At 67.9% G+C, this 55,048-nt stretch carries 61 protein-coding genes and 1 tRNA gene (2 of these 62 only partly in view); 48 read left to right on the top strand and 14 right to left on the bottom strand.

The genetic code is table 11. The features are described 5' to 3' along the window. The 11 genes from Q1B08_RS06480 to Q1B08_RS06430 all read left to right on the top strand — a co-directional run. Nucleotides 1–553, top strand: partial view of a TAXI family TRAP transporter solute-binding subunit gene (locus Q1B08_RS06480; protein WP_299816310.1) — the 3' portion only. The gene continues 401 nt to the left of window position 1, outside the view; 553 of the gene's 954 nt are visible here — the last part of the coding sequence; the start codon falls outside the window, past its left edge; its stop codon occupies nt 551–553. 62 nt (nt 554–615) lie between these two features. Next, the gene (locus tag Q1B08_RS06475; protein ID WP_299816308.1) at nt 616–2,688 is read left to right on the top strand and encodes a TRAP transporter permease; all 2,073 of its coding nucleotides are present in this window, start codon (nt 616–618) and stop codon (nt 2,686–2,688) included. A 14-nt stretch (nt 2,689–2,702) separates the two neighbouring features. Further along, on the top strand, nt 2,703–3,059 hold the full coding sequence (locus tag Q1B08_RS06470) for a DUF1850 domain-containing protein (RefSeq protein WP_299816373.1): 357 nt from the start codon (nt 2,703–2,705) through the stop codon (nt 3,057–3,059). Nucleotides 3,060–3,112: 53 nt separating this feature from the next. Continuing rightward, a complete protein-coding gene (locus Q1B08_RS06465) occupies nt 3,113–3,799 on the top strand; it encodes a D-lyxose/D-mannose family sugar isomerase (protein WP_299816306.1) in 687 nt (228 codons plus the stop codon). A 75-nt stretch (nt 3,800–3,874) separates the two neighbouring features. Beyond that, on the top strand, nt 3,875–5,131 hold the full coding sequence (locus tag Q1B08_RS06460; RefSeq protein WP_299816304.1) for a VWA domain-containing protein: 1,257 nt from the start codon (nt 3,875–3,877) through the stop codon (nt 5,129–5,131). Nucleotides 5,132–5,268: 137 nt separating this feature from the next. Continuing rightward, the gene (locus tag Q1B08_RS06455; protein WP_299816302.1) at nt 5,269–7,200 is read left to right on the top strand and encodes an OmpA family protein; all 1,932 of its coding nucleotides are present in this window, start codon (nt 5,269–5,271) and stop codon (nt 7,198–7,200) included. A 112-nt stretch (nt 7,201–7,312) separates the two neighbouring features. Then, complete coding sequence (locus Q1B08_RS06450) at nt 7,313–8,281, top strand: XdhC family protein (RefSeq protein WP_299816300.1); 969 nt, start codon at nt 7,313–7,315, stop codon at nt 8,279–8,281. Next, on the top strand, nt 8,278–9,297 hold the full coding sequence (locus Q1B08_RS06445; protein WP_299816298.1) for a molybdopterin-binding protein: 1,020 nt from the start codon (nt 8,278–8,280) through the stop codon (nt 9,295–9,297). Before Q1B08_RS06450 ends, Q1B08_RS06445 begins: the two co-directional genes overlap by 4 nt. A 22-nt stretch (nt 9,298–9,319) precedes the next feature. Continuing rightward, nucleotides 9,320–9,805, top strand: coding sequence for a (2Fe-2S)-binding protein (locus Q1B08_RS06440; RefSeq protein ID WP_299816296.1), 486 nt, complete (start codon nt 9,320–9,322; stop codon nt 9,803–9,805). A gap of 92 nt (nt 9,806–9,897) precedes the next feature. Further along, on the top strand, nt 9,898–12,351 hold the full coding sequence (locus tag Q1B08_RS06435) for a xanthine dehydrogenase family protein molybdopterin-binding subunit (protein ID WP_299816294.1): 2,454 nt from the start codon (nt 9,898–9,900) through the stop codon (nt 12,349–12,351). Nucleotides 12,352–12,361: 10 nt separating this feature from the next. After that, complete coding sequence (locus Q1B08_RS06430; RefSeq protein WP_299816292.1) at nt 12,362–13,156, top strand: xanthine dehydrogenase family protein subunit M; 795 nt, start codon at nt 12,362–12,364, stop codon at nt 13,154–13,156. 143 nt (nt 13,157–13,299) lie between these two features. On the opposite strand, the gene Q1B08_RS06425 is transcribed toward Q1B08_RS06430, so the two are convergent. Both Q1B08_RS06425 and Q1B08_RS06420 read right to left on the bottom strand, forming a co-directional pair. Continuing rightward, the gene (locus tag Q1B08_RS06425; protein ID WP_299816290.1) at nt 13,300–14,421 is read right to left on the bottom strand and encodes a class I SAM-dependent RNA methyltransferase; all 1,122 of its coding nucleotides are present in this window, start codon (nt 14,419–14,421) and stop codon (nt 13,300–13,302) included. Next, on the bottom strand, nt 14,411–15,439 hold the full coding sequence (locus Q1B08_RS06420) for a ribose-phosphate pyrophosphokinase (protein WP_299816288.1): 1,029 nt from the start codon (nt 15,437–15,439) through the stop codon (nt 14,411–14,413). The genes Q1B08_RS06425 and Q1B08_RS06420 overlap by 11 nt, the downstream gene beginning before the upstream one ends. A gap of 157 nt (nt 15,440–15,596) precedes the next feature. Between Q1B08_RS06420 and Q1B08_RS06415 the strand changes: the two genes are divergently transcribed. The 3 genes from Q1B08_RS06415 to Q1B08_RS06405 all read left to right on the top strand — a co-directional run bounded on the left by Q1B08_RS06415 (nt 15,597) and on the right by Q1B08_RS06405 (nt 17,679). Beyond that, entirely contained in the window at nt 15,597–16,187 is a 591-nt protein-coding gene (locus Q1B08_RS06415; RefSeq protein ID WP_299816286.1) for a 2-hydroxychromene-2-carboxylate isomerase, read from the top strand. Then, nucleotides 16,184–16,915, top strand: coding sequence for an alpha/beta fold hydrolase (locus Q1B08_RS06410; RefSeq protein ID WP_299816285.1), 732 nt, complete (start codon nt 16,184–16,186; stop codon nt 16,913–16,915). The genes Q1B08_RS06415 and Q1B08_RS06410 overlap by 4 nt, the downstream gene beginning before the upstream one ends. 293 nt (nt 16,916–17,208) lie before the next feature. Beyond that, complete coding sequence (locus Q1B08_RS06405) at nt 17,209–17,679, top strand: MmcB family DNA repair protein (RefSeq protein WP_299816283.1); 471 nt, start codon at nt 17,209–17,211, stop codon at nt 17,677–17,679. Here the strand turns inward: Q1B08_RS06405 and Q1B08_RS06400 are convergent. Continuing rightward, nucleotides 17,663–17,848, bottom strand: a complete 186-nt coding sequence (locus Q1B08_RS06400) for a DUF6324 family protein (RefSeq protein WP_299816282.1) — start codon at nt 17,846–17,848, stop codon at nt 17,663–17,665. The genes Q1B08_RS06405 and Q1B08_RS06400 overlap by 17 nt on opposite strands. Before the next feature lie 44 nt (nt 17,849–17,892). Here Q1B08_RS06400 and Q1B08_RS06395 point away from each other — a divergent pair, with 44 nt between their 5' ends. From Q1B08_RS06395 to Q1B08_RS06385, 3 genes are all read left to right on the top strand, one after another. Continuing rightward, entirely contained in the window at nt 17,893–18,381 is a 489-nt protein-coding gene (locus Q1B08_RS06395; protein ID WP_299816280.1) for a GNAT family N-acetyltransferase, read from the top strand. 63 nt (nt 18,382–18,444) lie between these two features. Continuing rightward, nucleotides 18,445–18,521, top strand: a tRNA-His gene (locus tag Q1B08_RS06390). A 56-nt stretch (nt 18,522–18,577) separates the two neighbouring features. Continuing rightward, nucleotides 18,578–20,149 (top strand): alpha-amylase family glycosyl hydrolase, encoded by a 1,572-nt coding sequence (locus Q1B08_RS06385; protein ID WP_299816277.1) that lies wholly within the window; start codon nt 18,578–18,580, stop codon nt 20,147–20,149. A 2-nt stretch (nt 20,150–20,151) separates the two neighbouring features. Here the strand turns inward: Q1B08_RS06385 and Q1B08_RS06380 are convergent, their stop codons facing one another. Further along, nucleotides 20,152–21,336 (bottom strand): MalY/PatB family protein, encoded by a 1,185-nt coding sequence (locus Q1B08_RS06380; protein WP_299816275.1) that lies wholly within the window; start codon nt 21,334–21,336, stop codon nt 20,152–20,154. 80 nt (nt 21,337–21,416) lie between these two features. Here Q1B08_RS06380 and def (Q1B08_RS06375) point away from each other — a divergent pair, with 80 nt between their 5' ends. The 7 genes from def (Q1B08_RS06375) to rnhA all read left to right on the top strand — a co-directional run bounded on the left by def (Q1B08_RS06375) (nt 21,417) and on the right by rnhA (nt 26,471). Then, the gene (def, locus tag Q1B08_RS06375) at nt 21,417–21,941 is read left to right on the top strand and encodes a peptide deformylase (RefSeq protein ID WP_299816274.1); all 525 of its coding nucleotides are present in this window, start codon (nt 21,417–21,419) and stop codon (nt 21,939–21,941) included. Beyond that, nucleotides 21,938–22,396: a peptide deformylase gene (gene def / locus Q1B08_RS06370; protein ID WP_299816272.1), complete on the top strand. Its 459-nt coding sequence runs from the start codon at nt 21,938–21,940 to the stop codon at nt 22,394–22,396. The genes def (Q1B08_RS06375) and def (Q1B08_RS06370) overlap by 4 nt, the downstream gene beginning before the upstream one ends. A gap of 52 nt (nt 22,397–22,448) precedes the next feature. Then, the gene (gene def, locus Q1B08_RS06365; protein ID WP_299816270.1) at nt 22,449–22,940 is read left to right on the top strand and encodes a peptide deformylase; all 492 of its coding nucleotides are present in this window, start codon (nt 22,449–22,451) and stop codon (nt 22,938–22,940) included. Continuing rightward, entirely contained in the window at nt 22,931–23,851 is a 921-nt protein-coding gene (gene fmt / locus Q1B08_RS06360; RefSeq protein WP_299816268.1) for a methionyl-tRNA formyltransferase, read from the top strand. Before def (Q1B08_RS06365) ends, fmt begins: the two co-directional genes overlap by 10 nt. A 54-nt stretch (nt 23,852–23,905) precedes the next feature. Beyond that, nucleotides 23,906–24,859, top strand: coding sequence for a 4-hydroxy-3-methylbut-2-enyl diphosphate reductase (gene ispH / locus Q1B08_RS06355; RefSeq protein ID WP_299816266.1), 954 nt, complete (start codon nt 23,906–23,908; stop codon nt 24,857–24,859). 701 nt (nt 24,860–25,560) lie between these two features. Then, nucleotides 25,561–26,016, top strand: coding sequence for a DUF3429 domain-containing protein (locus tag Q1B08_RS06350; protein WP_299816264.1), 456 nt, complete (start codon nt 25,561–25,563; stop codon nt 26,014–26,016). Next, on the top strand, nt 26,013–26,471 hold the full coding sequence (gene rnhA, locus Q1B08_RS06345; RefSeq protein ID WP_299816371.1) for a ribonuclease HI: 459 nt from the start codon (nt 26,013–26,015) through the stop codon (nt 26,469–26,471). The genes Q1B08_RS06350 and rnhA overlap by 4 nt, the downstream gene beginning before the upstream one ends. Nucleotides 26,472–26,493: 22 nt before the next feature. Here rnhA and Q1B08_RS06340 read toward each other — a convergent pair whose 3' ends face one another. Continuing rightward, nucleotides 26,494–27,060 carry an NYN domain-containing protein gene (locus Q1B08_RS06340; RefSeq protein WP_299816262.1) on the bottom strand — a complete coding sequence of 189 codons (567 nt, stop codon included), beginning with the start codon at nt 27,058–27,060 and terminating at the stop codon, nt 26,494–26,496. A 107-nt stretch (nt 27,061–27,167) separates the two neighbouring features. Between Q1B08_RS06340 and folK the strand changes: the two genes are divergently transcribed. From folK to Q1B08_RS06280, 12 genes are all read left to right on the top strand, one after another. Continuing rightward, complete coding sequence (folK, locus tag Q1B08_RS06335; RefSeq protein WP_299816260.1) at nt 27,168–27,770, top strand: 2-amino-4-hydroxy-6-hydroxymethyldihydropteridine diphosphokinase; 603 nt, start codon at nt 27,168–27,170, stop codon at nt 27,768–27,770. A 35-nt stretch (nt 27,771–27,805) separates the two neighbouring features. Then, on the top strand, nt 27,806–28,159 hold the full coding sequence (gene rpoZ / locus Q1B08_RS06330) for a DNA-directed RNA polymerase subunit omega (protein WP_299816258.1): 354 nt from the start codon (nt 27,806–27,808) through the stop codon (nt 28,157–28,159). 18 nt (nt 28,160–28,177) lie between these two features. Beyond that, a complete protein-coding gene (locus Q1B08_RS06325) occupies nt 28,178–30,331 on the top strand; it encodes a bifunctional (p)ppGpp synthetase/guanosine-3',5'-bis(diphosphate) 3'-pyrophosphohydrolase (RefSeq protein WP_299816256.1) in 2,154 nt (717 codons plus the stop codon). Between the two features lie 19 nt (nt 30,332–30,350). Next, nucleotides 30,351–31,022: a DUF2062 domain-containing protein gene (locus Q1B08_RS06320; protein ID WP_299816254.1), complete on the top strand. Its 672-nt coding sequence runs from the start codon at nt 30,351–30,353 to the stop codon at nt 31,020–31,022. Next, on the top strand, nt 31,015–31,764 hold the full coding sequence (locus Q1B08_RS06315) for a pyridoxine 5'-phosphate synthase (protein ID WP_299816252.1): 750 nt from the start codon (nt 31,015–31,017) through the stop codon (nt 31,762–31,764). Before Q1B08_RS06320 ends, Q1B08_RS06315 begins: the two co-directional genes overlap by 8 nt. Further along, nucleotides 31,761–32,174, top strand: a complete 414-nt coding sequence (acpS, locus tag Q1B08_RS06310; protein ID WP_299816250.1) for a holo-ACP synthase — start codon at nt 31,761–31,763, stop codon at nt 32,172–32,174. The genes Q1B08_RS06315 and acpS overlap by 4 nt, the downstream gene beginning before the upstream one ends. 69 nt (nt 32,175–32,243) lie before the next feature. Continuing rightward, nucleotides 32,244–33,035, top strand: coding sequence for a signal peptidase I (gene lepB, locus Q1B08_RS06305; RefSeq protein WP_299816248.1), 792 nt, complete (start codon nt 32,244–32,246; stop codon nt 33,033–33,035). Further along, on the top strand, nt 33,032–33,715 hold the full coding sequence (rnc, locus tag Q1B08_RS06300; protein WP_299816246.1) for a ribonuclease III: 684 nt from the start codon (nt 33,032–33,034) through the stop codon (nt 33,713–33,715). The genes lepB and rnc overlap by 4 nt, the downstream gene beginning before the upstream one ends. Continuing rightward, on the top strand, nt 33,708–34,619 hold the full coding sequence (era, locus tag Q1B08_RS06295) for a GTPase Era (RefSeq protein ID WP_299816243.1): 912 nt from the start codon (nt 33,708–33,710) through the stop codon (nt 34,617–34,619). Before rnc ends, era begins: the two co-directional genes overlap by 8 nt. An 18-nt stretch (nt 34,620–34,637) precedes the next feature. Continuing rightward, nucleotides 34,638–34,967, top strand: coding sequence for a DUF1491 family protein (locus Q1B08_RS06290; RefSeq protein ID WP_299816241.1), 330 nt, complete (start codon nt 34,638–34,640; stop codon nt 34,965–34,967). Continuing rightward, nucleotides 34,967–35,695 carry a DNA repair protein RecO gene (recO, locus tag Q1B08_RS06285; protein WP_299816369.1) on the top strand — a complete coding sequence of 243 codons (729 nt, stop codon included), beginning with the start codon at nt 34,967–34,969 and terminating at the stop codon, nt 35,693–35,695. The genes Q1B08_RS06290 and recO overlap by 1 nt, the downstream gene beginning before the upstream one ends. A gap of 45 nt (nt 35,696–35,740) precedes the next feature. Further along, on the top strand, nt 35,741–36,499 hold the full coding sequence (locus tag Q1B08_RS06280) for a sulfite exporter TauE/SafE family protein (RefSeq protein ID WP_299816239.1): 759 nt from the start codon (nt 35,741–35,743) through the stop codon (nt 36,497–36,499). 4 nt (nt 36,500–36,503) lie between these two features. On the opposite strand, the gene Q1B08_RS06275 is transcribed toward Q1B08_RS06280, so the two are convergent. Beyond that, nucleotides 36,504–37,028, bottom strand: a complete 525-nt coding sequence (locus tag Q1B08_RS06275) for a DUF3859 domain-containing protein (RefSeq protein ID WP_299816237.1) — start codon at nt 37,026–37,028, stop codon at nt 36,504–36,506. Further along, entirely contained in the window at nt 37,013–38,608 is a 1,596-nt protein-coding gene (locus Q1B08_RS06270; protein ID WP_299816235.1) for a phosphoenolpyruvate carboxykinase, read from the bottom strand. Before Q1B08_RS06270 ends, Q1B08_RS06275 begins: the two co-directional genes overlap by 16 nt. A gap of 310 nt (nt 38,609–38,918) precedes the next feature. Here Q1B08_RS06270 and Q1B08_RS06265 point away from each other — a divergent pair, with 310 nt between their 5' ends. From Q1B08_RS06265 to Q1B08_RS06240, 6 genes are all read left to right on the top strand, one after another. Then, nucleotides 38,919–39,620, top strand: a complete 702-nt coding sequence (locus Q1B08_RS06265; protein WP_299816233.1) for a response regulator transcription factor — start codon at nt 38,919–38,921, stop codon at nt 39,618–39,620. Nucleotides 39,621–39,630: 10 nt separating this feature from the next. Continuing rightward, nucleotides 39,631–41,367: a sensor histidine kinase gene (locus Q1B08_RS06260; protein WP_299816231.1), complete on the top strand. Its 1,737-nt coding sequence runs from the start codon at nt 39,631–39,633 to the stop codon at nt 41,365–41,367. A gap of 13 nt (nt 41,368–41,380) precedes the next feature. Continuing rightward, nucleotides 41,381–41,845, top strand: coding sequence for an HPr kinase/phosphatase C-terminal domain-containing protein (locus Q1B08_RS06255; RefSeq protein WP_299816229.1), 465 nt, complete (start codon nt 41,381–41,383; stop codon nt 41,843–41,845). Between the two features lie 67 nt (nt 41,846–41,912). Continuing rightward, nucleotides 41,913–42,833: an RNase adapter RapZ gene (gene rapZ, locus Q1B08_RS06250; RefSeq protein ID WP_299816227.1), complete on the top strand. Its 921-nt coding sequence runs from the start codon at nt 41,913–41,915 to the stop codon at nt 42,831–42,833. Further along, nucleotides 42,830–43,222 (top strand): PTS fructose transporter subunit IIA, encoded by a 393-nt coding sequence (locus Q1B08_RS06245; protein ID WP_299816225.1) that lies wholly within the window; start codon nt 42,830–42,832, stop codon nt 43,220–43,222. The genes rapZ and Q1B08_RS06245 overlap by 4 nt, the downstream gene beginning before the upstream one ends. 25 nt (nt 43,223–43,247) lie before the next feature. Beyond that, nucleotides 43,248–43,517: an HPr family phosphocarrier protein gene (locus tag Q1B08_RS06240; protein WP_299816223.1), complete on the top strand. Its 270-nt coding sequence runs from the start codon at nt 43,248–43,250 to the stop codon at nt 43,515–43,517. 4 nt (nt 43,518–43,521) lie between these two features. On the opposite strand, the gene Q1B08_RS06235 is transcribed toward Q1B08_RS06240, so the two are convergent. Then, on the bottom strand, nt 43,522–44,397 hold the full coding sequence (locus Q1B08_RS06235; protein ID WP_299816221.1) for a 3-hydroxybutyryl-CoA dehydrogenase: 876 nt from the start codon (nt 44,395–44,397) through the stop codon (nt 43,522–43,524). A 154-nt stretch (nt 44,398–44,551) separates the two neighbouring features. Between Q1B08_RS06235 and Q1B08_RS06230 the strand changes: the two genes are divergently transcribed. Further along, nucleotides 44,552–45,370 (top strand): DUF6473 family protein, encoded by an 819-nt coding sequence (locus tag Q1B08_RS06230; protein WP_299816219.1) that lies wholly within the window; start codon nt 44,552–44,554, stop codon nt 45,368–45,370. A 53-nt stretch (nt 45,371–45,423) separates the two neighbouring features. Here the strand turns inward: Q1B08_RS06230 and Q1B08_RS06225 are convergent, their stop codons facing one another. The 6 genes from Q1B08_RS06225 to Q1B08_RS06200 all read right to left on the bottom strand — a co-directional run bounded on the left by Q1B08_RS06225 (nt 45,424) and on the right by Q1B08_RS06200 (nt 49,439). After that, the gene (locus Q1B08_RS06225) at nt 45,424–46,350 is read right to left on the bottom strand and encodes an FAD-binding protein (protein ID WP_299816217.1); all 927 of its coding nucleotides are present in this window, start codon (nt 46,348–46,350) and stop codon (nt 45,424–45,426) included. Continuing rightward, nucleotides 46,350–47,108, bottom strand: a complete 759-nt coding sequence (locus Q1B08_RS06220) for an electron transfer flavoprotein subunit beta/FixA family protein (RefSeq protein ID WP_299816215.1) — start codon at nt 47,106–47,108, stop codon at nt 46,350–46,352. The genes Q1B08_RS06225 and Q1B08_RS06220 overlap by 1 nt, the downstream gene beginning before the upstream one ends. Nucleotides 47,109–47,215: 107 nt before the next feature. After that, the gene (locus tag Q1B08_RS06215; RefSeq protein WP_299816213.1) at nt 47,216–47,788 is read right to left on the bottom strand and encodes a cob(I)yrinic acid a,c-diamide adenosyltransferase; all 573 of its coding nucleotides are present in this window, start codon (nt 47,786–47,788) and stop codon (nt 47,216–47,218) included. A gap of 2 nt (nt 47,789–47,790) precedes the next feature. Next, nucleotides 47,791–47,994: a twin transmembrane helix small protein gene (locus Q1B08_RS06210; protein WP_299816211.1), complete on the bottom strand. Its 204-nt coding sequence runs from the start codon at nt 47,992–47,994 to the stop codon at nt 47,791–47,793. A 46-nt stretch (nt 47,995–48,040) separates the two neighbouring features. Further along, nucleotides 48,041–48,874 carry an SDR family NAD(P)-dependent oxidoreductase gene (locus Q1B08_RS06205; protein ID WP_299816209.1) on the bottom strand — a complete coding sequence of 278 codons (834 nt, stop codon included), beginning with the start codon at nt 48,872–48,874 and terminating at the stop codon, nt 48,041–48,043. 10 nt (nt 48,875–48,884) lie between these two features. Beyond that, nucleotides 48,885–49,439, bottom strand: a complete 555-nt coding sequence (locus Q1B08_RS06200; protein WP_299816207.1) for an SH3 domain-containing protein — start codon at nt 49,437–49,439, stop codon at nt 48,885–48,887. 197 nt (nt 49,440–49,636) lie between these two features. On the opposite strand from Q1B08_RS06200, the gene Q1B08_RS06195 reads away from it, so the two are divergent. From Q1B08_RS06195 to rplC, 5 genes are all read left to right on the top strand, one after another. After that, on the top strand, nt 49,637–51,946 hold the full coding sequence (locus Q1B08_RS06195) for a DNA topoisomerase IV subunit A (RefSeq protein ID WP_299816205.1): 2,310 nt from the start codon (nt 49,637–49,639) through the stop codon (nt 51,944–51,946). Nucleotides 51,947–52,463: 517 nt separating this feature from the next. Continuing rightward, nucleotides 52,464–53,639 (top strand): elongation factor Tu, encoded by a 1,176-nt coding sequence (tuf, locus tag Q1B08_RS06190; protein ID WP_299816203.1) that lies wholly within the window; start codon nt 52,464–52,466, stop codon nt 53,637–53,639. 275 nt (nt 53,640–53,914) lie between these two features. Continuing rightward, nucleotides 53,915–54,424: a hypothetical protein gene (locus Q1B08_RS06185; protein ID WP_299816201.1), complete on the top strand. Its 510-nt coding sequence runs from the start codon at nt 53,915–53,917 to the stop codon at nt 54,422–54,424. Nucleotides 54,425–54,581: 157 nt separating this feature from the next. Beyond that, nucleotides 54,582–54,890 (top strand): 30S ribosomal protein S10, encoded by a 309-nt coding sequence (gene rpsJ / locus Q1B08_RS06180; protein WP_246947868.1) that lies wholly within the window; start codon nt 54,582–54,584, stop codon nt 54,888–54,890. Nucleotides 54,891–54,903: 13 nt separating this feature from the next. After that, nucleotides 54,904–55,048: the beginning of a 50S ribosomal protein L3 gene (rplC, locus tag Q1B08_RS06175; RefSeq protein WP_299816198.1), read on the top strand. Its footprint extends 728 nt past the window's final position; 145 of the gene's 873 nt are visible here — the first part of the coding sequence; its start codon is at nt 54,904–54,906; its stop codon lies off the right edge, out of view.

Raw genomic sequence — 55,048 nt, 5'->3', positions numbered from 1 at the left:
CGACCTCGCCGGCATGGGCGTTTCCGTAGGCGCGCCTGCCTCGGGCACCGAGCTCAACGCCCGCGCCATCCTCGAGGCGGCGGGGATGTCCTACGAGGATCTGGGCAAGGTCGAATACCTGCCCTTCGCCGAATCGGTGGAGCTGATGAAGAACCGTCAGCTCGACGCGACGCTGCAATCGGCGGGCCTCGGCGTGGCGTCGATCCGCGACCTTTCCTCCTCCGTGCCGATCACCGTGGTCGAGATCCCCGCCGACGTGGCCGAAAGCCTCGGCGCGCCCTATCAGGCGGCGACGATTCCGGCCGGCACCTATGACGGGCAGGAGGCGGATGTGGCCACGGTGTCGATTCCGAACTTCCTCATCACCCATGCCGGCGTGTCCGACGAGACGGCCTACCAGATGACGAAGCTGCTCTTCGAGAACCTCGACACCCTCGCCGCCTCGCATCAGACGGCCTCGCAGATCTCCGCCGACACGGCGCTGGACGGCATGCCGATCCCGCTCCATCCCGGCGCGGAACGCTACTACCGCGAACAGGGCCTCCTCGAGTAAGCCGAGCCTCCAACGGGCGCCGCCGCCGCGGCGTCCGACCCTTCTCGATGCCGGATCCCGCCATGACCGACGCCGCCGCCCCGCCGGTTCCACAGGAATCCCACGGCGTAAGCTTTCCCGAGGGCTTCGTTGGCCGCGCGCTGTTCTGGACCGCGGTCCTGTTCTCCGTGTTCCAGATCGCGACCGCGGGCCACCTCGTCGACATGCCGAGCCAGATCGTCCGCGCGGTCCATGTCGGCTTCCTGATGTTTCTCACCTTCCCGCTCGTCGCCTACGCGAAGGGCGGCGCGGCGATACGTGCGCTTGCTTGGGCGTTCGCGTTGGCCGGGGTCGCCGTGACGGCCTATCAGTGGATCGAATACAACGACCTCATCCTCCGCGCCGGCCGGCCGCTCACCGCCGACATCGCGATGGGCGTGGTGGCGCTCGTCACCGTCTTTGCCGCCGGATACGCGATGATGGGGATCGCGCTGCCGATCATCTCGGGCGTGTTCCTCGCCTACTGCCTGTTCGGGCAATATCTGCCGTTTCCGCTTCAGCATCGCGGCTACGCCTTCGAGCAGGTCATCGACCACATGGCCTACGGGACCGAGGGCATCTACGGCATTCCGATCTACGTCTCCTCGACCTACATCTTCCTCTTCATCCTGTTCGGCTCGTTCCTCGAGCGGGCCGGAATGATCAAGCTCTTCACCGATGTCTCGATGGGCCTGTTCGGTCATAGGCAGGGGGGCGCGGCCAAGGTGTCCGTCGTCTCCTCCGGTCTGATGGGCACGATCTCGGGCTCCGGCGTGGCGAACGTGGTCACGACGGGACAGTTCACGATCCCGCTGATGAAGCGGTTCGGTTACCGGGCGGAGTTCGCGGGCGGCGTCGAATCCACCGCTTCGATGGGCGGACAGATCATGCCGCCGGTCATGGGCGCCGTCGCCTTCATCATGGCCGAGACGCTCGACGTGCCCTATGTCGAGGTCGTGAAGGCCGCGCTCGTCCCGGCCATCCTCTACTTCGCCTCGGCCTTCTGGATCGTGCATCTGGAAGCCGGGCGCCACGGGCTGAAGGGCCTGCCGCACGCCGACCTGCCGTCGCCGCTCAAGGCGCTGAAGGACGGCTGGATGCTGCTGCTGCCGTTGGGCGTGCTCGTTTACCTCCTGTTCGGGGGCTACACGCCGCTCTTCGCCGGGACGGTCGGGCTCGGCCTCACCGTGCTTTTGATCCTCGGCGGTTCGATCGTGCTCGGCCTGCCGTCCCGCGCCATGCGCGGCGTCTTCTGGATCGCGCTCGGCCTCGTCGCGGCGGCGTTTCTGGAATACGGGACATGGCTTCTCGTCGCCGCGGTCGCGGTGCTGATCGCCGTTTGCGCCGTGTCGCACGGGGGGCGGGAAACGCTCCGCCTGTGTCGCGACAGCCTGGCCGAGGGCGCGCGCACCGCGCTGCCCGTCGGCGTGGCCTGCGCGCTCGTCGGCGTGATCATCGGGACGATGACGCTGACCGGGGCGGCCAACACCTTCGGGCAGTTCATCGTCGCCATCGGGCAGGACAACCTGTTCCTGTCGCTCGTCCTCACGATGGTCACCTGCATCTTTCTCGGCATGGGGATCCCCACGATCCCGAACTACATCATCACCTCCTCGATCGCGGGGCCGGCGCTGCTGCAGCTCGGCGTGCCGTTGATCGTGAGCCACATGTTCGTGTTCTACTTCGGCATCCTCGCCGACCTGACGCCGCCCGTGGCGCTGGCCTGCTTCGCCGCCGCGCCGATCGCGAAGGCGAGCGGGCTCCGCATCTCCATGGAGGCGATCAAGGTCGCCGCCGCCGGTTTTGTCATCCCCTTCATGGCGGTCTACACACCCGTCCTGATGCTGCAGCCGGGCGGCCCGCTGGCCGACGCGATCGGGTTCTGGCCGGCCGTGGCCTACGTGATCGCCAAGACGGCGCTCTCCATCGCGCTCTGGGGGGTCGCGGTGATCGGCTGGCTCGGCGCGCGGCTCGGCTGGCCCGTCCGCGCGCTCTCCATGGTCGCGGCCTTCACGCTCATCGCCTCGCTCCCCTTGACCGACGAGATCGGCTTCGCCCTGGCGGCGCTGGCCGGGGGGCTCATCTGGATGCGGAACCGCGCAGCCCATCCGGCGTGAGCGGCGCCTGCCTGATGCTCGGCGCGACGTTTCTGCACCTCGCCGCGCCGGACTTCACGCTTCGCTGGACCCATTCGGTGGAGCGGACGGACTGGGTCGAGCGCTGGACGGTCGCGGACGACCGACTGCGCCTGCGGGATGCGGCGGTGCGCGGCTCCGGCGCGGGGATGGAACCCGGAGCGGACGCCGTCCTGCGGGACGGTTGGTGGGTGAGCCCCGGCGGGCTGGAGGTGCCGGCGCTCCATCTCGCGGCATCCGGCGAGACCGGCGGCGGCTGGACCCTCTGCGCGGACGGAACCTGTCGTGAGATCGGCGCCGCGGCCGGGGCGCCACTGCGCCTCGCGCCCTGCGCGAACGGGACCGCCGATTGAGCCCGGCTTCCCGGCCCGGTAGGAAGCGCGGATACATACGGGGGAGACAGCGCATGAAACGTTCCGACATCAACCGCATCATGGCGGAGGCCGCGGACATGATCGCGGCGAACGGGTTCGCCCTGCCGCCCTTCGCGCATTGGACGCCGGAGGAGTTCGCCGCCCGCAAGGACGAGGCGCGGCACGTGATCGACGCGCGCTGCGGCTGGGACATCACCGATTTCGGCCGGGGCCGCTACGACGAGATGGGGCTGTTCCTCTTCACGCTCCGCAACGGCCTCCTCGCGGACCTGCGGAAGGGCGGCGGCATGTGCTACGCCGAGAAGCTCCTCATCTCGCACGAGAACCAGCTGAGCCCGATGCACACCCACGTCCTGAAGGCCGAGGACATCATCAACCGCGGCGGCGCGACGCTGGTGGTGGAGCTGTTCGGCTCCGACGAGGAGGGCCGGTTCGACGGGTGCGCGGGCGGCACCGTCTGGTGCGACGGAATCCGCCGCGACTACGCCCCCGGCGAGCGCCTGCATCTCGCGCCGGGCGAGAGCGTCACGCTGCGTCCCGGCGACTGGCATGCCTTCTGGGGCGAGGGCGGCGGCGTGCTGATCGGCGAGGTCTCGACGGTGAACGACGACGAGACCGACAACATCTTCCGCGATCCGATCGGACGCTTCTCCGACATCGAGGAGGATACGGCGCCAACGCATCTTCTGGTCAGTGACTACGCGACCTGGCTGACCTGAGCCAGGCGACAGGGAGACACGGGCCGCGTCGGTCCGGGACCGGATCGGGTCGCACGGCAACGCGGAGGCAGGCGGATGGATCACGCAGCGTTCGACCTACCCGATGATCCGCGCCTCGCGGGCAACATCGCCCACTTCGCAGCGGCGCTGCGCCGGGCCGGGCTGCCGGCGGGACCGGACCGACTGATCCTCGCGACGCGCGCGGTCGCCGCCGCGGGCTTCACCGACCGTACGGACTTCTTCCATACGCTCGAAGCGGTCTTCGTGCGCCGGCCGGAACACCGCGCGACCTTCGCGCAGATGTTCCGGCTCTACTGGCGGGATCCGCGGTTTCTCGAACACATGATGGGCCTGCTCACGCCGACGATCCGCGGCGTGCAGGAGGCGCGGGCGCCGCGCCCGGCCGAGAAACGGGCGGCCGAGGCGCTGCTCGATCAGGCACCGTCCGTGGAACAGGGCAAGACCTCGGAGGATCCCGTTCTCGAGATCGACGCGACGGCGACGGCGAGCGGGCGCGAGCGGCTCAGGACACTCGACTTCGAACAGATGTCGAATGCGGAGATGACGGCGGCAAAGCGGATGCTCGCCACCTTGCGCCTGCCTGTGCCGCCGATCCCGTCGCGACGGACCCGCCCTGCAGGCACGGGCCGGATCGATCGGCGGGCCACGTTGCGCGCCGCGTTGCGGACCGGAGAGTTGCATGAACTTCGCCACGCAACCCCGCGTATCCGCTGGCCGAACCTCGTCGCGCTCTGCGATATTTCCGGCTCCATGTCGGTCTATTCCCGGGCGCTTCTGCATTTCCTGCATGCCGTGGCCAATCGGAAGGGTCAGGGCTGGGCGCAGGTCCACGCCTTCACGTTCGGGACGCGCCTGACCAACATCACCCGCCATCTGGCCACGCGCGACGTCGACGCAGCGCTCGCCGCCGCGGGGGCAGAGGCGCAGGATTGGGAGGGTGGCACGCGGATCGGCGAGGCCCTGCATGCCTTCAACCGCGACTGGTCCCGACGCGTGACGGGGGCGGGGGCCGTGGTGCTTCTGATCACGGACGGGCTCGATCGCGGCGATCCGGACCAGCTGTCCCGCGCGGCCGAACGGCTTCGCTTGAGCGCGCGCCGCGTGATCTGGCTGAACCCGCTGCTGCGTTTCGACGGCTTCGCGCCGCGCGCCGCGGGCATCCGCGCGCTCCTGCCGCATGTCGATACGTTCCGTGCCGGCCATTCGATCGGCGCGCTCGAGGGTCTGGCCGACGCCTTGTCGCGCCCCGGGACACCGATGGGAACCGGCCAGGAATGGCACACGGGAAGGCCGGACTTGTCAAAGTCTTAACACTGCGGAAACGGTCATCCGTCAGCGGTCGGTTGTTATCCGATAACACGCGTTCGATTTGGAACTGCGCCCGTCCGGTGGGGTTTGAAGACAACGTGATCGCTTGGCCGATTGCACAGACATTCACCAGAGGCGCTATGTCCCGTACCGAACGCAAAGAAGCACGTGAGCGTGCCCCATTCCGTCAGGCGACCGCTCTGGCCGCGAGCGTCTCGCTGCTTGTGCCGGGTCTCGTTCCGCCCGCCTTCGCGCAGAACAGCGCCGAGATCGTCGCCGCCTGCGAAGCGGAGTTCGCGGATCGTCCCAACCGCCTCGAACGTTGCCTGACGGAACGGGGCGCGGCCCCCGCCGCCGAGGCGCAGGCCGACGTCGAGAGTGAGGAAGACGGCGACGCTGCGGATGCCGAGGGCAATCGCGAGGCCGGAGCGGAGCGCGAGGGGCGCGGCGACCGCGATAAGGAGCGCGACCGGACCGGCCGCACGGAACGCGCGTCAGAGGCCGAAGCCGCGGCGGAATCCGACGCGCCGGAGATCGCCGAGGAGCCGGTCGAGCCCGCTGAACCGGAGATGGCCGAAGATCCCGCCGCATCGGCGGAGGCCGTCGAGAGCGATGTCGCTGAAACCGGACAGGTAGAGGAGGCCCCGGCCGATGGCGCGCGGAAACGCCGGAATCGCGACACGGACGAGGCCGGGGAAGATCAGCAGGCCGATGGCGCAGTGGACGAGGAACGCGCCCGACAGCGTCCGGAGTTGGAGGGTCAGGACGGAAACGAGGCGGAAGCGCTGCGTGCCGACGAGGATGCTACCGGTGACGCGGACACCGCCGAGACAAACGACCGCGACCGCGACAGCCGCAAAGAGCGCCGCGAGGCCGGGGAGGGCAATCGCCAGAACCGCGAGGAGCGCCGCAACGAGAATGACAGCGCCATCGCCGACGAGGTCGCGTCCAAGCCCGAGCCGGAGTTGACGGAGCGTCAGCGCCGGGCCCGCGACCAAGCTTCGCGCGCGCTCGAACAATTGCAGTCGGGCGGCGGCGTGGCGGCGGCGGCGACTGACGATGCCGCGGCGGCCGAGGTCGAGGAGCAGACGATCGGGGAGGAGGACGTCCGCACGTCCTCGGAGGATTTCGAGACCGAGGCGGTCGTCACCGAAAACGACGACGATGACGATGACGACGACGACGATCGGGGCCTCTCCGGCGGTGCGAAGCTCGCGCTCGGTGCGCTCGGCGCGCTCGCGGTCGGCACCGTTCTCGCCAACCGCAGCCGCGTCGTGTCGAATTCCGGCGACCGCGTGGTCGTGCAGCAGGATGACGGTGCGCTGCAGGTCTTCAAGGACGACGACGCGCTGCTGCGGCAGAGCGGCGACGACGTGCGGACCGAGCGGTTCGACGACGGATCGACCCGCACGACGGTCACACGACCGGACGGCAGCCGGATCGTCACCATCCGCGACGCCTCGCTGCGGGTGTTGCGGCGCGACCGGATCGACCCGGACGGCACGCGCTACACCCTGATCGACGATACCGAGGTGGCGGAGCCGGTCGATGTCGCGACGCTGCCCGAACCCATCGTGTCGTCGCGGTCCGGGGCGAGCGACGATCCGCTGCGCGACGCGCTCGAGCGGGAGGCGGGGATTGACCGTCGCTTCAGCCTGGCGCAGGTCCGCAACATCTCGGAGGTGCGGGCGCTGGCGCCGGCCTACGAGGTGGATACGGTGACCTTCGCGTCGGGCTCCGCTGCGATCTCGCCGGAACAGGCGGCGAACCTGACCTCGCTGGCGCGCGAGGTGCTGGGCGCGATCCGGGAGAACCCGAAGGAGGTGTTCCTGATAGAAGGGCATACTGATGCCGTGGGCGACGCGGCCTACAACCTCGCGCTGTCCGACCGCAGGGCGGAAACACTGGCGCTCGCGCTCAACGAGTATTTCGACGTGCCCGTCGAGAACATGGTCGTGCAGGGCTACGGCGAGGAGTTCCTGAAGGTTTCGACGCTGGAGGCGGAGCAGGCGAACCGCCGCGCCACCGTGCGTCAGATTACCGGACTTCTGCGGACGGCCGCGGCGAATTGAGCCGCGGCATTCGATGAAATTCATGCCCGGTCCCGGGAAGGGGTGGGTGATTACGAAGAGCTTGTTCAAGGAGCGGCCCTCCGCCATTCTGCCGGCGGGGGGTCCATTTTTTATGGAAGCAACCGATGATGCACCGCGCGCCGCGCTCGACTGGCATCGCGCCGGCAAAGGGGCGGTGCTCGCCACCGTGATCGAGACCTGGGGCAGCGCCCCGCGGCCCCGCGGCTCGCAACTCGCCGTGTCGGGCGAGGCGGAGATCGTGGGTTCCGTCTCCGGCGGCTGTGTCGAGGGGGCGGTGGTGGCCGAGGCGTTGGAGGCGATGGAGGACCGGCGGCACCGCGTGCTCGAGTACGGCGTGTCCGACGACGAGGCCTTTGCGGTCGGTCTGGCCTGCGGCGGGCGCATCCGCGTGCTGGTCGAGCCGGTGGGCGGCACGCTGCCGGAGGACATGCTGGCCGATCTGGTCGCGCGGCGGGCGCGGGGCGAGGCGGCGGGGCAGGCGGTGGATGTCGAGAGCGGGGCGGCTTCGTTGCTGCCCGCCGGTCGGGTCGCGGAACGGCTTCGCGCGGACCGCAGCGATTTCGAGCCGGACGGGCGGACCTTCGTGACGCTGCACGCGCCGCCGCTGCGCCTGATCGTCGTGGGCGGCGTGCATGTGGCGCAGATGCTGATCCCGATGGCGCGGCTCGCGGGCTACACGGCGACGGTGATCGACCCGCGCGAGGCTTTCGCGTCGCCCGCGCGGTTTCCCGACACCGCGCTCACCCATGACTGGCCCGACGCGGCGATGACGGCGTTGGCGCCGGATGCGCGCACGGCGGTGGTGCTTCTGACGCACGATCCGAAACTCGACGATCCGGCGCTGACGGTCGCGCTCGACTCACCCGCCTTCTATGTCGGCGCCCTCGGCTCGACGCGGACGCATGCGAAGCGGGTGGCGCGGTTGAAGGAGGTCGGGATCGACGCGGAACGGATCGCCCGGATCGACGCGCCGATCGGGCTCGACATCGGGTCGCGCACGCCGGGGGAGATCGCGGTGGCGATCCTCGCGGCGATGACGCAGACGCTTCGCCGCCCGTGAGGTTCGGCCCGGTGCCGCTCGGCGAGGCGGAAGGCGCGATCCTCGCCCATTCGGTCGCTACCCCCGAAGGCCGCCTTCGCAAGGGCAGCCGCCTCGACGCCTGCGCGGTGGCGCGGCTGCGCGCAGCGGGGCGGGACAACGTGATCGTCGCGCGCCTCGATCCCGGCGACGTGACCGAGGACGCGGTGGCGGAGATGGTCGGGCGCGCATTGCTCGCCCCGGGGCTCGAACTGCGGCCGCCCTTCACGGGGCGCGCCAACCTGCATGCGACGGGGCCGGGCGTGCTGGAAGTGTCGCGGGCGAAGATCGACGCGGCGAACGCGATCACGCCGGACGTGACCGTGGCGACCCTGCCGGAATGGCAACGGGTGGCGGCGGGCACGATGGTCGCGACGGTGAAGATCATCCCCTATGCCACGGACGGCGAAACCCTTTCGGGGCGGCTCGACGCGCTGGCGGGTGCCTTGCGACTTCACCCGCCCGCGATCGACCGGGCGGAGCTGATCGTCACGGTGCTGGAGGGCGCGCCGGACGGGGCGCGCGCGGTGCTGGACCGGCTCGACCGGCTGGACTTGACCTGCGAGGTCACCCGCATGCCGCACCGCCGGGACGCGATCCGGGCTGCGCTCGCGTCGGGGGACGCGCCGCTCCGGCTGATCCTGACGGCCTCGGCCACCTCCGACACGGAGGATGTGGGGCCCGGCGCGCTGGTCGATGCCGGGGGCCATCTCACGCGGTTCGGCATGCCGGTCGATCCGGGGAACCTCCTGTTCCTCGGCCGGCTGGGCGGGGACCACGTTCTGGGCCTGCCGGGCTGCGCGCGCTCGCCCAAGCTCAACGGTGCGGACTGGATTCTGGAGCGGCTGGTCTGCGGGATCGATGTCACGAACGAAGACATCGCGCGCCTCGGCGTCGGCGGGCTGCTGGGCGAGATCCCGACCCGGCCGCAGCCGCGCGAGCCGCGCCGGCGCGATCAAAATCGCAGTTCCACGTCCGCCGGACCTGTGGTTGAGTGACCGCAAACGAGGGAGACGGACCATGACCAAAGTCACGATGATTGTGAACGGCAAGTCCCGCAGCGCGGAGGCCGAGGGCCGGACGCTGCTGGTCGACTGGCTGCGGGAGGGACTGCGCCTGACGGGGACGCATGTTGGCTGCGACACGACGCAATGCGGGGCCTGCATCGTCCATCTGAACGGCGAGCCGGTGAAGGCGTGCAGCGTGCTGGCGCAGGAAGTGGACGGTGCGGAGGTCACGACCATCGAGGGGATCGCGGGCGCGGACGGGACGCTCAGCGCGGTGCAGCAGGCGTTCCAGGATTATCACGGCTTGCAATGCGGCTTCTGCACGCCGGGCATGGTGATGGCGGCGACCTCGCTCCTGCGGGAGAACCCGCGGCCGAGCGAGGCCGAGGTGCGGCACTACCTCGAAGGCAATATCTGCCGCTGCACCGGCTACCACAACATCGTCAAGGCGGTGATGGCGGCCTCGGGGCAGGACGTGCCGGCCGTCGCGGCCGAATAGGAGTCCGGGACGCGTCGGGGAGGGCGCGGACCGTTTGATCGACAGGCCGGAGCGGGGTCGCGGACCCCCCGGCGCTCCAGGGAGGACGAGATATGCCGAAGGACACCGGAATTGGCGCAAGCCCCAAGCGGCGCGAGGACGTGCGCTTCCTGACGGGAAAGGGCCGCTACACCGACGACATCAACCTTGCCGGGCAGGCGCATGTCGTGTTCCTCCGCTCCGACGTGGCGCATGGGCGGATCACGTCGATCGACACCGGCGCGGCGGAGGCGATGGAGGGCGTGATCCGGGTCTTCACCGGCGAGGATTTCGCGGAGGTCGGCGGCATTCCCTGCGGCTGGCAGATCACCTCCATCGACGGCTCCGTCATGCAGGAGCCGAAGCATCCGGTGCTGGCGCATGGCAAGGTCCGCCATGTGGGCGACCCGATCGCCGCCGTGGTCGCCGAGACGCGGGACCAGGCGAAGGATGCCTGCGAGGCCATCGAGGTCGAGATCGAATCGCTGCCGGCGGTGATCGACATGAAGGCCGCGGTGAAGCCCGGCGCGCCGAAGGTGCACGACGAGCTCGCGGGCAATCTCTGCTACGACTGGGGCCTCGTGCAGGAGAACAAGGAGGCGGTGGACCGTGCCATCTCCGCGGCCGCGCATGTCACCACGCTGGAACTCGTCAACAACCGGCTGATCGCCAACCCGATGGAGCCGCGCGTGGCCGTGGGCGACTACACGTCCCACGACGATCATTCGACGCTCTACACCACCTCGCAGAACCCGCACGTGATCCGTCTGCTTATGGGGGCGTTCGTGCTCGGCATTCCGGAGCACAAGCTGCGCGTGGTGGCGCCCGATGTGGGCGGCGGCTTCGGCACCAAGATCTTCCACTACGCGGAGGAGGCGTTCTGCACCTTCGCGGCGAAGGCGCTGGAGCGGCCGGTGAAGTGGACCTCGTCGCGCTCGGAGGCCTTCATGTCCGACGCCCACGGGCGCGACCACGTCACGAAGATCGAACTGGCGCTCGACGCGGAGCACAACTTCACCGCGCTCCGCACCGAGACCTACGCCAATATGGGCGCGTACCTGTCGACGTTCGCGCCCTCGGTGCCGACCTGGCTGCATGGCACGCTGATGGCCGGCAACTACAAGACGCCGCTGATCTACGTGAACGTGAAGGCGGTCTTCACAAACACCGTGCCGGTCGACGCCTATCGCGGGGCCGGCCGGCCCGAGGCCACGTTCCAGCTGGAGCGGGTCGTCGACAAGGCGGCGCGGGAGCTGGGCGTGGACCCGGTGGAGCTGCGCCGGAAGAATTTCATCACCGAGTTTCCCTACGCGACGCCCGTGGCCGTGGAATACGACACCGGCGATTACCACGCGACCATGGACAAGCTTCTGGAGCTCATCGACCGCGACGGCTTCCCGGCCCGGCGCGCCGGGAGCGAGGCGCGGGGCAAGCTACGCGGCCTTGGTATCAATTCCTACATCGAGGCCTGCGGCATCGCGCCCTCCCATCTCGTCGGGCAGCTCGGCGCGCGGGCGGGGCTTTACGAGAGTGCCACGGTGCGGGTGAACGCGACCGGCGGTCTCGTCGTGATGACCGGCAGCCATAGCCACGGACAGGGGCACGAGACTTCGTTCCCGCAGGTCGTGGCCGACATGATCGGCATTCCGGAGGATCAGGTCGAGATCGTCCACGGCGACACCGACAAGGTGCCGATGGGCATGGGCACCTACGGCTCCCGCTCGCTCGCGGTCGGCGGCTCGGCCATCTATCGCGCGACCGAGAAGGTGATCGCCAAGGCGAAGAAGATCGCCGCGCACATCATGGAGGCGTCGGACGAGGACATCGAACTGAAGGACGGCAAGTTCACCGTGGCCGGCACCGACAAGTCGGTCGCCTGGGGCGATGTGACGCTCGCCGCCTACGTGCCGCACAACTACCCGCTGGAGGACATCGAGCCCGGGCTGGAGGAAACGGCGTTCTACGACCCGAACAACTTCACCTATCCCTCGGGCGCCTATGCCTGCGAGGTGGAGGTGGACCCCGAGACCGGAAAGGTCGAGGTGCTGGCCTTCGCCGCCGCCGACGATTTCGGCAACGTGGTGAACCCGATGATCGTGGAGGGGCAAGTCCACGGGGGCCTTGCCCAGGGAATAGGGCAGGCGCTGCTCGAAAGCTGTGCCTACGACGCGGACGGGCAGCTCCTGTCCGCAAGTTACATGGATTACGCCATGCCGCGGGCGCACGATTTTCCGATGTTCGCGGTGGACAGCTCCTGCCGGACTCCCTGCACCCACAACCCGCTGGGCGTGAAGGGCTGCGGCGAGGCGGGGGCGATCGGCTCGCCGCCCTCCGTGGTCAACGCGGTGATCGACGCGCTGGCCTCCGGCGGCCACGATGTCGGGCATATCGACATGCCGCTCACGCCGGCGCGGGTCTGGCATGCCATGCACGGCGGCACGCCGAACCAGCGCGCCGCGCAACCGGCAGCGCATAGCGAAGAGACGACGCATGACCGGTCCGTGGCCGGCGCGGCGACGAACGTCTGAGGAGAGAGCGATGTACGATTTTGAACTGGTCAAGCCCGCGAGCCTGCAGGAGGCCATCGAGGCGATGCAGGCCGAGGACGCGCAGGCCCTCGGCGGCGGGCAGACGCTCCTGCCGACGATGAAGGCGCGGCTCGCGATGGCCGACACGCTCGTGGCGCTGTCGGCCATCGAGGAGATCAAGGGCATCTGCACCGATGATGACGGACGCCTCTGCATCGGCGGCGGGACGACCCACGCCATGGTGCAGCGCGACTGCGCCGAGAGCTTTCCGGCGCTGGCCTCGCTTGCCGGCCGGATCGGCGATCCGGCCGTCCGCAACCGCGGCACGATCGGCGGCTCGCTCGCGAACAACGACCCCTCGGCCTGCTATCCGGCGGCGGCGCTGGCCTGTAACGCGACGATCGTGACCCAGAACCGGGAGATCGCGGCCGACGACTACTTCCTCGGCATGTTCACGACCGCGCTGGAGGAGCGGGAGATCGTCACCGAAGTGCGGTTCCCGGTTCCGGAAGCGGCGCATTACGAGAAGTTCATCCAGCCCGCCTCCCGCTTTCCGCTCGTCGCGGTGTTCGTGGCCAAGTATTCCGACGCGGTGCGCGTGGCCGTCACCGGCGCCTCCTCGGACGGGGTGTTCCGATGGAACGAGGCGGAAGCGGCACTGTCCGGAAACTTCTCCGAGGACGCGGTGAAGGGCCTGTCCGCGCCCGACGCGGATGGCATGATCTCGGACCTGCACGGCGACGGCGCCTATCGGGCGCATCTTGTCAAGGTCATGTGCGCACGGGCGGTGAAGGCCTGCGCCTGAACCTGCCGACGATTGGGTCGAAAGCGGCGGCTCCGGTTCGGAACCGCCAGCCTTTCTCCAGGCGCTGTCGGGCAGAAGGGTCATCGGACCTGAGGCGCTGACGGCGCGTCCGTGATTCCGGCCATAGGGACACGGACGCGCCGTCAGCGTTGCCCCGGCAGCGGGCTGGTCTGCCAGAGGCGGACCCGTAATCCGCCATGCGGCACCGGTGGACCGGGCGGGCCGAAGGGCAGCTCCATCGCGCCGACGAGGGAGGCCTCCGTCGTCACGATCCCGACCCGCCAGCCGCCGAACCGTGTACCCAGCGCGCGGCCCAACGCCGCGTAGAGGGGGTAGAGCGATTTCCGGTCTCCGATGCGCCCGCCATAGGGCGGATTGGCGATGACGAGGCCGGGCGGACCCGGGGACGGTGCGATCTCGCTCACCGCGGCCTTCCGGAACGACACGAGGTCGCCCACGCCCGCGCGGTTCGCGTTGGCCCGTGCCGCGGCGAAAGCGCCCGCATCGCGATCGGAGCCATGGAAGGCGAGATCGGGCAGAGGTTGCGTCGGGTCCGCGCGCATCTGCGTCCAGGCCGTCGCGTCGAAGCTCGCGAGCCGCTCGAAGGCGAAGCGGCGACCGCGTCCGGGCCGAAGCCCCGCGGCGATCTCGGCCGCCTCGATCACGAAGCTGCCGGAGCCGCACATCGGGTCGAGCACCGGCTCCGCCCCGCGATAGCCGCTGGCGCGCAGGAACATCGCCGCCATCGTCTCGCGCATCGGCGCCTTTCCGACCGCAACCTTGTGACCGCGCTTGTGAAGGCTCTCGCCGGAGGTGTCGACGCTGAGCTCCACGAGGTTGTCGTCGATCCGCGCTCGCACCGTCACACCGCCCGGCCCGATCGGCGCGCCGAGTTCCTCCGCGATGGCGGTCTCGATCCGCTGCTGCGCGGCACCGGCGTGGTAGATCTTCGATTTCCGGTTCGTCGCGACCTCGACCGCCACGGGAACGTCGGCGCGCAACACATCGCCCCACGGGAATTTTCGCGCCCGCTTGTCGAGCTGCGCCAGATGGAACGCCCGGAACGCGCCGAGTCCCGCCAGTACCCGCACCGCGCCCCGCAACGTCAGGTTCGCGCGCCACACCTCCGGCCAGCCGCCCGTGATCGTCACGCCGCCCGGGGCGGTGGCGACGTTCGCGAACCCCGTCTCGGACGCTTCCCCGGCCAGCAACTGCTCGAGGCCGGGCGGGCAGACGAGGAAGATCCCCGTGGGTTCAGTTGTCAATGTTGAGGCCGGGATAGAGCGGTTCGTAGATCGGCTCCAGCGTGGCGGTGTCGAACAGCGAGGAGACCGAGGTGCCGTTCCAGATGTTGAGGATCGCCTGCGTCAGCATCGGCGCGAGCGGCACGATGCGGATGTTGGCGCAGTTCTTCACGGCCTCCGTCGGCTCGATCGAGTCGGTGATGACGAGGCTCTTGAGCTGCGACGCGGTGATCCGGTCGACCGCCGGACCGGACAGGACGCCGTGCGTGATATAGGCGTGCACCTCCTTCGCACCGGCCTTCACGAGGACGTCCGCCGCCTTGCAGAGGGTGCCGGCCGTGTCGCAGATGTCGTCGACGATGATGACGGTCTTGCCGGCCACGTCGCCGATCACCGTCATCTCCGAAACCTCGCCCGCGCGCTCGCGCCGCTTGTCGACGATGGAGAGCGGCGCGTTGATCCGCTGCGCGAGTTCGCGCGCGCGGCCCACGCCCCCCACGTCCGGGCTGACCACGGCCAGATCGTCCAGCCCGCCCTTGAAATGGTGCATGATGTCGAGGGCGAAGATCGGCGAGGCGTAGAGGTTGTCGACGGGAATGTCGAAGAAGCCCTGGATCTGCGCGGCGTGCAGATCCATCGTCAGGACCCGCTCGATCCCCGAATTGGCGATCAGGTTGGCCACGAGCTTGGCGGAGATCGGTGTTCGGGCCTTGGTCCGCCGATCCTGCCGCGCGTAACCGAAATAGGGGATGACCGCCGTGATCCGCGCCGCCGACGACCGACGCAGCGCGTCGGAGATGATCAGCAGCTCCATCAGGTTGTCGTTCGCCGGGTTCGAGGTCGACTGGACGATGAACATGTCCTCGCCGCGGACGTTCTCGAACACCTCGACGAAAATTTCCTGATCGTTGAAGCGCTCCACCCGCGCCTCCACGAGGCCGGTGCGGACGCCCCGATGCATGGCCATGCGTCGCATGATGGCGCGGGCAAGGGGGCGGTTCGCCGTGCCGGAGATGACCTTGGGGTCGGGACTTGGCATGCACGCACCTTTCGAATCACCGCCGGCCTCTTTGCCGCACGGCCTAGCATCCGGCGGAGCGCGGGCAAAGCGTGCCCCGGTCCGGGACGCGCGCATCGTTGCGCCCGGGCGACCGCGCGCCTAACGTCCGTCGCGACGCGCAGACCCGGAGCATGCCATGCAGATCGATTATTATCTCGCCACGACGTCGCCCTATGCCTACCTCGCCGGCACGCGACCGGCCGAGATCGCCGCGAAGCACGGCGCGGGGATCGTCTACAAGCCGCTCGGCGTCTTCGACCTTTTCGCCCGGACAGGGGGCACGCCGCCCAAGGACCGCCACGAGAGCCGGCAGGCCTACCGCCTCGTGGAGATGCGCCGGCAGGCCGAGAAGGCGGGCAAGCCGATCAACCTGCATCCGGCGCATTGGCCGACGAACCCGGCCCCCTCCGCCTATGCGATCATCGCCGCGCAGCGGGAGGGCGGCGGCGATCTGGCCGCGCTCGTGGCCGGGCTGACCCGTGCCTGCTGGGCGGAGGAGCGCGACATCGCCGAGGACGCGGTGATCGCCGACTGTCTCGAAGCGGCCGGTTTCGACCGGGGCCTCGTCGATCGCGGCATGATGGCGGGGGCCGAAACCTATGCGCGCAACCTCGAGGAGGCGGTGGCGGCCGGCGCATTCGGCGTGCCCTTCTTCGTGGCGGGCGAGGAGACGTTCTGGGGGCAGGACCGGCTCGACGACCTCGACCGCTACCTGTCGCGGGCGTGAGGACGATCCTCGCCCTGCATTGCCTCCTCGCGTCGGGGGCGTCCTGGCGCGGCCTGCAGGAGGCGATGCCCGACGCGCGGCTCGTTTGCCCCGATCTGCCGGGTCACGGCGCCGCCACGGCCTGGGATCCGTCGGGCGACTTCATGGACGAGGCCGCCGCGATCGCCTGGGCGACGGCGCCGGACGGCCCGTTCGACCTGCTGGGGCATAGCTTCGGCGGCTGCGTCGCGCTGCGCATGCTGGCGGATGCGCCGGACCGGATCCGCAGCCTCGCGCTTGTCGAGCCGGTGATGTTCGCCGCCGGCGATCGCCGCGTGCGGGCGGCGAACCGCGCGGCCATGGAATCCGTGGAGGCCACCCTGCGGGCCGGCGACCGCGATGGCGCCGCGCGGGGTTTTGCCAGGCTGTGGGGTGACGGGGCGGACTGGAACACGGTTCCGGCCCGACGCAGGGACTACTTGAGCGACCGCATCCACCTGCTCGCCGCGGCCGGGCCCGGCATCGTGGAGGACGTCCACGCCATCCTGCCGCGCCTGCCCGCCGATCCGCCGCCGGTCACGCTCGTCACCCGCCGCAACCCGCCGGCCATCGTCGCCGGGATCGCGGACGGGCTGCGCGAACGGATCGCCGGGATGCGGATCGTCCGGATCGGATCGGGACACATGATTCCGATGGAGGCGCCCGGGGCGCTGGCGGACGTGCTGCGCGCATCCCTTGCCGAGGTCTGAAGACGAAGCGGGCCCGACCCCCGGAGGGATCGGGCCCGTGGTGAACCGTGGCAGCCGTCGGGCATGTATTCCCGAGGACCTGTATATACAGGTGGGCGCCGGGTAACACGGCCAGGACCGCGACAGAGCCAGCTCCCTCGGAATTGCTTAAGGCCACCGGAATTATGCCGTGGTGACGAGAAGCACAGAAGCACCGAAAGGGAAGCTAGGTCGCCCGTCGCATCGCCGCAAGGGGTCCGGCGAGGGACTCCCCCGACTGGACACCGGTTCACGCTTCGTTCACAACCGCGCCCATGTTCGTCCCGGACCCGCCCCCCGCCTGTGAGCCGCAACCCGGACAGCTTCTCGCACGCGGCGTCAGCCGTCATCTGCGGGAGCACGACTTCATGTGCCTGGAGGAGTTCTCGCCCGAGCAGGGCCGCCGCCTCGACGTGATGGCGCTCGGCCCGAAGGGCGAATTCTGGATCGTGGAATGCAAGTCGAGCCGGGCCGACTTCATGTCCGACCTGAAGTGGACGGGCTATCTGGAATGGGGCGACCGGTTCTTCTGGGCCGTCGACGCGGATTTCCCGGCGGAGATCCTGCCCGCGGAATCGGGCCTGATCCTTGCCGACGCCTTCGGGGCGGAGGTCGTCCGCATGCCGGAGGCCACGCCGCTCGCCTCCGCGCGCCGCAAGAAGCTCACGCTCAAGTTCGCGCGCTGTGCCGCCGGCCGGATGCAGGGCCTGCGCGATCCGATGTGGGGGTCTACTTCGAGCCTTTGACCATCATCGCCGCGGCGCGGATCTCCTCCGCGATCTCGAGCGCTTCGTCGGGTTCGAAATCCATCGGGATCTCGGCGCCCCGGCTTTCGATGAAGATGCGCACCATGCCCTGATCGGTCGGCCCGATCTGCAGGTTCGCCTCGGCGTCGGATTGGTCGTTGATACCCATGCGCTTTCTCTAGACTTCGCCCGGGGGCCACGCAAGATGAGGCGATGACGCCCGGCGACTTCTCCTTTCGCGACCTCGAGCCGGGCGATGCCGGCTGGGTCGCGATGCGTCACGGGGCGCTTTACTGGACGGACGAGGGCTACGACATCGCGTTCGAGGGCCTGGTGCTGGCACTCCTCGCGGAATTCATCGCCGATCGCGGCCCGCGCGACCGTGCCTGGATCGCCGTGGACGGCGCGGGGACGCGGCAGGGCTGCGTCTTCTGCGTCTGGCCGGAGACGGAGGTGGCGAAGCTGCGCATGTTCCTTGTGGAGCCGGCGCTGCGCGGAACGGGCCTCGCGCAGCGCATGCTGGAGGCGGTGATCGCCCATGCCCGCATGGAAGGGGCGCGCAGGGTGGTCCTGCGGACCCACGAGAGCCACCGCGCCGCCGGTCGCCTTTATGCCCGCAACGGTTTCGCGCTCCTGAGCGAGATGCCGGTCGTCGCCTACGGGCGGCCGACGCTGGAACAGGCGTGGGAGCTTCCCTTGTGATGCGGATCGCCGCGTCGGGCGCCCTTGCACCCCGGGGACGGCTTCGCTAGAGGGCATTCGAGTGCCGGCGTAGCTCAGTTGGTTAGAGCGCCTGATTGTGGATCAGGAGGTCCCCCGTTCAAGCCGGGGCGCTGGTACCATCCTCCATCCCCCTGGCGGAGACGATCCGCGACCATTTCCCGTGGGAGGCAGTGCCATGTCCGATGCGAAGAACGCCGAATGGTGGAAGACGGGGGTCATCTACCAGATCTACCCCCGCTCCTTCATGGACAGCGACGGTGACGGGATCGGCGATCTCGCGGGAATCGAATCGCGGCTCGACCATCTCGTCCGGCTCGGCATCGACGCCATATGGATCTCGCCCTTCTATCCGTCGCCGATGGTCGATTTCGGCTACGACGTGTCGGACTACACCGATGTCGATCCGCTTTTCGGGACGATGGCGGATTTCGAGCGACTCCTCGCGGCGGTGCATGCCCGCGGCCTGAAGCTGCTTCTCGATTTCGTGCCCTGCCACAGCTCCGACCGGCATCCCTGGTTCCTCGAAAGCCGGTCCTCCCGCGACAATCCGAAGCGGGACTGGTATGTCTGGCGCGACCCGTTGCCGGGTGGCGGCCCGCCCACGAACTGGATCGCGGAGTTCGGCGGCTCGACCTGGGAATGGGACGAGGGAACGGGGCAATATTACCTCCATTCCTTTCTGCCGGAGCAGCCTACGATCAACTGGCGCAACCCCCAGGCGCGCGCCGCGATGCTCGATGCGATGCGGTTCTGGTTCGACCGCGGCGTGGACGGGTTCCGCGTGGACGCGGTGGACCATGCGGCGCCGAACCCCGAACGCGGCGACAACCCGGTCAACGCGGCGTGGGAAGGCCCCGAGGGGCATACGATGAGCCTTCTGGCCGCGCATTCCCGCCACCAGCCGGAGGTGTTCGACGTGGTCCGCGACATGCGGGCGCTCGCGCGGACCTATCCCGAGGAGAAGCTCCTCGTGGGCGAGGCCTACGGTGAGATCCGCGAGTTCATAGAGTATTACGGCGCCGAGCTCGACGGATTCCAGCTGCCGTTCAATTTCCTGCTCATCAACGCCGAGTGGAACCCGGTGATCGTCGCGGGCCTCGTCGACGCCTACGAGGCGGCGCTGCCCGAGGGCGCGTGGCCGAACTGGGTGCTGGGCAACCACGACCGCGCCCGCATCGCCACCCGCGCCGGCCCCGGACAGGCGGCGGTGGCGGCGACGCTGCTGCTGACGTTGCGCGGCACGCCGACGATCTACCAGGGCGACGAGCTCGGCATGGAGAACGTGGAAATTCCCGCCGACCGCGTCGTCGATCCGTGGGAGATCAACATGCCGGGCCAGGGCCTCGGCCGCGACCCCGAACGCGCGCCCCTCGCCTGGGACGCGGGCGCGGGCGGCGGCTTCACCACGGGCGAGCCCTGGCTTCCGATGGACACGCGGCCCGGACTGAACGTCGCCGCGCAGGAGGGTGACCCGGCCTCCATGCTGAACCTGCACCGCCGGCTTCTGCGCCTGCGACGGGCGGAACCGGCGCTGATGCAGGGCGATTACCGCACGCTCTCCGTGGACGACGCGGTCTTCTGCTATGAGCGAGTGCGGAACGGCCGCCGGATCGGCGTGGCGCTCAACTTTAGCGACCGCGCCCGCCCGATGGATCTCGGGGGGGAGACGCTGTTCTCGACCACGGGCGACGACGCGCGGACCGGCGATCTTGCCCCGAACGAGGGACGGGTCGTCCGGCTCGCCTAATCCTATTGCGGGTCGGCGAACGCCGCCTGCATCCGCTCCACTGCCGCCTCGACCCGCGATCTCGGCGTGGCGAGGTTGAAGCGCAGAAAACTTTCGCCGCCTTTGCCGAAGGTCGGCCCGTGATTGGCCGCGATCCGGGCATCCGTCTCCACCCGCCGCGTGAACTCCTCGCCCGACATGCCGGTCCCCGCGAAGTCCACCCAGCCGAGATAGGTCGCCTCGAGCGGGACCGATTTCAGGCCCGGGATCGCGTCGATTCCTCGGTCGAAGATCCGCCGGTTTCCGTCGAGATAGTCCATCAGACGGTCCACCCAGGCCGCCCCCTCGGGCGAATAGGCCGCGGTCACCATGAACAAACCGAAGGAATTGGGCGACAGGCCCAGCGCCATCAATCGCTTCTCGAAGGCCGCCCGCAGCGCCTCGTCGTGGATGATGACGTTGCCGGTATGGGCGCCCGCGATGTTGAAGGTCTTGGTGGTGGAGGTCATCATCACCAGCCGGTCGGCGATGCCGTCGATCCGTGCCATCGGGATGTGCGTCTGGCCGGGATAAACGAGGTCGTGGTGGATCTCGTCCGACACGAGGATCAGGTCGTGGCGCCGCGCGAAGGCCGCGTAGCCCTCCAGTTCCGCCTGCGTCCAGACGCGTCCGTTCGGATTGTGCGGCGAGCAGAGCATCATCAACTTCGCGCCCGCCTCCGCGACGATCGCGTCCCATGTCTCGAAATCGGGAACGTAGCGTTCGCCGTCATAGGCCAGCTCGCATTCCACGACCCGCCGGTCGTTCGCGCGGATCACCTTGGCGAAGGCATGGTAGACCGGCGTGAAGACCACCACGCCGTCGCCCGGCGCGGTCCAGGTATCGACGCAGAGCGCGGCGCCGTTGACGAGGCCGTGCGTGGTCAGGATCGCGTCCGCCTCCACCTCCCAGCCGTGGCGCTCCCGCATCCACCAGCGGATCGCGTCCCGGTAGGCGCGGTCGTCCCCGAAATAGCCGAAGATGCCGTGATCGACCTGATGCCGGACGGCCGCGCGGATGCATTCGGGCGGCCGGAAATCCATGTCGGCCACCCACATCGCCAGCCCGTCCTCGGCCGAGACCCCGTAGATCGACTCCATCATGTCCCACTTCACGCAATGCGTGTCGCGGCGGTCGATGATCTCGTCGAAGCGGGGGTCGGCTGTCATGTCGGTCTCCTTGTTCCGGGAAGGCATACGCGCGCGGGCGCCGGTTGCAAGGCGCCGGGCGTCTGACTAGATCGGACGCGATGAAACGTCCTATCCTGATTCACCCCGATCCGCGCCTGAAGCAGGTCGCCGCGCCGGTCGACGACCTGTCGGACGCGCGCCTTTCGCTGGCGCGGGACATGCTCGAGACGATGTACGACGCCCCGGGCATCGGCCTCGCCGCGCCGCAGCTCGGCGTGATGGAGCGTCTGATCGTGCTCGACTGCGTGAAGGAGGAGGGCGAGACGCCGCGCCCCCTCGTCATGTTCAACCCCGAGATCCTGGCTGCGAGCGAGGAGACGGGCACCTACGAGGAAGGCTGCCTTTCGATTCCCGACCAGTATGCCGACGTGACCCGTCCGAGCGAGGTCGAGGTGCGGTGGATCGACGAGACCGGCGCCGAGCGGACGGAGGGGTTCGACGGGCTCTGGTCGATCTGCGTTCAGCACGAGATCGACCATCTTCGGGGCAAGCTCTTCATCGACTACCTCAAGCCGATGCGCCGGCAGATGATCACCCGCCGGATGCAGAAGCTGAAGCGCGAGCGGGCGCGGGAGGCGGGATGATCCTGCCCATCGTCATGCATCCCGATCCGACCCTCCGCGTCGTCTGCCGTCCGGTCGCGGGCGACGTGACGCAGCTCGCGCGGGACATGCTCGACACGATGTACGCGGCGCCGGGCCGGGGTCTTGCCGGACCGCAGGTCGGCGTGACCGAACGGCTCTTCGTGCTCGACGCGAGCTGGAAGGACGGCCTGGCCGATCCGCGCGTCTTCGTGAACCCGGAGATCGTGGCGCGGGAGGGCCGGCAGGTGAACATCGAGGGCTGCCTCTCGATTCCCGACACGCCCCGTCGCGTGGTCCGCCCGGCCGAGATCACGCTCGCCTTCGACGGCCCCTCGGGACGGCGGGAGGAGCGTTTCTCGGGCTTCGCCGCCGCCTGCATCTGTCACGAGATGGACCATCTGGACGGTGTGCTGATCCTCGACTATCCCGAGGCGGAGCCCGCCGATCCGGTCTGACAGACGCGATTGCCGCTGGACCCGGGCGCCCGGACGCGGCACGAAAGCCCGGATGACGCACCGCCCTTTCCTGCGCTGGCCCGATCCGCGCCTCCGCATGCCCGCCGAACCCGTCGACGCCGTGGACGGCACGGTGCGGACGATCTGGGACGAGATGGTGGAGGCGATGCATGCGATGCCCGGCGTCGGTCTGGCCGCCCCGCAGCTCGGTATCATGCGCCGTCTGGCCGTGGTCGATGCCGGTGACGGGCAGGGGGTCGCTCGCCTCGCCAATCCCCGTATCCTCCACGCGAGCGCCACGCTGCGCGACCACGAGGAAGCCTCGCCGAACCTGCCCGGCGTCTCGGCCCGCGTGTCGCGCCCGCGCGCCGTCACCGTCGCCTTCCTCGACGAGACCGGCGCCGCGCGGGAGGAGGAGTTCGTCCTTCTCCGCGCGACCTCGGTGCAGCACCAGATCGACCATCTCGACGGGCGGATGTACTTCCACCGCCTGTCCAAGGTGAAGCGCGACATGCTCCTCAGGAGGGCCGCCAAATGCGCCTGATCTTCATGGGAACGCCCGATTTCGCGGTCCCCGTCCTCGACGCGCTGCACGAATCGGGGCACCACGTCCTTGCCGCCTATACGCAGCCGCCGCGGCCGGCCGGCCGGGGCAGGCGGGATCGCCCCGCGCCCGTCCACCTCCGGGCCGAGGAGCTCGGGATCGAGGTGCGCACCCCGACCTCGCTCAAGGGCGGGGCGGCGGAGGACTTCGCCGCGCTCGACGCGGATCTCGCCGTCGTGGTGGCCTACGGCCTGATCCTGCCGCAGGCGGTGCTCGACGCGCCGCGTCACGGCTGTCTCAACGTCCATGCCTCGCTCCTGCCGCGCTGGCGGGGGGCGGCGCCGATCCAGCGCGCGGTGATGGCGGGCGACGACCGGACGGGGATCTGCATCATGGCGATGGAGGCGGGGCTCGACACGGGCCCGGTCATCCTGCGGGAGGCGACGGACATCGCGCCCGGCGACACGACGGGCGATCTCCACGACCGTCTGTCCGCGATGGGCGCGCGGCTTGTCGTGCAGGCGGTGGACCAGATCGCCCGCCTGTCCCCCGTCGCGCAACCCGAGGAGGGCGTGACCTACGCCGCCAAGATCGACAAGTCCGAGGCGGAGGCCGACTTCGCCTGGGACGCCGCGACCCTCGCGCGGCAGATCAACGGCCTGTCGCCGTTCCCGGGCGCCTGGGTCGCGCGCGACGGCGCGCGGCTGAAACTCCTGCGCGCGGTGGCGCTGCCGGAGGTCGAACATTCCGCGGCGCCCGGCACGATTCTCGAAGGGGATGGCCTCGTGGTCGCCGCCGGGACCGGCGCGGTCGAGCTTCTGGAGGTGCAGCAGGCCGGCCGCGGCCCGAACAGCGGCATCGCGTTCCGCAACGGCGCCCGGCTCGTCCCCGGCGATCCGCTGGCAGGCTGACGGGCTGGACCCCGGCCCCCCGCGCTCTTAGGTGGTGGGGCGAGGAGCGATGCCATGACCGAACCGAGACCCCCGCTGACACTCCACCTCGCCGCCCCCCGCGGCTTCTGCGCGGGCGTGGACCGGGCCATCAAGATCGTCGAGCTGGCGCTCGAGAAATGGGGCGCCCCGGTCTATGTGCGCCACGAGATCGTCCACAACCGCTACGTCGTCGACGGGCTCAGGGCGAGGGGCGCGGTCTTCGTGGAGGAACTCGACGAATGCCCGGCCGACCGTCCGGTGATCTTCTCCGCCCACGGCGTGCCGCGCGCCGTCCCGGCCGACGCCGCTGCGCGGGAGATGATCTACGTGGACGCGACCTGTCCGCTCGTCTCCAAGGTCCATATCGAGGCGGCGCGGCACAACGAGAACGGGCTGCAGATGGTGATGATCGGCCATGCCGGACATCCCGAGACGATCGGCACGATGGGGCAGCTTCCCGACGGCGAGGTGCTCCTGGTCGAGACGCCGGAGGACGTGGTCCGACTGGCCCCGCGCGACCCCGGGCGGCTGGCCTTCATCACGCAGACGACGCTTTCGGTCGACGACACCGCGGACATCGTCGCGGCCCTCAAGGCGCGGTTCCCCGCGATCGTCGGGCCGCACAAGGAGGACATCTGCTACGCCACGACCAACCGGCAGGAGGCGGTCAAGGCGATGGCGCCCGATTGCGACGCGATCCTCGTGGTCGGCGCGCCGAACTCCTCGAACTCGAAGCGGCTGGTGGAGGTCGGAGCCAAGGCCGGCTGCGCCTATGCGCAGCTCGTGCAGCGCGCGGCCGACATCGACTGGCGCGCGCTCGAGGGCATCCGATCCGTCGGCATCACCGCGGGGGCAAGCGCGCCCGACGTTCTGATCGAGGAAGTCGTCGCGGCCTTCCGCGACCGCTTCGCCGTGACCGTGAACCCGGTCGTGACGGCGGAGGAGAACGTGGAGTTCAAGGTGCCCCGGGTGCTGCGGACGGCGTAACACGCAGGGCAAGCGCGGAATACCTCAAGCCAGTTGATAAATCTTCCGTCAACCCTTGCGGGGTTAACGGAAGGTTCCGGTAACGTTTGGCCGGAGGCGACTACTCGGTCTGTGCGATCGCCGGGGCGCGGCCGGTCTCGCAGCGTCGTCACGCTTCAGTACCGCCTCGGCGCGCTTGCCGTCGTCCCCGGCGCCGGAAACGTCGAAACGCTGGCGATGGGCCGCGGTCGTCGATCAGCGCTCACGGTTGCGTTCGGGATCGTTCCGGCGCTCGTCGCGGTTGTGCCGCAGCCGTGGGAGCGCCCTTCGCCGTGATCGAGTTCGCGGGTGCGGCCGACCTGTCCGGGATCGCTGCCGCTGCCGTTCCTTCCGGGCGCGCCGGAGCGTGGCGCCCGGGGTTGCGGCGTTTGGCGGCGTGTTCACGGAGATGCCCCCCCGTCGTCTTCGAAAGCTACGGTTTGCCGGCGCTGGCGTCGACGCCAGCATCGCTCTCTTCGTCTCGACCCCCCTGCGGTTTGCTATGAGGACCTCGGTGCGCGTCGGCGGACGGGATGCGATGCGCCCCGCCGATCGGTCGAGCTACCGGGATTCGCCCGCCCGGTTCCCCCCGAAACGTGCGCCGTCCAAGCGGGTCCGGGGCCGGTTCGCGGCGGGTCGGCTCGGGGCTTTCGTCCGGAAAGCGTCCGTGGCATGTGGCGCGCATGATCCCAGCCCGTGTTCCCCTTGCCCCGCTCGTCCTCGGTCTGGCCGGATTGCTACCCTTCGTCTGGGGCGTCGTGACGCTTTGGTGGGACGGCGCGGCGGCGGCGACGCTCGCCACGGTGGGGCCGCGCTTCGTGGGGCCCTATATCGGGCTCTTCTACGGCGCGGTGATCCTGTCCTTCATGTCGGGCGTGCTTTGGGGCTTCGCCACGAAGGCCGAGGGCGCGATGGCCGCGACGGGCTACGCGCTTTCGGTCCTGCCGGCGCTTTGGGCGTTCTTCACCACCGGCGGGGGGCCGACCGGGGCGGCGGTGGCGCTGATCGCGGGGTTCGTCGGCCTTCTGGGGCTCGACTGGCTGTTCTGGCGCTACGGGCTGGCGCCGCCCTGGTGGATGACGCTTCGGATGATCCTGACGGCGGGGGTCGTGCTCTGCCTGCTGCCGGTGGCGTTCTGATGGAGCTCGTCGCCTATACGGACGGCGCCTGCTCCGGCAATCCGGGCCCCGGCGGCTGGGGCGCGCTGCTTGTCGCGTCGAAGGACGGCGCGGTGGTCAGGGAGCGCGAGCTGAAGGGCGGCGAGGCCGAGACGACCAACAACCGCATGGAGCTCATGGCCGCGATCAGCGCGCTGGAGGCGCTGGAGCGGCCCTCGACGCTCCGGATCGTGACCGACAGCGCCTACGTGAAGGGCGGCATCACCGCGTGGCTGCACGGCTGGAAGCGGAACGGCTGGAAGACCTCGACCCGCAAGCCGGTCAAGAACGAAGATCTGTGGCGCCGGCTCGACACGGCGCAGGCGCGGCACGACGTCGTCTGGGCATGGGTCAAGGGCCATGCGGGCCACCCGGAGAACGAACGGGCCGACGCGCTGGCCCGGGCGGGGATGGCGCCGTTCAAACCGAAGCGCTGACCCGACGCGACAGGCCCCGGGCTCAGGCCTGCGCGTTCTCGGGGGTGGAAGCGTCCGTTCCGCGGGGCGGCCGGCCGATCACGTCGCGCAGTTCGTCGAGCTCGATGAAGTTGTCGGCCTGACGCCGGAGGTCGTCGGAGATCATGGAAGGCTGGCTGCGCAGGGTCGAGCAGACCGAGACCCGCACGCCCTTGCGCTGCAACGCCGCGACGAGGGGCCGGAAATCGCCGTCGCCGGAGAACAGGACGATGTGATCCACATGCTCCGCCGTGTCGAGCGCGTCGACCGTCAGCTCGATATCCATGTTCCCCTTGATCTTGCGCCGCCCCTGGCTGTCGGTGAATTCCTTGGCGGGCTTTGTGACGAGGGTGAAGCCGTTGTATTGCAGCCAATCCACCAACGGACGGATCGGGGAATAATCCTCCGTCTCCATGAGCGAGGTGTAATAGAACGCCCGCAGGAGCTTGCCCCGTCGCACGAATTCCTGCCGCAGGAGCCGGTAATCGATATCGAAGGAAAGAGCCTTCGCGGCAGCGTACAAATTCGCCCCGTCTATGAAGAGCGCGAGTCGCTCGTCGCGATAAAACATTCTGCCATCCTTTCGGGGGTGAACCGCCATCCGACCGCAATAAGTCTGGACTTGCGCCGCGGTTTCCCTTTCTCAGCATATAATTATTCGTATTGACGCAATAGGCAATGGCGCGCTTCGAATCGTCCTTCTACCTTGTGGCCCTTGGCGCGAACTTGGGCAATGCGGTCGCGTTCAATGCCCAGGCGATCGTTGCGGCGGCGCACAGGGTCCCGGGCCGGGTCGCGGGAATGTCGAGACTCTACCGGACGCCGGCCTATCCGAAAGGGGCGGGGCCCGATTTCGTGAATGCGGTCCTCGCGACCTATTGCTCGCTGCCGCCCGCCGCGATGCTGCGGGCGCTTCATGCGATCGAGGCGCGGCACGGTCGCCGTCGCGACCGCCGTTGGGGCGCCCGGAGCCTCGACCTCGACCTGCTCGGGAGGGGCGCGATCGTGCGGCCGGATCGGGCCGTGCTCAAGGGCTGGATCGGGCTCGACCCGGAGCGGCAGGCGCAGGAGGCGCCCGGAGAGTTGATATTGCCGCACCCGCGGCTGCAGGACCGGGCCTTCGTGCTCGTCCCGCTGGCCGGGATCGCGGCGGGGTGGCGTCATCCGCTGTCCGGACGGAGGGTCGCGGAGATGGTGTCGCGCCTGTCGGGCGCGGACCGGCGCGAGATACGTCCGCTTGGCGCGGTGGGCGGGGTTGTCAATAGGAAAATCGACCGCTAGATACGCCTCTCCGACTCCCCAGATGAGGTGCGATCATGGCACGCGTCACTGTCGAAGACTGCGTCGACAAGGTTCCCAACCGGTTCGAACTGGTGATGCTCGCCGCGCACCGCGCCCGCGAGGTCGCCTCCGGCAGCCCGATCACCGTCGACCGCGACAACGACAAGAACCCGGTCGTCGCGCTGCGCGAGATCGCGGAGGAGACGCAGAACGCCGACGATCTGCGCGAGCGGCTGATCGAGGCGAACCAGACGCAGATCGAGGTCGACGAGCCGGAAGAGGATTCGATGGCCCTTCTGATGGGAGTCGAGAAGGACGCGCCGGCGCAGGACGACATGTCCGAGGAGAAGCTGCTGCGTGCGCTGATGGAGGCGCAGGGCCAGCCCTGATCGAAAGGCGCGCCTGTCATGATCGAGGTCGAGGACCTGATTGCGCTCGTGCGCGCTTACAACCCCCGGACCGACGCCACCCTGATCCGTCAGGCCTACGCCTATGGCGCGGCGATGCATGACGGCCAGATGCGGCGGTCGGGGGAGCCCTACTTCACGCATCCGGTCGAGGTGGCGAGCCTTCTGACCGAGCAGCGGCTCGACGACGCGACGATCGTCACCGCGCTCCTGCACGACACGATCGAGGACACGCGGTCGACCTATTCCGAGATCGAGGCGCGGTTCGGCACCGAGATCGCCGGAATGGTTGACGGCGTCACCAAGCTGACGAATCTGGAGCTGACTTCGTCGGAGACCAAGCAGGCGGAGAATTTCCGCAAGCTTTTCATGGCGATGTCGAAGGATCTTCGCGTGATCCTCGTCAAGCTGACCGACCGGCTGCACAACATGCGCACGATCCGCCACATGGCCTCGCACAAGCAGGGGCAGAAGGCGCACGAGACGATGGAGATCTATGCGCCCCTCGCGGGGCGGATGGGGATGCAGTGGATGCGCGAGGAGCTCGAGGATCTGAGCTTCTCCGTCCTGAACCCGGAGGCGCGGACCTCGATCCTGCGGCGTTTCGCGGTGCTTCAGCGCGAATCCGGCGACGTGATCCGCCGCATCACCAACGACATCGAGATCGAGCTGAACCGGGCGAAGATCGAGGCCAGCGTCATGGGACGCGCCAAGCGGCCGTTCAGCATCTGGCGCAAGATGGAGGAGAAGGAGATCGGCTTCTCGCGTCTGTCGGACGTTTACGGGTTCCGGATCGTCGTGGGCCCCGACGCCGATTGCTACCGTGCGCTCGGCGTGATCCATCAGCGCTGGCGCAGCGTGCCGGGCCGCTTCAAGGACTACATCAGCCAACCCAAGTCGAACGGCTATCGCTCCATCCACACCACCGTTTCGGGGCGAGACGGCAAGCGGGTCGAGGTGCAGATCCGCACGCGCGAGATGCATGAGGTGGCCGAGCGCGGCGTGGCCGCGCACTGGTCCTACCGCGACGGGGTGCGCGCCGAGAACCGCTTCGCCGTCGATCCCGCCGAATGGCTGCGGATGATGAACGAGCGCTTCGAGGAAGCCTCCGACCACGCGGAGTTCATGGAGGCCGTGAAGCTCGAAATGTACACCGATCAGGTGTTCTGCTTCACGCCCAAGGGCGACGTCGTCAAGCTTCCGAAGGGCGCGACGCCGATCGACTTCGCCTATTCGATCCATACCCGGATCGGCCACCGGACGGTCGCGGCCAAGGTCGACGGTATGCGGGTGCCGCTCTGGACGCGCCTGCGCAACGGGCAGTCGGTGGAGATCGTGACGGCCGAGGCGCAGGCGCCGCAGGACAGCTGGATCGACATCGCCACGACGGGTCGCGCGAAGTCGGCCATCCGCCGGGCGCTGAAGGCGGAGCGGCGCTCGGGGCATATCCGCCTCGGACGGGAGCTGGCGCGCGCGGCTTTCGCGCAGGTCGGCAAGCGGGCCACGGACAAGGCGCTCCGAACGGCGGCCGCCTCGCTCGGCCTGAGCCGCGACGAGGATCTTCTGGCCGCGATCGGCGCCTCCGAGATCAGCGCGCGGAGCGTCGTCGCGAACCTCTATCCCGAGCTCGCGCAGGTCCCGCCGGCGCCCGACGTCGCGCCGGAGGAGGCGATCGTGGGACTGGACCCGAAAGCGCATTTCGACCGTGCCCCCTGCTGCCAGCCGGTTCCGGGCGAGCGCATCGTGGGCATCTCCAACAAGGGTCACGGCGTCACCGTGCACGCCATCGACTGCCCCCGGATGGCGGAGTTCGAGGATCAGCCCGACCGCTGGATCGACCTGCAATGGCAGCCTGGCCACCATGCGCCGCGCAACGCCGTGACGCTGGAGATGGTGATCTCCAACGCGCCGGGGGTGCTGGGGCGGATCTGCATTCTCATCGCGGAGCAGAACGCGAACATCGCCGACCTGCGCTTCGTCGACCGGAAGCCGGATTTCTTCCGTCTTCTGATTGACGTCGAGGTACGCGACCGCGAACATCTCCACGGCGTCATCATGGCCGCCGATACCGAAAGCGACGTGGCGCAGGTTCGCCGCCACCGCGAGGAAGGAACGCGCCGCGTGCCCTTCCGGTCGGAACGCGCGACCGCCTGACGTCGTCGGAGGAGGCCACGTGTTCAAACGCCGAGACAGGTTGCCGTTCGCGCAGGCCGTCGGGCGGACGTTCTGGCCGAAGGGCGGCTGGCGACGGTCGGCCACCTACGTCAAGCACCGGCTCCATAGGCTGCCCGACACGCCGCGCAAGATCAGCCGGGGCATCATGGTCGGGGTGTTCACCACGTTCACGCCGTTCTACGGGCTCCATTTCCTCGTGGCCGCGGCGATTGCCTTGATGGTGCGGGGCAACGTCATGGCGGCGCTTCTGGGCACGTTCTTCGGCAACCCTCTGACCTACGTCCCGATCGCGGTCGTCTCGCTCAATCTCGGACACGTCATGCTGGGCACGCAGATGAACCCGGAGGTGGACGAGGGCATCTTCGCGCGCATCTTCGGTGCCGCGGAGGATCTGTTCTGGAACAGCTGGTACGCGCTGACCGGGACCCCGGTGGACTGGACGGCGACGGCGCTGTTCTACGACACCGTGTTCCTGCCCTGGCTCGTGGGCGGGCTGATACCGGGCATCTTCACGGGGATCGCGGCCTATACGGTTTGCCTGCCGCTGATCGAGGCGTATCAACGCCGCCGCCGGGGCGCGTTGAAGAAGAAGCTCGACGACATCCGGCGCAAGGCGGCGGAGCGCGCCGCCGAAACGGCCGCGCCGGCGAAAGGGGATACGAATGGATAGGCTCAGGCTCGGCATCAACGTCGATCACGTCGCCACGATTCGCAACGCGCGGGGCGGCGACAGTCCGGATCCGGTGCGCGCCGCGCTGGCGGCAGAGGCGGCGGGCGCAGACGGCATCACGGCTCATCTGCGCGAGGATCGTCGCCACATCCGCGACGCCGACATGGCCGCGATCCGCGCGGCGATCTCCATTCCGCTCAATTTCGAGATGGCCGCGACCGACGAGATGGCGCGCATCGCTCAGGCGACGCGCCCCCATGCCGTTTGCCTCGTGCCCGAGAAGCGGGAGGAGCGGACGACCGAGGGCGGGCTCGAGGTGGCGGGCGATGCGAACCGGCTGACGGACTTCGTCGCGCCGCTCGCCGGGATGGGGGCGCGTGTCTCGCTCTTCGTCGCGCCCGATCCGCGGCAGATCGAGGCGGCGGCCCGGGTGGGCGCTGCGGTTGTGGAACTGCATACCGGCACCTATTGCGACGCCGTTGCGGCAGGCGAGCTGGAGGCGGCGGCGGACGAGCTTACGCGTCTGACGGAGGCCGCGCGACTGGCGGCGGAGGCGGGCCTCGAGGTCCATGCCGGCCACGGGATCACCTACGATTCCGTGGGGCCGCTGGCCGCCATCCCGCAGGTCGTGGAACTCAACATCGGGCATTTCCTGATCGGGGAGGCGGTGTTCGCGGGTCTCGATGGCGCGATCGCGGAGATGCGGCGGCGGATGGTCCTGGCGCGGGACGCCGCGGAATGATTCTCGGCATCGGCACCGATCTCGCGAACATCGAGCGCGTGCAGGGCGTCCTCGACCGGTTCGGCGACCGCTTCCGCGACCGCGTCTTCACCCCGCGGGAGCAGCGCAAGGCGGCGAGCCGCAAGGGCGGCGCGCTTGGCGAAGCGTCGACCTACGCCAAGCGGTGGGCCGCGAAGGAGGCCTGCTCCAAGGCGCTCGGCACCGGGCTGCGAATGGGCATCGCCTGGAAGGACATGGCGGTGACGAACCTTCATACCGGGCAGCCGATCATGGCCGTGACCGGTTGGGCCGCGGAGCGGCTGGAGCGGATGACGCCGGACGGACACGAAGCGGTGATCCATGTCTCGCTGACCGACGACCACCCCTGGGCACAGGCTTTCGTCGTGATCGAGGCGCGCCCCTTCGCCTGATCCCCGGCAGTTGACAGCATCCGGGGCACGGGGCAGGGGAAGCGCGATCTGGCATCGAGGACGACGTGAATGGCTGTAACGGAGGAAAAGAAGGAGGGCCTGCTCGAGACCGTCAAGACGATCGTCTGGGCGCTCGTCATCGCGGGTGTATTCCGCACGCTTTTCTTCCAGCCGTTCTGGATTCCCTCGGGCTCGATGAAGGACACGCTCCTGATCGGTGACTTCCTCTTCGTCAACAAGATGGCCTATGGCTATTCGCAGTATTCCTGCCCGTTCTCGATGTGCACCTTTATCGACGGCCGCTGGTTCGGGAGCGAGCCCGAGCGCGGCGACGTGATCGTGTTCCGGCATCCGGTCAACGGCACGGATTTCATCAAGCGGCTGATCGGGCTGCCCGGCGACACGGTGCAGATGCGCGACGGACGGCTTTATCTGAACGGCGAGCCGGTCGCGGTCGAGGAGACCGAGCCCTTCGTCGAGACGAAGGAGCCGCAGGGGCCGCAGCGCCTCACGCCGCGCTGCGCGAACGATCCGGTGGCGGTCGGGGAGGACTGCATCAAGGAGCGGTTCGCGGAACGTCTGCCGGGCGAGGAGGAGCCGCATTCGATCCTCAATATCGCGAGCACGGGAACCGACGATACGCCGGTCTTCACGGTGCCCGAGGGCGAATACTTCTTCATGGGCGACAACCGCGACAATTCGCGGGACAGCCGCGTGCCGCGCTCCATCGGTGGCGTCGGCTTCGTGCCCTACGAGAACCTGATCGGCCGGGCGGACCGGGTCGTCTTCTCCTCGGCCGGCGCGCAGATGTTCTTTGTCTGGACTTGGCGTCTGGACCGCTTCTTCGAGGAGATCGTTTGAAGCTCGGGCGGGAACTGATCGCGTTCCAGACGCGGCTCGGCCACCACTTCGCGCGGCCGGACGTGCTCATGCGCGCGGTCACCCATTCCTCCTTCGGCACCGACACGCGGCCCGACAACCAGCGGCTCGAGTTCCTGGGCGACCGCGTTCTCGGCCTCGTTATCGCGGAGGCGGTGATGGAGCGCGACGAACAGGCCGTGGAGGGACAACTTGCCCCCCGGTTCAACGCTCTCGTCCGCAAGGAGACCTGCGCCGAGGTCGCGCGGGAGATCGATCTGGGCGCCGTCCTGAAGCTCGGCAAATCGGAGCAGATGACGGGCGGCCGACGCAAGATGACGCTGCTCGGCGACGCGATGGAGGCGCTGATCGCGGCGATCTATGTCGATGGCGGGATGGAAACGGCGCGGCGTGTGGTCCTCCGGCTCTGGGGCGACCGCATCTCGACCGTCGCGCCCGATGCGCGGGATGCCAAGACCACGTTGCAGGAATGGGCGCAGGGCCGTGGCCTGCCGCCGCCCTCCTACACGGTGGTCGACCGGTCCGGCCCCGATCACGCGCCGGTCTTCCGCGTGGTGGCGCGGCTGGCGGATGGCCGCGAAGGCAGCGGCGAGGCGACGTCGAAGCGCGCGGCGGAACAGGCGGCGGCCGCGTCGCTCCTTGGAGAGGTGACGAATGGATGATGTGACGCGCGCGGGCTTCGTCGCCCTGATCGGGGAGCCGAATGCCGGCAAGTCCACGCTGCTCAACCGGATGGTGGGGGCCAAGGTCTCGATCGTCACCCACAAGGTCCAGACGACGCGCGCCCGCATTCGCGGCGTCGCGATGGCGGGCGCCTCGCAGATCGTGTTCGTCGATACGCCGGGACTGTTCCGGCCGAAGCGACGGCTCGACCGCGCGATGGTCGCGGCCGCGTGGACGGGCGTCGCCGATGCCGATGTCGTCGTCCTCCTGATCGAGGCGCATCGCGGCCTGACCGGGGGGGTCGAGGCGATCCTCGCCTCGCTCGAGGAAAAACGCGCGCCGGGTCAGCCTATCATGCTGGCGATCAACAAGATCGACCGGGTGCCGGCCGACCGGCTTTTGAAGCTGACCGAAACGATGAACGCGCGCTTCCCCTTCGACGCGACGTTCATGATCTCCGCCGAGAAGGGCCGTGGCGTGGACGATCTGAAGGGCGATCTCGCCCGGCGCATGCCCGAGCATCCCTGGCTCTATCCCGAGGACCAGATCGCCGACCTGCCGGTCCGCATGATCGCGGCCGAGATCACGCGCGAGAAACTGACGTTACGGCTGCATCAGGAGATACCCTACCAGCTGACGGTGGAGACCGAGAGCTGGGAGCAGCGCGAGGACGGCTCGGCGCGGATCGATCAGGTGATCTACGTGATGCGGGAGGGGCACCGAGGCATCGTGCTCGGCCGGAAGGGCGAGACGGCCAAGGCGGTCGGGCAGGCGGCGCGAACCGAGCTCGAGGCGTTCCTCGGCCACCGCGTCCACCTGTTCCTGCAGGTCAAGGTGCGGCCGAACTGGCTCGAGGAGAGCGAGCGCTTCGACGCGATCGGCCTCGACTTCCGCGATGGCTGACGCAGTCGGGATGACGGCGTGAACCGGCTCAAGGCGTCGATCTGGGTCTCCGCCTATCGCAAGCGGCTGGAGCTTCTGAACATCGCCTGCTTCGTGGTCCGGCACGGCGACGACGACGGAGGCGCGGTGCTCGTCAAGCTCAACACGCTCGACGGGCAGGCACGGGTCTACCAGCGCAGTTTCGACCTGATGACGGGTGAGCGGGCTTGGATCGTGCTCATCGAGGGGGCGGAGGCCGATTGCGACGCGGCGATCGGCCGGCAGACCGGGTTCGACCCCGATATCTGGGTTCTAGAGGTGGAAGACCGAGCAGGCCGGCACCTGCTCGACGCGGAGGGCTTCGCGTGATCGAGTGGCGCGACGAAGGCATTGTCCTCGCCGCGCGGCCTCACGGCGAGACCTCGGTGATCCTCGAGCTTTTCACGCGGACGCACGGGCGGCATCTTGGCGTCGTCCACGGCGGCGTGTCGCGCCGGAAGGCACCGATGCTGCAGGCGGGCAACCAGCTCGACGTCGAATGGCGCGCGCGGCTGGAGGCGCATCTCGGTACTTGGAATGTGGACCTGCGCCGCAGCCGGGCAGGCGCGGTCCTGTCCGATCCGCTCCGCTTGTCGGCCCTGAGCGCTGTCTGCACTCTTTGCGGTTTCACGCTTCCCGAACGCGAGGCTCTGCCGGACTTCCAGATGCGAACCGAATCGCTTTGCGACGCGATCGTGTCGGGGGAAGGTTGGCTCAACGATTACGTCTTCTGGGAGGCGGCGCTTCTGGAGGTCGCGGGCTTCCGCCTGGAGCTTTCCTGTTGCGCGGTGACCGGGGGGACGAAGGATCTGGCCTATGTTTCGCCGCGAAGTGGCCACGCGGTCAGCCGGGCGGGGGCCGGGGACTGGGCTCCGCGGCTGCTGCCGATGCCGGCCATGTTCGCGGGCGCCGTCCCGTCCCTTGAAGGGGTGCACGGGGCGCTGAATCTCACGGGGCACTTCCTCGCGGAGCGGCTGGCCCCGTCGCTCGGTGATCGCCCCGTTCCGGCCGCGCGGACGCGGTTTCTACGCGAGCTGGGCGCCGGGCACGGTTCCTGATCGTCGGGGCTGGCTCCCGCCGTTGCGCGGGCCTATGCGAGCCGGATGGATACGTTGACGCCCCTTGCCTGGACCCTGTCACTTGCGATCGCGATGTTCGGCGGTCTCGTGAAAGGCCTCGTGGGCTTCGCCCTGCCGCTCGTCCTCATATCGGGCCTTTCGAACTTTCTCGATCCGTGGCTTTCGCTTGCCGGCATTCTCGTCCCGATCCTCGTCACCAATCTCTGGCAGGTCGGCCGGCAAGGGCCGGCGGAGGCGCTCGATGCCGCGCGGACCCATTGGCGCTATCTGGCGATGGTCATGGTGGCGATCTTCGGGGCGGCGCAACTCGTCACGGCGATCCCGCGCGACGCGTTCTACTTCGTTCTCGGCATTCCGGTCATCGCGCTGTCGCTCCTGCAGTTATCGGGATTCCATTTGTCGATCCCGCCCAAGCGGCGGATCGCCGCGGAATGGGGGATCGGGTTCGTTTCTGGCATGCTCGGCGGTCTGGCCGGGACCTGGGGTCCGACAACCGTGCTCTACCTCCTCGCGATCGACACGCCGAAGGCGCGGCAGATGGTCGTGCAGGGCGTGATCTACGGCGCCGGTTCAATCGTGCTCGTCCTCGCGCATCTGAGGTCCGGGATCCTGAACAATGAGACGATCTGGTTCTCGGTCGCACTCTTGCCGACAGCCCTGCTCGGGATGGCCATCGGGTCCAGGCTGCAGGACCGGATGGATCAGGCACTGTTCCGGAAAATCACGCTCGTCGTCCTGATCGTCGCCGGGATAAATCTGATCCAGAAGGGCTTCGTCGGCTGAATCGTCAGGACAGGAACTGGAAGCAGACCTGCTCCACCGCGCCACGGCCGTCCGTCTCGGTCACCTCGAAGGGGACGACCACGACCGGCGTCCCCTCGATCTCGATGGAAAAGGTCCAGGTGCCGGGAACCTTCTCATAGTCCTCCTCGAAGGTGAAGAGGTTGAGGCTCGCATCGCCGGCCAGCAGCACGTCGTCCCATTCCTGGCGCACCATCCCGGCCGCTCCCATCGGCGGGTGGGTTACGACGATCGTGACGTCCCGTGCGGATACGCCCGGTTCGAGTTCCGTCCGGAAGCCGAAGCTGAGATCGTCCATCGTCGGCACGGTCCGGCTCGGCAGGTCGAAGCCCAGCGTCTCGTCGATCAGCCGGATCTGACCCGCCTCGGTCCGAGGGGCCGCGACGAGCTCTCCGGTGCTTTCCCGGGGACAGATGATGCCCGCCTCCAACAGACGGACATCCGCCGGCGCCGCCCCGGGCAGCGCTATACCGGACAGGGTCAGGATCGCCGGGATCAGCCGATGGCGCACGCCTTCACGTCCTCGTCGATATGGTCGACATATTTCTCGAAGTTCGCGGCGAACATGTCCACCAGCTTCGCGGCCTGTCGGTCGTAGGCATCCTTGTCGGCCCAGGTGCGGCGCGGGTCGAGCAGGTCGTCCGGCACCCCCTCGCAGCTGTCCGGCACCTCGAATCCGAAATTGGGGTCGCGCCGGAAGGTGCCGGAGGCGAGCGATCCGTTCAATGCGGCCGCGAGGAGCGCGCGGGTCGCCTTGATCGGCATCCGGCTACCGGTGCCGTAGGCTCCGCCGGTCCAGCCGGTGTTGACGAGCCAGCAATCCGAGCCGTGTGCGGCGATCTTTTCCTTCAGCAGGTTGCCGTAGACCTCCGGACGGCGCGGCATGAAGGGCGCGCCGAAGCAGGTCGAGAAAGTCGGCTCCGGCTCCGTCACGCCGCGTTCGGTCCCGGCGACCTTGGAGGTGAATCCGGACAGGAAGTGATACATCGCCTGCGCGGGCGAAAGCCGGGAGATCGGCGGCAGGACGCCGAACGCGTCGCAGGTCAGCATCACGACGTTCCTCGGATGGCCGCCAAGTCCCGTCGCGCTGGCATTTGAGATGTAGTCGAGCGGGTACGCCGCGCGCATGTTGGGGGTGATGCTCGTGTCGTCGAAGTCGAGAGCGAGCGTGTCGGGGTCGAAGACCATGTTCTCGATCACGGTCGCGAAGCGCGTGGTGGTCGCGAAGATCTCCGGTTCGGCTTCGGGCGACAAGCTGATCGTCTTGGCGTAGCACCCCCCCTCGAAGTTGAAGATGCCGCGATCCGACCATCCATGCTCGTCGTCGCCGATCAGGACCCGGTCGGGCGCGGCCGACAAGGTGGTCTTGCCCGTGCCGGACAGGCCGAAGAAGACCGCCGCGTCGGCCTGATCGGCGGGTGCGTGGTTGGCCGAGCAATGCATCGGCATCACGCCGCGCTCCGGCAGGATGTAATTGAGGAGCGTGAAGACGGATTTCTTGTTCTCGCCGGCATATTCGGTGCCGCCGATGAGGATCTCCTTCGCCTCGATGTTGAGGGCGATCACGACGTCGGAACGGCAGCCGTGACGCTCCGGGTCGGACCGGAAGGAGGGGCAGTTGATGACCGTGTACTCCGGCTCGAATTCCGCGAGCTCTTCGTCGTCGGGCCGACGCAGCATGTGACGGATGAAAAGGCTGTGCCAGGCGAGTTCGGTCACGACCCTGACATCGAGACGGTGCGTCGGATCCGCACCACCGAAAAGGTCCTGAACAAAAAAGTCGCGGCCCTTCATATGCGCAAGGAGGTCGGCGCGCAGCACATCGTACGCTTCCGGAGTCATCGGGCGGTTCGCGTCCCACCAGATCGTGTCCCGTGTCGTGGCGCTGCGCACCACATGCTTGTCCAGCGGGGAACGGCCGGTGAACTTGCCGGTCGTGACGAGGAACGCGCCGCCCTTGCCGAGCGTGCCTTCGCCCCGCGCAAGAGCCTCCTGCACGATCGCCGGTTCGGACAGGTTGTAGTAGACGCGACCAAGCCCTTCGATCCCCTGACGTTCGAGTGTCCGCTCGGGGTTTACGCGTTCGGTCATGGTCGGGCTCCTCCACCACAGGGTCAGGACGACGCCATTCGCCCCCCTGGCGAAATATTCGGCCTGTCGCAGGCATGTAACATGACGATCGCGGGAGGGGAGGGCTCGTTAGCGCCACCATCTTCTCGCGTTAGCGAAAACTTGTGCGCGATCGGGGACAATGACTTAACCCGGCCTTAATTGCACACGGGCCACAGTCCGGAATGCGAATCACTCGGATCCCGAATTGAGTTGAACCCGTCGGTCGTTTTCGCGGATCCTGCGGCAAAACACCGGCAGTAGAAATTACAGGCAAGCAGAGGACGATGGCATGTCGCGGATCGCGCTCGTCGATGACGACAGGAACATCCTGACGTCCGTTTCCATGACGCTGGAGGCCGAAGGCTTCGAGGTCGACACTTACAACGACGGGCAAAGCGCGCTCGACGCCTTCGGAAAGCAGCTTCCCGATCTGGGCGTGTTCGACATCAAGATGCCGCGGATGGACGGCATGGATCTCCTGCAGCGGCTGCGTCAGAAATCCTCGGTGCCCGTCATCTTCCTGACATCCAAGGACGACGAGATCGACGAGGTGCTGGGCCTGCGGATGGGCGCCGACGACTACGTCCGCAAGCCCTTCAGTCAGCGGCTTCTCGTGGAGCGCATCCGTGCTATCCTGCGGCGGCAGGAGGCGATCGCCTCCGACGAGACCGACACGCCGGAGGACACGCAGGTCATGATCCGCGGCGAACTGTCGATGGACCCCCTGCGGCACGCGGTGAAGTGGAAGGGTCGTGACGTCACGCTGACGGTGACCGAGTTCCTGCTCCTGCAGGCTCTGGCGCAGCGGCCGGGCTTCGTGAAGTCGCGCGACCAGCTGATGGACGTGGCCTACGACGATCAGGTCTATGTCGACGACCGCACCATCGACAGTCATATCAAACGGCTTCGCAAGAAGATGCGCGTCACCGATCCGGACTTCTCTGCGATCGAAACGCTCTACGGCATAGGCTACCGCTACAACGAGGAATAGGGCGCGCCGCATGGCCTCCGCGACCGATTTCGAAATCGAGGCCGAGACGGCGGGCCGCGGCAGGTTTCGCCGGCGGCGCGGCGCGGCGCAGCGCTTCGAGACCCCGGCATCCGAACGCGAGGCATCCGGGGCCGAGCCGGACGGGAGCCGGGGCAATAGAGGCCTGTTCTCGCTCGACCGCTCGCCGATCGCGCGGAAGATCATCTTCTTCAACCTGCTTGCCATGCTCATGCTCGTGGGCGGCGTGTTGTTCATCAATCCGTCTCGGGACAGCCTGATCGTTCAGCGCGAACAGGCGCTGGTGGCCGAAGCCCTGCTTCTGGCCGAGGTGATCGAGGCTTCGCTGCCACGAGATGCGTCGGTCGATCTCCGCGCGGGGGATGGCGTGGATGTGGGGGCCGTTCTCGAGAGCATCGCGTTGCCGCAGGGCGTGACGGTGCATGTCTTCGATCCGGGCGAATCGTTGATCGCCACCGATGTCGGGGACGCGGAACCCGTCGCCGTCTCGGGTCTCAACACGACACCGCAGAAGACGACGGTGATCACTTCGGTCCTGAACCGCCTCTGGGAACTGATCTCCACGACCTTCAGCCCCGAGAGCAGAGAGGCGCCGAACCCCGAGGCAATGGCCCGCGACCTCGTGGCCGAGGCGCGGCCGGGCGAGACGGTCATTCGCGGCTATATCGGGGCCGACGGGCGGCTCTTCACCGTGGCCACCCCGATTTCGGGCGCGGGCGTCCAGATAGGGACGATCTCGGTCACGACGCGGGCGGGCGAGATCGACGCGCTCGTCAGGGTCGAGCGCGAGCAGCTCCTGCAGATGTTCGTCATCGCGCTTCTTGTGTCGATCGGCCTGAGCCTCGTGCTGGCCTCGACCATCGCCAATCCGCTCTCCGACCTGTCGGCCGCCGCAGAGCTCGGCCGCGACAGGCATGCGCGGAAGATGTCGCCCCAGCGGGTCCGCATCCCCGACCTGACGGCACGACCCGACGAGATCGGGCGGCTTTCAGGCGCATTGCGCGGGATGGTCGGTGCGCTCTACGACCGGATCGACCTGAACGAACAGTTCGCGGCCGACGTCGCACACGAGATCAAGAACCCGCTCGCGTCGCTGCGCTCCGCCGTCGGCACGATGCGTCTGACGAAAACGGACGAACAGCGTCACAGGCTCCTCGAGGTGATCGAGCACGACGTTCGGCGGCTCGACCGTCTGGTTTCCGACATTTCGAACGCCTCGCGGCTCGACAGCGAGTTGGTAAAGGAAGAAGAGGAATCCTTCGACCTCGTGAAGATGATCACCAATCTGGGCGTCTACCACGCGCAGGAGTCGGAGGCGCGGGGGATCGACTTCATCACGGACCTACCGCGGGATCCGGTCGTGATCATGGGGCTGGAGGCCCGCGTCGCGCAGGTCTTCGTCAACCTCATAACCAACGCGCTTTCGTTTTGCGAGGAAGGCGACGCGGTCCGCGTCTGGATGCGGCGGCGCGACAATCGCGTCCTGGTCGTGGTGGAGGATACCGGACCGGGCATTCCGGAGGCGGCTTTGACGAAGGTGTTCAACCGCTTCTATTCGGAACGCCCCGCGCAACAGTTCGGGAATCATTCCGGCCTCGGCCTCGCCATCTCCAAGCAGATCGTCGAGGCGCATGGCGGCGTGATCTGGGCCGAGAACATCCGTCCGACCGACATGGACATCACCTCCGAGCCCCTCGGCGCGCGCTTCGTCGTGGGCCTTCCGGTCTGAGGGAGGCGATCTCATGGAGAGCGGCGGCGCGATCGACGGTGACACGGCCTGGAGATTGCACCGCACGCGTCCCGATCGCGGCACGATCCACGGCACCGCCATCGCCTTCCGCGGTCGGGGCTTGCTGATCCTCGGCCCCGCGGGATCCGGTAAAACAGGTCTGGCGGCGGAGTTGATGATAATGGGCGCAGGTCTCGTGTCCGACGATCTGGTCGTCCTGACGTCCAACGGTTCGGTTCTGATCGCTGCGCGCCCGGAAGGTGCGGCGTCCGCGATGGAATTACGGGGGCTCGGGATCTTGACGGTCTCCCAAGCCAGGCCGACGCCGATCACGGCGGTTCTTCACCTCGTAACCTCTCCGACCCGACTGCCGGACGAGGCGACCGTGACCCTTCTGGATCACATAATGCCCTTGCTGCGCCTGCCGTCACGCCACGACACGGCGGCCAAGGTCGCGCTCTGGCTCACTGCTGCGTGAGCGCGCATGCCTCACATCTTCCGGAAAGCTCTCGGAAACTTATCTATGGCATAGCCGGAAGACCGCTATGACTCATCCCCAGAACCCCACCGACCTGATTCTCGTGACCGGCCCTTCGGGAGCAGGGCGCACCACGGCGATCCATGCGTTGGAGGATGCCGGGTTCGAGGTCATCGACAACCTGCCGCTGTCCCTGACGGAGCGCCTGCTCGAAGCGGGGACGGACCGGCCGCTGGCGCTCGGCATCGATGTGCGCAACCGGGACTTCAGCGTCGGCGCTCTCCTGTCTCTGGCCGCGCGCTTTCGTGACCATCCCGATTTCGCGGTGCGTCTGCTTTATCTCGATTGCGCGCCCGACACGCTCGTCGCGCGGTTCTCCTCCACGCGGCGACGCCATCCGCTGGCTCCGCTCGAAGATGTCGACACGGGGGTGGCACGCGAGCTCTCCCTCCTCAACGACGTGCCGGACCATGCCGACGTCGTGATCGACACGACGACGTTGACGGTGCATGACCTCAAGGCGGAGATCCTGCGCTGGTTCGGACATGACGAGAGGCGGCTTGCGATCTCGGTGCAATCGTTCAGCTACAAGCGGGCCGTTCCGCGGGGTCTCGACATCGTGCTGGACGTGCGGTTCCTGTGGAACCCGCACTGGGTCGCGGATCTACGGGCCGGGACCGGGCAGGATACCCCGGTGCGGGCTTATATCGAGGCCGACCCGCGATTCGGCGATTTTTTCGAACGGACACGCGACCTGATCCTGTCGCTGCTGCCGGCCTACCGGGATGAGGGCCGGGCGCATCTTGGCATCGGGTTCGGTTGCACCGGGGGGCGGCATCGCTCGGTTGCCGTTACAGAAATGCTTTGCGAAACCCTTGCCGAGCATGGGTGGCAGGTGTCTAAACGGCATCGGGAATTGGATCGTCGCGGCAGCGCGGCGACCGACAAGGGTCCGGGGACACGGGACCACGGGGTATCTGCCGCATGATCGGCATCGTCATCGTCGCCCATGGCGGGCTTGCAGAGGAGTACCGGCTTGCCGTCGAGCATGTGATGGGGCCGCAGGAAGGATTTCGTGCGATTTCGGTCGCTGCGTCCTGCGATCGCGACAACAAGGCGGCCGAGATCTGCGCGGCGGCGGACAGCGTCGATTCGGGTCACGGTGTGATCGTGGTCACGGATCTCTACGGCGGCTCTCCCTCGAACCTCGCCAAATGCGCCTGTCGTCCCGTGGACCGAGTGATCTTCTACGGCGCGAACCTTCCGGCCCTGATCAAGCTTACACGTTGCCGGAGGAAACCGCTTGCAGAGGCAGTGGCCTTGGCGAAAGCAGCCGGTACGCGGTATATGGACGTCGCACAGGGACCAGCCGCGTGAGAGCGGAATAACCGCTCGAGGGCCGATGACCACGCGACAGCTTAAAATCGTCAACGAAAAAGGGCTTCATGCTCGCGCTTCCGCGAAGTTCGTCGAAACGGTGGAACGTTTCGATGCCCGTGCGTGGATCCGGCGCGACGGAATGGAGGCAACGGGGGATTCCATCATGGGACTGCTGATGCTTGCGGCCGGCCGCGGCGATACGATCGAGGTCGAGACGTCGGGAGCCGAGGCGGAGTCGTTGATGGATGCGCTGGCGGCTTTGGTGGCCGATTACTTCGGCGAGGGGATGTAGCCTCTCACCGTGTCGGCTGGGGAGTCTCGCCGCGGTAATCGTAGAAGCCGCGTTGCGTCTTGCGACCGAGCCAGCCGGCCTCGACGTATTTCGTGAGAAGCGGGCAGGGGCGGTACTTTGTATCGCCGAGCCCGTCGTGAAGCACGTTCATGATCGCGAGACAGGTATCGAGACCGATGAAGTCCGCGAGTTCGAGCGGGCCCATCGGATGGTTCGTGCCGAGTTTCATCGCCTGGTCGATCGAGTTCACGTTCCCCACACCCTCGTAGAGCGTGTAGACCGCCTCGTTGATCATGGGCATCAGGATTCGGTTGACGATAAAGGCAGGGAAATCCTCCGCGGTCGCGGCCGTCTTGCCAAGGCGCTCGACGACGCCGTGGCACGCCGCATAGGTCGCGTCGTCGGTCGCGATCCCGCGGATGAGCTCGACAAGCTGCATCACCGGAACCGGATTCATGAAGTGGAATCCCATGAACCGTTCCGGCCGGTCGGTGCGGCTGGCCAGCCGGGTGATGGAGATCGACGATGTGTTAGAGGTCAGAATCGTCTGCTTGCCCAAAGCCGGCACCAGTTCGGCGAAAATCGCGTGCTTCACGTCCTCGCGCTCCGTCGCGGCCTCGATAACAAGGTCTTTCGGGCCGAGATCGGTAAGCGTCAGCGTCGTCCGGATGCGCGCCATCGCGGCGTCCCGGTCCGTGTCAGCGACTTTCCCGCGCGACACCTGGCGATCAAGGTTCCGGCGGATCAGGGCGACGGCCTCTTCGAGTGCTTCGGGCCGAACGTCGTTCAACAGGACGTCGTAGCCTGCGAGCGCGCAGACATGGGCAATCCCGTTACCCATTTGTCCCGCGCCGACGATGCCGATGCTTTCGATATCCATGTTCCGCCCCCGTTTGCCCGGGCGGACCATAGCAGCGTCGGTCGGGGGAACAAGCGCGGAGCATGTCGCGAATTCGACGTGAATGCGCAGTTCAACCGATCGGTAAGTCGAGACTGCGATCTTATCCCCTGACCTCGAATCACGGGCGGACGCAATGACCTACGAAGGACGCGACACCGAACTGGATTATCATCCCTGCTGCTACGGCAGCTCTCGCACGATCTTTCGGGGGCCGGCCGTTCCGCTCGACAAGCCGTATACCGTCGTCGTCGGCGGCTCGGAAATCTACGGGCGCTACGTCGTCGCTCCGGCCACCGAGCAACTCGCCGAACGAACGGGCCGGCGGGTGGTCAATCTCGGGGTGCAGAACGCGGGAATCGACGCGTTCTACCAGGACGACGACCTCATGCAGGTCATCGAAGGGGCGGAGACGGTCGTGTTGCAGGCCTTGGGCGCCGCCAACATGTCGAATCGCTTCTACACGGTGCACCGACGGCGAAACGACCGCTTCCTGAAGCGGTCCGTCGCGATGGACAACCTTTACCCCAAGGTGGATTTCAGCGAATTCTCCTTCACGCGGCACATGCTGCTGACCCTGTGCGACCTGTCGCCCGAGAAGTTCGACATTGTGAGGGATGAGCTGTCGACCGCCTGGGTCGCTCGGATGCGTGCGCTCCTCGAGCGCGCTCCGGGCCGCCGCATCCTGCTTTCGATCGAGGATCGCCGGGACCTGGGATTGGGTCCCGAACCCCTCTTCGTCACGGCGGACATGCTAAATGCGTTGTCCGACTCGGTCGACGGCATTGTCCGGTGCGATGTCACGCAGGACTTTCTGGACGCAGACACGACGGGCATGGTCTTTCCCGACCTCGAGGAGGAGGTCGCCCGTCAATGTCTCACGCCGGCCGCTCATGCGCGCATCGCCGAGGCCGTGGCTGACGTCCTGTGCCGCCCTGACAGCCTGACGGTCTGATGCGGGGGGCGGGCCGCGATCCTTCGCAGGACGGCCCGCCTAGCGTCAGCCGTCTACAGCTTCTCGATCAGCTCCGGAACGATGTCGAAGAGATCGCCGGCAAGGCTATAATCCGCGATCTGGAAGATCGGAGCCTCTTCGTCCTTGTTGATGGCGACGATGATCTTCGAATCCTTCATACCCGCGAGGTGCTGGATTGCGCCCGAAATGCCGAGCGCGATATAGAGCTCCGGGGCAACGACCTTGCCGGTCTGGCCCACCTGCCAGTCGTTGGGCGCGTAGCCCGAGTCGACCGCCGCACGCGAGGCGCCGACAGCCGCGCCGAGCTTGTCGGCGAGCTGCTCCACGATCCGGAAATTTTCCTCCGAACCGATCCCGCGACCGCCTGAGACCACACGGCCCGCCGAGGTGAGCTCAGGCCGTTCGCTAGCGGCCACCTTGTCCTCGAGCCATTCCGACAGGCCCGGGTCCTCGACCGCCGACACCGTCTCGATCGGGGCCGGTTCGCCCGAACCCGCCGCGTCGAAGGTCGTCGTGCGGATCGTCATCACCTTAACCGGGTCCGAGGAGCGGACCGTCTGGACCGCGTTGCCGGCGTAGATCGCCCGCTCGAACGTCTCCGCATCGACGATGCCCGAAACGTCCGACAGGATCATCACGTCGAGCAGCGCGGCAATGCGCGGCATGACGTTCTTCGCATCCGTGGTGGAGGGGGCGACGATATGGCTGTAATCGCCCGCCATGGAGACGACGAGCGCCGCCGTCGGCTCCGCGAGTCGATGGCCCAGCGACGCATCCTCCGCCACGAGCACCTTCGTCACGCCGTCGAGCTTCGCGGCCGCCACACCCGCGGCGGCGGCTTGCGCGCCGGCGCAAAGTACGGTGACATCCCCCAATTGCTTCGCGGCCGTCAGAGCCTTTGCCGTGGCGTCGAGGTTGAGTTCGCCGTTCGAGACCTCGCCAATCAGAAGAACCGCCATCAGACCGCCCCCGCTTCCTTGAGTTTCGCCACCAGTTCGTCCACGTCCTTGACCACTTCCCCGGCCTTGCGCGACGCGGGCTCGGTCGTCTTTAGGATCTCCAGCCGCGGTGCGATGTCGACGCCGAAATCACCCGGCGCTTTCTCCTCGAGCGGCTTCTTCTTGGCCTTCATGATGTTCGGGAGCGACGCGTAGCGCGGCTCGTTCAGACGGAGGTCCACCGTCACGATGGCCGGCAGCTTCACCTGGATCGTCTGCAACCCGCCATCGACCTCGCGCGTGACGCGTGCCTGCTCGCCCTCGATCTTGATCTCGGAAGCGAAGGTCGCCTGGCTCCAGCCCAGAAGCGCGGCGAGCATCTGGCCCGTCGCGTTCATGTCGTTGTCGATCGCCTGCTTGCCGGCCAGGACGAGGCCCGGCTGCTCCGTCTCGATCACGGCGCGAAGGATCTTCGCCACCGCTAGCGGCTCGATGTCCTGATGCACGTCGTCCGTCGCCACCACGAGGATCGCACGGTCGGCGCCCATCGCGAGCGCGGTCCGGAGCGTCTCCTGACTCTGCTTCACGCCGATCGAGACCGCAACGACCTCCTCGGCCAGGCCGGCCTCCTTCAAGCGGATGGCCTCTTCCACCGCGATCTCGTCGAACGGATTCATCGACATCTTCACGTTCGCGAGGTCGACGCCCGACCCGTCCGCCTTCACACGGACCTTCACGTTGTAGTCGATCACCCGCTTCACGGGCACCAGGATTTTCATGGTGGTCACCTCCTGCAGACAGTCTTGCGGGCCGTTTATCGAATGCGGTCACGCACCGACAGGTCAAAACGACCCGGGAGGGTCTCGTGACGCGCCGTTCGCGCCACTCAGCGGTTTGCGCCGGGAACCCACAGGACGTCCGCGTGCCCATCGTCGTTCGCGATCCGGGAGGCCACGAAGAACCAGTCGGAGAGCCGATTGAGATAGGTCACCGTCGCCACGTTGACGTCCTCCCGTCCGGCCAGATCCACCGCGAGCCGCTCGGCGCGCCGCGTCACCGTGCGGCACAGGTGGAGATGCGCGGCGAGGGCGGTGCCGCCCGGCAGCACGAAGCTGCGGAGCGGCTCCAGCGCCGCGTTCATGGCATCGATCTCCGCCTCGAGCCGGTCCACCTGCGCCTGCGTCATCCGCAGGGGGGGATATTCGGCCTCTGCGTCGCGGGCCATGCCGGGCCGGCACATGTCGGCGCCGAGGTCGAACAGGTCGTTCTGGATGCGGGCCAGACGCGCGTCCATCTCGCCTTGCGCATGGAGACGGGCCAGACCGATTGCGGCGTTCGTCTCGTCCACCGTGCCGTAAGTCCCGACCCGGGCGGAGGTCTTGGGCACACGTGTGCCGTCTCCGAGGGCGGTGGTGCCGGCATCGCCGGTTCGGGTGTAGATCTTGTTCAGGACGACCATGCTCAGCTCCCCGACCGCAGCCAGACGAACCCGATCAGCAGCACGACCGCCGCGAACTGCGCGTAGATGCGCCAGCGCATCAAGCGGTTGGCGTGCTTGCGGTTGAACTCGCCGCCCTTCGCGAAGCCGCCGATCCCGGTCATCAGGATGAGGAGGACGAGCAGACAGGCGCCGGCCACGATGTAGAAGAGGGGATCGTCGCGCATATCGCATCCTTCTTTCGCGTCACGGGCGTTCAGGTAGGTCGGGACCTCAGGATTTCGAGACGAGTGCGTCCATCGCGCGCGTCGGCAGGGCGCGCTTCATCGCCATGGCGAGCGTGGAGGGTATCGTCACCCGGTAGCGCGCGCGGGGCCGGGGGCTCTCGACCGCGTGGATCAGCGCTCGCGTCACCGTGCGGGGCGGCAGTTCGAACCGCGCGGTGTCGTCCCGGTAAAGCCGATGCATCAGCACCTCGTAATCCGCGCGACGGGGCGAGGCCCGCCAGTCGATCCAACGCTCGAACTCCGCGCGGGCGTTGGCGCGGAACCGGGAGGTGATCGGGCCGGGTTCGATCAGGGAGACGTGCAGCCCGGTGCCCCGCATTTCCATGCGAAGCGTGTCGGTCAGCCCCTCGAGCGCGAACTTCGTCGCGTTGTAGGCGCCGCGCCAGGGGGCCGCCGCGTAGCCCAGAACGGAGGAGTTCTGCACGATCCGGCCCGATCTTTCGGCCCGCATCGCCGGGATGACCCGCCGCGTCAAATCGTGCCATCCGAAAAAATTGGCTTCGAAGATCGCGCGAAGCGCATCGGTCGGCATGTCCTCGACCAATCCGGGGATCGCATAGGCGCCATTGTTGAAAAGCGCGTCGAGCCGGCCCCCCGTGGCGGCCAGAACCTCATCGAGCGCGGTGGAGATGGTCGCAGGTTGCTCGTAGTCGAGAAGGGGGGCGGAAAAGCCCTGCGCGCGCAGGGCCTCGCAATCGGAAAGCTTCCGGCAAGCGGCGAAGACCGTCCAGCCGCGTTCGCGGAGAGTCGTGGCGGCATCGAGGCCGATACCGCTCGAACAGCCGGTGATGAGGATGGAGCGGGCCGCCGGTCTGGGCATCGATTCGCCGTCAGGCGGGCTGTAGGAACCGTGCGGACATGTAGCCCGTGCGCCCCGTGTCGGGGACGCGTATCTCCATCCACCCCTCGTCCGCCTCGCCAACTCGCTCGGCCAGTGTTCCTTCGGCCAGGCTGTCGATCACGCCATAAGCGGTCGACGGACCGCTGCGCATGTTGACACGGGATCCGGTGACGCGGAACAGCGCGGCCTCGGCCTCGGTCGCGGTGCGGTCGGAGTCCGACGCGGGTGCCGCGTCGTCCGTCTCGGACAAGCGCACCATGACCGGCTCGCCGATCCGTCGGGGCATCTGCGCGTCCGGCGCGGGCGCCGCGGCGGCAATGGCGGCGGCGTCCGGGACGATTGTCGACGCTACGGCAGTGCGCGTGACGGAGGCTGCGCCGTCCTGCGCGTCGGACAGGATGACGGGACGGTCGTATCCGGAACTAGCCTGCGCCGCCATCACGGGACGGACCGGGATCTGTCCGTCCGTCCGCTCGATCGGCTGCCCCCAGACCACGAACCCGGCATAGACCGCGAGACAGAGGGTAAGCGTAAGTTTCAACATGCGGAACCGCCTTCCATAATCTTCAATCTCGAATGGACATTCAACAGCGGGATGCGGGGGAGGTTCCCATGGTTGAGGCTATGAGGTTAACACATCCGGCCCTGTTCCCGTAGAACGAAGCCGTTAAACGTGGAGCGATCCCGGTCGCGGGCGCGGCGGCTTGTGCCATGCGGGACGCCCCGCTAGACGCAGCGCCCATGGACGAGCCGAACGACCCCCCCGCCGAGGCCGTGATCTCCGAGCCGCTCCGTCGCGCCATCGGCGATCGCTACCTGACCTACGCCCTTTCCACGATCATGAATCGCGCGCTGCCGGATGCGCGGGACGGTCTGAAGCCGGTGCATCGCCGCATCCTTTATGCCATGCGGGAATTGCGCCTGTCGTCGAACGGGGGGTTCCGGAAATCGGCCAAGATCTCCGGCGACGTGATGGGGAACTACCATCCGCATGGCGACGCCGCGATCTACGACGCGATGGCGCGGCTCGCGCAAGATTTCAACGTCCGCTATCCGCTGGTGGACGGGCAGGGGAACTTCGGCAACATCGACGGCGACAACCCCGCCGCCGCGCGTTACACCGAGGCGCGAATGACGCCGCTGGCCGAGGCGCTGCTCGACGGGCTCGACGAGGATGCGGTCGATTTTCGGGAGAATTACGACGGTACGCTGCGGGAGCCGGTCGTTCTGCCCGCGGCGGTGCCGAACCTGCTCGCCAACGGCGCGGCGGGGATCGCGGTCGGCATGGCCACGAACATCCCGCCCCACAATCTCGACGAGCTGATCGCGGCCTGCCTGTATCTCATCAAATCGCCGAACGCGCGCGACGAGACCCTGCTCGAGCATGTCCCCGGGCCGGACTTCCCCACGGGCGGCATCATCGTCGAGCCGCGCGACAGCATCCTCGAGGCCTACCGCACGGGGCGTGGCGCCTTTCGTCTCCGCGCCCGTCACCACGTGGAGGAGCTGGGCAAGGGTCAGTGGCAGATCGTCGTCACCGAAATCCCCTATCAGGTGCAGAAGGGCAAGCTGATCGAGAAGCTGGCCGAGCTCGTCACCTCGAAACGCGTCCCGATCCTCGCCGACATCCGCGACGAAAGCGCCGACGACATCCGCATCGTGCTGGAACCGAAGTCGCGCAACGTCGATCCGGACGTCCTGATGAATACGCTCTACCGGCTATCGGAGCTGGAAACGCGGTTCGCGCTGAACATGAATGTCCTGATCGACGGGGTGACTCCGCGGGTCTGCTCGCTGCGCGAGGTGCTGCAGGCCTTTCTCGATCACCGGCGCGACGTGCTCCTGCGCCGGTCCCGCCACCGAATGCAGAAGATCGATCACCGGCTGGAGGTGCTCGACGGCTTCATCCTCGCCTTCCTCAACCTCGACCGTGTGATCGACATCATCCGCTACGACGATGCGCCGAAAGCCGCTATGATGCACGAGCCCTGGGGCGAGGGCTACGTCCGGGCAGAGGGCGAGGCCGACTACCGATCGCCCCTGCCCACCGAACGGTCGCCGACACTAAGCGAAGTGCAGGCCGAGGCGATCCTCAACATGCGCCTGCGCGCCCTGCGCCGGCTCGAGGAGATGGCGCTCCTGCGCGAGCGCGACGCGCTGATGGAGGAGCGGGCCGGTCTCGAGGATCTGCTCGCCAACGAGGAGGTGCAGTGGAAGGCCATCGCCGACGAGCTCCGCGCGCAGCGCAAGCTCTTCGGCAAGGCCGCCGAGCTCGGCCGCCGGCGCAGCGACTTCGCCGACGCGGTCGAGGTGGCCGACGTGCCGCTCGAGGCGATGATCGAGCGCGAGCCGATCACCGTCGTCTGCTCGCGGATGGGCTGGGTCCGGGCATTGTCCGGGCATCAGCCGCTCGACAAGGAGTTGAAGTTCAAGGACGGCGACGGACCGGCCTTCCTGTTTCACGCGGAGACGACCGACAAGCTCATCGTCTGGGGCAGCGACGGCCGGGCCTTCACGGTGCAGGCCTCCGCGCTGCCGGGCGGCCGGGGCATGGGCGAGCCGCTGCGCCTGATGATCGACCTCCCCAACGAGACCGCCATCGTCGACATCCTGATCCACCAGCCGGGCCGCAAGCTGCTGCTCGCCTCCAACCGGGGCGACGGCTTCGTCGTTCCGGAAGCGGAGATGATCGCGATGCGCCGCGCCGGCAAGCAGGTGCTGACCGTCAAGTCCGGCGACGCCGCACTGCGTCCCGTCCTGGCTCGGGGCGATCACGTTGCCTGCATCGGCGACAATCGAAAGATGCTTGTCTTCCCGCTGTCGGAGCTGCCCGAAATGCCGCGCGGCAAGGGTGTGAGGCTGCAGAAGTTCAAGGACGGGGGCCTTTCGGATGTGACCGTCCTGACATTGGCCGACGGGCTTCGATGGGCCGATCCCGCCGGGCGCATCCGCCACGAGCGAGACCTCGCAGAATGGGTCGGGCAACGGGCGCAGGCGGGTCGGATGGCCCCGCGCGGCTTTCCCCGCGACAACCGCTTCGCTCCGGCCTGAGCCGGCGCGTCTTCGCGAACGCCAATAGGCGATTTTCGGTTTGCCTCCGTGATCGTCGTTTCGGAGACGGCGAGCCGGATCCTATGATCACGGCCGGCTGTCTGGCCACCGGGGGCGACCTGAAGCGCGCGATGACCTCCGAGACCGAGTGCAGCTTTGGTCGCTGCCCGGGCGACGGGGACTTCGTCGTTCCCGCCGCCATCGACGGCTCCGCGGTCGCAACGCCGGAATTCGATCCCGTCGAGGCCGTAGCCGATCCTCGCTGTCATCACCGACTTCGAAGGGGCCGGCGCCCTCCCGTTCGCGCCGGGCTCCGTGAAGGATGCCGACGCTGACGACGCTCGCGCAAATCATCGCGAGCGAGAGCCAAAGTCGGATACCGCGCGATCCGGACCCGCTCGGCCTGCCGTCCTGATCCCCAGCCACATGCCCTTGCCAAGACCGGTTCATGGGGCTAGACGGCGCCCGATGCAATTCAGGGGGTCCGTGGGGCCCCCTTACAAGTCAGGGGCCCATCATGGCGAAGGCAAAGTTCGAACGCACGAAACCGCACGTGAACATCGGGACGATCGGTCACGTGGACCACGGCAAGACGACGCTGACGGCGGCGATCACGAAGTACTTCGGGGACTTCCGGGCCTACGACCAGATTGACGGCGCGCCGGAGGAGAAGGCTCGCGGCATCACGATTTCCACGGCGCACGTGGAGTACGAGACCGAGAACCGCCACTACGCGCATGTCGACTGCCCGGGTCACGCGGACTACGTCAAGAACATGATCACGGGCGCCGCGCAGATGGACGGCGCGATCCTCGTGGTGAACGCCGCCGACGGCCCGATGCCGCAGACGCGCGAGCACATCCTGCTCGGCCGCCAGGTCGGCATTCCGACCATGGTCGTCTACATGAACAAGGTGGATCAGGTCGACGACGAGGAGCTGCTGGAGCTCGTGGAGATGGAGATCCGCGAGCTTCTGTCGAGCTACGAGTATCCGGGCGACGACATCCCGGTGATCCCGGGCTCGGCGCTGCACGCGATGAACGGCACGCAGCCCGAGATCGGCGAGGAGTCGATCCGCAAGCTGATGGCGGCGGTGGACGAGTTCATCCCGACGCCGGAGCGGGCGGTGGACCAGCCGTTCCTGATGCCGGTCGAGGACGTGTTCTCGATCTCCGGCCGCGGCACGGTGGTGACGGGGCGCGTGGAGCGCGGCGTGATCAACGTGGGCGACGAGATCGAGATCGTAGGCATCCGCGACACGCGGAAGACGACCTGCACGGGCGTGGAGATGTTCCGCAAGCTGCTGGACCGGGGCGAGGCGGGCGACAACATCGGCGCGCTCCTGCGCGGCGTCGACCGCGAAGGCGTGGAGCGGGGCCAGGTGCTCTGCAAGCCCGGCTCGGTGAAGCCGCACACGAAGTTTGAGGCGGAGGCGTACATCCTGACCAAGGAGGAGGGCGGCCGGCACACGCCGTTCTTCGCGAACTACCGGCCGCAATTCTACTTCCGGACGACGGACGTGACGGGGACGGTGATGCTGGCCGAGGGCACGGAGATGGTGATGCCGGGCGACAACGTGTCGTTCGGTGTCGAGCTCATCGCGCCGATCGCGATGGAGCAGGGCCTGCGCTTCGCGATCCGCGAGGGCGGCCGCACCGTCGGCGCGGGCGTGGTTTCCAAGATCACCGAGTAAGCCACTCCGCAGATTCGAACGATGCGAGGGCTCCCGAACGGGAGCCCTTTGCACATGAGGGGCACGGCTTGCGTCGATCCGGGGCGCGTGCATCCTCAGCCTATGGATCCGACCGCTCCCGACGCGTGTCACGTCTTCGTCCTGTCCGGTGCCTGCGGGGGCATATAATTCGACGGCGAACCTCGCGGCGCGGCGCTAGCGGGGGAGAGCTGATCTGGAGAACCCTGGTCGATCCCGAAGCGCCGCACGCCGCGCCCGACCGGATGGCAGCCCATGTGCCCGAACGCGCCAAGGCGAAAACCGACATCCGCAGAAGTTCGGTCGAGGACCCGATTGGCAGTGTCAGGTTCGCGCTTCAATCGCGCATAAAGGGCATGCGTCTGCAATGGATCGTGATGATCCTTCGGTGCCATATTGCATGGCGGCGCGACGTCTTTTGCAGCCGCCGGTCCAGGGGGTTGGACCTGCATTGGCGCACGGTCGAGGAGCGCGCCCCGCCGGCGGGTCGACCGACGCTGATCCGCGTCGAAATCCGCTCCGCGCAGGAAGAGCGAACCAACCACGATCTCGACTTTTCCTTCGTTTTTTCACCTCTGTTTCTGGTGCTCGATTTGCCGACGGGATCGCGCGCCATGACTGCCGGCGTCATACCCGTAAGCCGGTACGTCATGGAACTTTCCGACCCTCTGTGCGCCCTTGGGCCTCGATATCGGCGCAGGATTATCCTTTTCCGCCGTCGGCGCCGGTTCCGAGGGAAAAGGCGCGGTCCGGGGGTTGCCACCTAGGACGACTCGGTCTAGAGGCCCCCATCCGGACGGAGCCGCCATCGCGGTTCCGCTTCCGTCAGGTCCGAAGAGGGGGCCGGATGAGCCGCTCTCCTCCTCTCGACTTGCATAGCCGAAGCGCCCGAAGGGGCGTTTGGCCGTCTTTCGGACGAACGACATGAAAAGCCAGAATATCCGCATCCGGCTGAAGGCGTTCGATTACCGTGTGCTCGATGCCAGCACGCAGGAAATCGTCAACACCGCCAAGCGCACGGGTGCCCAGGTTCGCGGCCCGATCCCGCTGCCGAACAAGATCGAGCGCTTCACCGTCCTGCGCGGTCCGCACATCGACAAGAAGTCGCGAGACCAGTGGGAGATCCGCACGCACAAGCGCATGCTCGATATCGTCGATCCGACTCCGCAGACCGTGGACGCGCTGATGAAGCTCGACCTCGCCGCCGGTGTCGACGTCGAGATCAAGGTCTGAGGAGGGCACGTTTATGCTGCGTTCCGGAGTGATCGCGAAGAAGGTGGGCATGACCCGCCTGTTTTTGGAAGACGGCAAGCAGGTGCCCGTCACCGTGCTGCAGCTCGACGGCCTGCAGGTCGTGGGACAGCGCACGCCCGACAAGCACGGCTATACCG

The organism is uncultured Jannaschia sp. (assembly GCF_947494025.1).
In the GTDB taxonomy this organism is placed as follows: domain Bacteria; phylum Pseudomonadota; class Alphaproteobacteria; order Rhodobacterales; family Rhodobacteraceae; genus Jannaschia.
This window is presented reverse-complemented; position numbering and strand designations above follow the sequence as displayed.

Coding starts and splice junctions, on each gene's coding strand:
- Q1B08_RS06465 (WP_299816306.1), top strand. CDS start 3,113: ATGAAACGTTCCGACATCAACCGCATCATGGCGGAGGCCGCGGACATG.
- Q1B08_RS06430 (WP_299816292.1), top strand. CDS start 12,362: ATGTACGATTTTGAACTGGTCAAGCCCGCGAGCCTGCAGGAGGCCATC.
- Q1B08_RS06205 (WP_299816209.1), bottom strand. CDS start 48,874: ATGCCCAGACCGGCGGCCCGCTCCATCCTCATCACCGGCTGTTCGAGC.
- Q1B08_RS06195 (WP_299816205.1), top strand. CDS start 49,637: ATGGACGAGCCGAACGACCCCCCCGCCGAGGCCGTGATCTCCGAGCCG.
- rpsJ (WP_246947868.1), top strand. CDS start 54,582: ATGAAAAGCCAGAATATCCGCATCCGGCTGAAGGCGTTCGATTACCGT.
- def (WP_299816270.1), top strand. CDS start 22,449: ATGACGCACCGCCCTTTCCTGCGCTGGCCCGATCCGCGCCTCCGCATG.
- Q1B08_RS06415 (WP_299816286.1), top strand. CDS start 15,597: ATGCAGATCGATTATTATCTCGCCACGACGTCGCCCTATGCCTACCTC.
- Q1B08_RS06455 (WP_299816302.1), top strand. CDS start 5,269: ATGTCCCGTACCGAACGCAAAGAAGCACGTGAGCGTGCCCCATTCCGT.
- Q1B08_RS06215 (WP_299816213.1), bottom strand. CDS start 47,788: ATGGTCGTCCTGAACAAGATCTACACCCGAACCGGCGATGCCGGCACC.
- Q1B08_RS06265 (WP_299816233.1), top strand. CDS start 38,919: ATGTCGCGGATCGCGCTCGTCGATGACGACAGGAACATCCTGACGTCC.
- Q1B08_RS06460 (WP_299816304.1), top strand. CDS start 3,875: ATGGATCACGCAGCGTTCGACCTACCCGATGATCCGCGCCTCGCGGGC.
- Q1B08_RS06440 (WP_299816296.1), top strand. CDS start 9,320: ATGACCAAAGTCACGATGATTGTGAACGGCAAGTCCCGCAGCGCGGAG.
- acpS (WP_299816250.1), top strand. CDS start 31,761: ATGATTCTCGGCATCGGCACCGATCTCGCGAACATCGAGCGCGTGCAG.
- Q1B08_RS06435 (WP_299816294.1), top strand. CDS start 9,898: ATGCCGAAGGACACCGGAATTGGCGCAAGCCCCAAGCGGCGCGAGGAC.
- Q1B08_RS06280 (WP_299816239.1), top strand. CDS start 35,741: ATGGATACGTTGACGCCCCTTGCCTGGACCCTGTCACTTGCGATCGCG.
- rapZ (WP_299816227.1), top strand. CDS start 41,913: ATGACTCATCCCCAGAACCCCACCGACCTGATTCTCGTGACCGGCCCT.
- Q1B08_RS06385 (WP_299816277.1), top strand. CDS start 18,578: ATGTCCGATGCGAAGAACGCCGAATGGTGGAAGACGGGGGTCATCTAC.
- Q1B08_RS06350 (WP_299816264.1), top strand. CDS start 25,561: ATGATCCCAGCCCGTGTTCCCCTTGCCCCGCTCGTCCTCGGTCTGGCC.
- fmt (WP_299816268.1), top strand. CDS start 22,931: ATGCGCCTGATCTTCATGGGAACGCCCGATTTCGCGGTCCCCGTCCTC.
- Q1B08_RS06220 (WP_299816215.1), bottom strand. CDS start 47,108: ATGAAAATCCTGGTGCCCGTGAAGCGGGTGATCGACTACAACGTGAAG.
- Q1B08_RS06270 (WP_299816235.1), bottom strand. CDS start 38,608: ATGACCGAACGCGTAAACCCCGAGCGGACACTCGAACGTCAGGGGATC.
- Q1B08_RS06325 (WP_299816256.1), top strand. CDS start 28,178: ATGATCGAGGTCGAGGACCTGATTGCGCTCGTGCGCGCTTACAACCCC.
- Q1B08_RS06200 (WP_299816207.1), bottom strand. CDS start 49,439: ATGTTGAAACTTACGCTTACCCTCTGTCTCGCGGTCTATGCCGGGTTC.
- era (WP_299816243.1), top strand. CDS start 33,708: ATGGATGATGTGACGCGCGCGGGCTTCGTCGCCCTGATCGGGGAGCCG.
- ispH (WP_299816266.1), top strand. CDS start 23,906: ATGACCGAACCGAGACCCCCGCTGACACTCCACCTCGCCGCCCCCCGC.
- Q1B08_RS06400 (WP_299816282.1), bottom strand. CDS start 17,848: ATGGGTATCAACGACCAATCCGACGCCGAGGCGAACCTGCAGATCGGG.
- Q1B08_RS06405 (WP_299816283.1), top strand. CDS start 17,209: ATGTTCGTCCCGGACCCGCCCCCCGCCTGTGAGCCGCAACCCGGACAG.
- Q1B08_RS06340 (WP_299816262.1), bottom strand. CDS start 27,060: ATGTTTTATCGCGACGAGCGACTCGCGCTCTTCATAGACGGGGCGAAT.
- Q1B08_RS06315 (WP_299816252.1), top strand. CDS start 31,015: ATGGATAGGCTCAGGCTCGGCATCAACGTCGATCACGTCGCCACGATT.
- Q1B08_RS06245 (WP_299816225.1), top strand. CDS start 42,830: ATGATCGGCATCGTCATCGTCGCCCATGGCGGGCTTGCAGAGGAGTAC.
- Q1B08_RS06235 (WP_299816221.1), bottom strand. CDS start 44,397: ATGGATATCGAAAGCATCGGCATCGTCGGCGCGGGACAAATGGGTAAC.
- Q1B08_RS06380 (WP_299816275.1), bottom strand. CDS start 21,336: ATGACAGCCGACCCCCGCTTCGACGAGATCATCGACCGCCGCGACACG.
- Q1B08_RS06255 (WP_299816229.1), top strand. CDS start 41,381: ATGGAGAGCGGCGGCGCGATCGACGGTGACACGGCCTGGAGATTGCAC.
- Q1B08_RS06470 (WP_299816373.1), top strand. CDS start 2,703: ATGCTCGGCGCGACGTTTCTGCACCTCGCCGCGCCGGACTTCACGCTT.
- def (WP_299816274.1), top strand. CDS start 21,417: ATGAAACGTCCTATCCTGATTCACCCCGATCCGCGCCTGAAGCAGGTC.
- Q1B08_RS06260 (WP_299816231.1), top strand. CDS start 39,631: ATGGCCTCCGCGACCGATTTCGAAATCGAGGCCGAGACGGCGGGCCGC.
- Q1B08_RS06225 (WP_299816217.1), bottom strand. CDS start 46,350: ATGGCGGTTCTTCTGATTGGCGAGGTCTCGAACGGCGAACTCAACCTC.
- rpoZ (WP_299816258.1), top strand. CDS start 27,806: ATGGCACGCGTCACTGTCGAAGACTGCGTCGACAAGGTTCCCAACCGG.
- Q1B08_RS06420 (WP_299816288.1), bottom strand. CDS start 15,439: ATGCCAAGTCCCGACCCCAAGGTCATCTCCGGCACGGCGAACCGCCCC.
- Q1B08_RS06230 (WP_299816219.1), top strand. CDS start 44,552: ATGACCTACGAAGGACGCGACACCGAACTGGATTATCATCCCTGCTGC.
- Q1B08_RS06240 (WP_299816223.1), top strand. CDS start 43,248: ATGACCACGCGACAGCTTAAAATCGTCAACGAAAAAGGGCTTCATGCT.
- def (WP_299816272.1), top strand. CDS start 21,938: ATGATCCTGCCCATCGTCATGCATCCCGATCCGACCCTCCGCGTCGTC.
- Q1B08_RS06450 (WP_299816300.1), top strand. CDS start 7,313: ATGGAAGCAACCGATGATGCACCGCGCGCCGCGCTCGACTGGCATCGC.
- Q1B08_RS06475 (WP_299816308.1), top strand. CDS start 616: ATGACCGACGCCGCCGCCCCGCCGGTTCCACAGGAATCCCACGGCGTA.
- lepB (WP_299816248.1), top strand. CDS start 32,244: ATGGCTGTAACGGAGGAAAAGAAGGAGGGCCTGCTCGAGACCGTCAAG.
- Q1B08_RS06210 (WP_299816211.1), bottom strand. CDS start 47,994: ATGCGCGACGATCCCCTCTTCTACATCGTGGCCGGCGCCTGTCTGCTC.
- folK (WP_299816260.1), top strand. CDS start 27,168: ATGGCGCGCTTCGAATCGTCCTTCTACCTTGTGGCCCTTGGCGCGAAC.
- Q1B08_RS06395 (WP_299816280.1), top strand. CDS start 17,893: ATGACGCCCGGCGACTTCTCCTTTCGCGACCTCGAGCCGGGCGATGCC.
- tuf (WP_299816203.1), top strand. CDS start 52,464: ATGGCGAAGGCAAAGTTCGAACGCACGAAACCGCACGTGAACATCGGG.